Origin of the sequence: Curvibacter microcysteis (genome assembly GCF_028649455.1) — a bacterium.
GTDB lineage: Bacteria > Pseudomonadota > Gammaproteobacteria > Burkholderiales > Burkholderiaceae_C > Curvibacter > Curvibacter microcysteis.
Genome location: NZ_JAQSIO010000002.1, coordinates 446,045 through 501,581, shown reverse-complemented (window position 1 = coordinate 501,581; position 55,537 = coordinate 446,045). Strand labels below are relative to the sequence as shown.

The 55,537-nt window shown below is 65.3% G+C and carries 54 protein-coding genes (2 of these 54 cut by a window edge); 23 read left to right on the top strand and 31 right to left on the bottom strand.

Annotated features, from left to right (window positions below; all coding sequences use genetic code 11):
• The 3 genes from PSQ39_RS07560 to PSQ39_RS07550 all read right to left on the bottom strand — a co-directional run.
• Positions 1–799, bottom strand: the 5' portion of a protein-coding gene (locus tag PSQ39_RS07560) for a PAS domain S-box protein (protein ID WP_273926093.1). Its footprint begins 1,721 nt before the window's first position; only the first 799 of its 2,520 coding nucleotides appear in the window; the start codon lies at positions 797–799; its stop codon lies beyond the left edge, outside the window.
• A gap of 24 nt (positions 800–823) precedes the next feature.
• A complete protein-coding gene (locus PSQ39_RS07555; RefSeq protein ID WP_273926092.1) occupies positions 824–1,624 on the bottom strand; it encodes an ABC transporter substrate-binding protein in 801 nt (266 codons plus the stop codon).
• A 131-nt stretch (positions 1,625–1,755) separates the two neighbouring features.
• Positions 1,756–2,130, bottom strand: coding sequence for a response regulator transcription factor (locus tag PSQ39_RS07550; protein WP_273926091.1), 375 nt, complete (start codon positions 2,128–2,130; stop codon positions 1,756–1,758).
• 130 nt (positions 2,131–2,260) lie between these two features.
• Here PSQ39_RS07550 and PSQ39_RS07545 point away from each other — a divergent pair, with 130 nt between their 5' ends.
• Genes PSQ39_RS07545 through PSQ39_RS07525 form a run of 5 tightly spaced genes read left to right on the top strand, consistent with a single transcriptional unit; the run spans position 2,261 to position 6,076 of the window.
• Positions 2,261–2,908 (top strand): response regulator, encoded by a 648-nt coding sequence (locus PSQ39_RS07545; protein WP_273926090.1) that lies wholly within the window; start codon positions 2,261–2,263, stop codon positions 2,906–2,908.
• 5 nt (positions 2,909–2,913) lie between these two features.
• Positions 2,914–3,669, top strand: coding sequence for a response regulator (locus PSQ39_RS07540; RefSeq protein ID WP_273926089.1), 756 nt, complete (start codon positions 2,914–2,916; stop codon positions 3,667–3,669).
• Positions 3,670–3,715: 46 nt separating this feature from the next.
• Entirely contained in the window at positions 3,716–4,468 is a 753-nt protein-coding gene (aat, locus tag PSQ39_RS07535) for a leucyl/phenylalanyl-tRNA--protein transferase (RefSeq protein WP_273926088.1), read from the top strand.
• A 7-nt stretch (positions 4,469–4,475) separates the two neighbouring features.
• Positions 4,476–5,222: an arginyltransferase gene (locus PSQ39_RS07530; RefSeq protein ID WP_273926087.1), complete on the top strand. Its 747-nt coding sequence runs from the start codon at positions 4,476–4,478 to the stop codon at positions 5,220–5,222.
• A 53-nt stretch (positions 5,223–5,275) separates the two neighbouring features.
• Positions 5,276–6,076 (top strand): IclR family transcriptional regulator, encoded by an 801-nt coding sequence (locus tag PSQ39_RS07525; protein WP_273926086.1) that lies wholly within the window; start codon positions 5,276–5,278, stop codon positions 6,074–6,076.
• A gap of 136 nt (positions 6,077–6,212) precedes the next feature.
• Here the strand turns inward: PSQ39_RS07525 and pbpG are convergent, their stop codons facing one another.
• The 6 genes from pbpG to PSQ39_RS07495 all read right to left on the bottom strand — a co-directional run bounded on the left by pbpG (position 6,213) and on the right by PSQ39_RS07495 (position 13,641).
• Positions 6,213–7,226, bottom strand: a complete 1,014-nt coding sequence (pbpG, locus tag PSQ39_RS07520) for a D-alanyl-D-alanine endopeptidase (protein WP_273926085.1) — start codon at positions 7,224–7,226, stop codon at positions 6,213–6,215.
• Between the two features lie 117 nt (positions 7,227–7,343).
• On the bottom strand, positions 7,344–8,882 hold the full coding sequence (locus PSQ39_RS07515; RefSeq protein WP_273926084.1) for a 2-isopropylmalate synthase: 1,539 nt from the start codon (positions 8,880–8,882) through the stop codon (positions 7,344–7,346).
• 236 nt (positions 8,883–9,118) lie between these two features.
• Entirely contained in the window at positions 9,119–9,958 is an 840-nt protein-coding gene (gene pssA, locus PSQ39_RS07510; RefSeq protein ID WP_273926083.1) for a CDP-diacylglycerol--serine O-phosphatidyltransferase, read from the bottom strand.
• 156 nt (positions 9,959–10,114) lie between these two features.
• On the bottom strand, positions 10,115–11,131 hold the full coding sequence (gene ilvC / locus PSQ39_RS07505) for a ketol-acid reductoisomerase (RefSeq protein WP_273926082.1): 1,017 nt from the start codon (positions 11,129–11,131) through the stop codon (positions 10,115–10,117).
• A 126-nt stretch (positions 11,132–11,257) separates the two neighbouring features.
• Positions 11,258–11,749, bottom strand: a complete 492-nt coding sequence (gene ilvN, locus PSQ39_RS07500) for an acetolactate synthase small subunit (RefSeq protein ID WP_273926081.1) — start codon at positions 11,747–11,749, stop codon at positions 11,258–11,260.
• A 119-nt stretch (positions 11,750–11,868) separates the two neighbouring features.
• A complete protein-coding gene (locus tag PSQ39_RS07495; RefSeq protein ID WP_273926080.1) occupies positions 11,869–13,641 on the bottom strand; it encodes an acetolactate synthase 3 catalytic subunit in 1,773 nt (590 codons plus the stop codon).
• A gap of 286 nt (positions 13,642–13,927) precedes the next feature.
• Here PSQ39_RS07495 and PSQ39_RS07490 point away from each other — a divergent pair, with 286 nt between their 5' ends.
• The 6 genes from PSQ39_RS07490 to PSQ39_RS07465 are packed head-to-tail and all read left to right on the top strand — an operon-like array spanning position 13,928 to position 17,324.
• A complete protein-coding gene (locus PSQ39_RS07490; protein ID WP_273926079.1) occupies positions 13,928–14,494 on the top strand; it encodes an RNA polymerase sigma factor in 567 nt (188 codons plus the stop codon).
• A complete protein-coding gene (locus PSQ39_RS07485; protein WP_273926078.1) occupies positions 14,491–14,940 on the top strand; it encodes a DUF3619 family protein in 450 nt (149 codons plus the stop codon). The genes PSQ39_RS07490 and PSQ39_RS07485 overlap by 4 nt, the downstream gene beginning before the upstream one ends.
• Entirely contained in the window at positions 14,937–15,737 is an 801-nt protein-coding gene (locus tag PSQ39_RS07480) for a DUF3106 domain-containing protein (RefSeq protein WP_273926077.1), read from the top strand. The genes PSQ39_RS07485 and PSQ39_RS07480 overlap by 4 nt, the downstream gene beginning before the upstream one ends.
• 20 nt (positions 15,738–15,757) lie before the next feature.
• Positions 15,758–16,297, top strand: coding sequence for an RDD family protein (locus tag PSQ39_RS07475; protein WP_409242009.1), 540 nt, complete (start codon positions 15,758–15,760; stop codon positions 16,295–16,297).
• Positions 16,298–16,317: 20 nt separating this feature from the next.
• Positions 16,318–16,734: a diacylglycerol kinase gene (locus PSQ39_RS07470; RefSeq protein ID WP_273926075.1), complete on the top strand. Its 417-nt coding sequence runs from the start codon at positions 16,318–16,320 to the stop codon at positions 16,732–16,734.
• Positions 16,731–17,324 carry an LOG family protein gene (locus tag PSQ39_RS07465; protein WP_273926074.1) on the top strand — a complete coding sequence of 198 codons (594 nt, stop codon included), beginning with the start codon at positions 16,731–16,733 and terminating at the stop codon, positions 17,322–17,324. Before PSQ39_RS07470 ends, PSQ39_RS07465 begins: the two co-directional genes overlap by 4 nt.
• A gap of 107 nt (positions 17,325–17,431) precedes the next feature.
• Here the strand turns inward: PSQ39_RS07465 and PSQ39_RS07460 are convergent, their stop codons facing one another.
• Positions 17,432–17,770, bottom strand: coding sequence for a P-II family nitrogen regulator (locus tag PSQ39_RS07460; protein ID WP_273926073.1), 339 nt, complete (start codon positions 17,768–17,770; stop codon positions 17,432–17,434).
• A gap of 49 nt (positions 17,771–17,819) precedes the next feature.
• Positions 17,820–19,493, bottom strand: a complete 1,674-nt coding sequence (locus tag PSQ39_RS07455; RefSeq protein ID WP_273926072.1) for an NAD+ synthase — start codon at positions 19,491–19,493, stop codon at positions 17,820–17,822.
• Positions 19,494–19,586: 93 nt separating this feature from the next.
• Between PSQ39_RS07455 and PSQ39_RS07450 the strand changes: the two genes are divergently transcribed.
• A complete protein-coding gene (locus PSQ39_RS07450) occupies positions 19,587–20,759 on the top strand; it encodes a GNAT family N-acetyltransferase (protein ID WP_273926071.1) in 1,173 nt (390 codons plus the stop codon).
• A 100-nt stretch (positions 20,760–20,859) separates the two neighbouring features.
• Here the strand turns inward: PSQ39_RS07450 and PSQ39_RS07445 are convergent, their stop codons facing one another.
• Together PSQ39_RS07445 and ppa are read right to left on the bottom strand one after the other, a co-directional pair.
• A complete protein-coding gene (locus tag PSQ39_RS07445; RefSeq protein ID WP_273926069.1) occupies positions 20,860–22,641 on the bottom strand; it encodes a methyl-accepting chemotaxis protein in 1,782 nt (593 codons plus the stop codon).
• A 362-nt stretch (positions 22,642–23,003) separates the two neighbouring features.
• On the bottom strand, positions 23,004–23,537 hold the full coding sequence (ppa, locus tag PSQ39_RS07440) for an inorganic diphosphatase (RefSeq protein ID WP_273926068.1): 534 nt from the start codon (positions 23,535–23,537) through the stop codon (positions 23,004–23,006).
• 256 nt (positions 23,538–23,793) lie between these two features.
• On the opposite strand from ppa, the gene PSQ39_RS07435 reads away from it, so the two are divergent.
• From PSQ39_RS07435 to PSQ39_RS07415, 5 genes are all read left to right on the top strand, one after another.
• On the top strand, positions 23,794–25,191 hold the full coding sequence (locus PSQ39_RS07435; protein WP_273926067.1) for a TolC family protein: 1,398 nt from the start codon (positions 23,794–23,796) through the stop codon (positions 25,189–25,191).
• A complete protein-coding gene (locus tag PSQ39_RS07430) occupies positions 25,188–26,174 on the top strand; it encodes an HlyD family secretion protein (RefSeq protein WP_273926066.1) in 987 nt (328 codons plus the stop codon). Before PSQ39_RS07435 ends, PSQ39_RS07430 begins: the two co-directional genes overlap by 4 nt.
• Positions 26,175–26,185: 11 nt before the next feature.
• A complete protein-coding gene (locus PSQ39_RS07425) occupies positions 26,186–27,412 on the top strand; it encodes an ABC transporter permease (RefSeq protein ID WP_273926065.1) in 1,227 nt (408 codons plus the stop codon).
• Positions 27,409–28,611 carry an ABC transporter permease gene (locus PSQ39_RS07420; protein ID WP_273926064.1) on the top strand — a complete coding sequence of 401 codons (1,203 nt, stop codon included), beginning with the start codon at positions 27,409–27,411 and terminating at the stop codon, positions 28,609–28,611. Before PSQ39_RS07425 ends, PSQ39_RS07420 begins: the two co-directional genes overlap by 4 nt.
• A gap of 446 nt (positions 28,612–29,057) precedes the next feature.
• The gene (locus PSQ39_RS07415; protein ID WP_273926063.1) at positions 29,058–29,402 is read left to right on the top strand and encodes a Rap1a/Tai family immunity protein; all 345 of its coding nucleotides are present in this window, start codon (positions 29,058–29,060) and stop codon (positions 29,400–29,402) included.
• Positions 29,403–29,444: 42 nt separating this feature from the next.
• Here the strand turns inward: PSQ39_RS07415 and PSQ39_RS07410 are convergent, their stop codons facing one another.
• Complete coding sequence (locus tag PSQ39_RS07410; RefSeq protein WP_273926062.1) at positions 29,445–29,819, bottom strand: response regulator; 375 nt, start codon at positions 29,817–29,819, stop codon at positions 29,445–29,447.
• A gap of 326 nt (positions 29,820–30,145) precedes the next feature.
• Between PSQ39_RS07410 and PSQ39_RS07405 the strand changes: the two genes are divergently transcribed.
• The gene (locus PSQ39_RS07405; RefSeq protein WP_273926061.1) at positions 30,146–30,331 is read left to right on the top strand and encodes a hypothetical protein; all 186 of its coding nucleotides are present in this window, start codon (positions 30,146–30,148) and stop codon (positions 30,329–30,331) included.
• A gap of 42 nt (positions 30,332–30,373) precedes the next feature.
• Here the strand turns inward: PSQ39_RS07405 and PSQ39_RS07400 are convergent, their stop codons facing one another.
• The 6 genes from PSQ39_RS07400 to PSQ39_RS07375 all read right to left on the bottom strand — a co-directional run bounded on the left by PSQ39_RS07400 (position 30,374) and on the right by PSQ39_RS07375 (position 41,900).
• Positions 30,374–39,229: a GH36-type glycosyl hydrolase domain-containing protein gene (locus PSQ39_RS07400; protein WP_273926060.1), complete on the bottom strand. Its 8,856-nt coding sequence runs from the start codon at positions 39,227–39,229 to the stop codon at positions 30,374–30,376.
• Positions 39,230–39,442: 213 nt separating this feature from the next.
• On the bottom strand, positions 39,443–39,601 hold the full coding sequence (locus tag PSQ39_RS07395; protein WP_273926059.1) for a hypothetical protein: 159 nt from the start codon (positions 39,599–39,601) through the stop codon (positions 39,443–39,445).
• 24 nt (positions 39,602–39,625) lie between these two features.
• Positions 39,626–39,961 carry a DUF1488 family protein gene (locus tag PSQ39_RS07390; RefSeq protein WP_273926058.1) on the bottom strand — a complete coding sequence of 112 codons (336 nt, stop codon included), beginning with the start codon at positions 39,959–39,961 and terminating at the stop codon, positions 39,626–39,628.
• Positions 39,962–39,964: 3 nt separating this feature from the next.
• Positions 39,965–40,471: a DUF1269 domain-containing protein gene (locus PSQ39_RS07385; protein ID WP_273926057.1), complete on the bottom strand. Its 507-nt coding sequence runs from the start codon at positions 40,469–40,471 to the stop codon at positions 39,965–39,967.
• Between the two features lie 95 nt (positions 40,472–40,566).
• The gene (locus tag PSQ39_RS07380) at positions 40,567–41,217 is read right to left on the bottom strand and encodes a BON domain-containing protein (RefSeq protein ID WP_273926056.1); all 651 of its coding nucleotides are present in this window, start codon (positions 41,215–41,217) and stop codon (positions 40,567–40,569) included.
• Positions 41,218–41,354: 137 nt separating this feature from the next.
• Positions 41,355–41,900, bottom strand: a complete 546-nt coding sequence (locus PSQ39_RS07375) for a sterol desaturase family protein (protein WP_273926055.1) — start codon at positions 41,898–41,900, stop codon at positions 41,355–41,357.
• Between the two features lie 230 nt (positions 41,901–42,130).
• On the opposite strand from PSQ39_RS07375, the gene PSQ39_RS07370 reads away from it, so the two are divergent.
• Positions 42,131–42,358, top strand: a complete 228-nt coding sequence (locus PSQ39_RS07370; RefSeq protein WP_273926054.1) for a glycine zipper 2TM domain-containing protein — start codon at positions 42,131–42,133, stop codon at positions 42,356–42,358.
• A gap of 132 nt (positions 42,359–42,490) precedes the next feature.
• On the opposite strand, the gene PSQ39_RS07365 is transcribed toward PSQ39_RS07370, so the two are convergent.
• From PSQ39_RS07365 to PSQ39_RS07355, 3 genes are all read right to left on the bottom strand, one after another.
• Entirely contained in the window at positions 42,491–42,931 is a 441-nt protein-coding gene (locus PSQ39_RS07365) for a hypothetical protein (protein WP_273926053.1), read from the bottom strand.
• 83 nt (positions 42,932–43,014) lie between these two features.
• Entirely contained in the window at positions 43,015–43,587 is a 573-nt protein-coding gene (locus PSQ39_RS07360) for a hypothetical protein (RefSeq protein WP_273926052.1), read from the bottom strand.
• A 45-nt stretch (positions 43,588–43,632) separates the two neighbouring features.
• Complete coding sequence (locus PSQ39_RS07355; protein WP_273926051.1) at positions 43,633–43,950, bottom strand: BON domain-containing protein; 318 nt, start codon at positions 43,948–43,950, stop codon at positions 43,633–43,635.
• A 270-nt stretch (positions 43,951–44,220) separates the two neighbouring features.
• Between PSQ39_RS07355 and PSQ39_RS07350 the strand changes: the two genes are divergently transcribed.
• From PSQ39_RS07350 to PSQ39_RS07335, 4 genes are read left to right on the top strand one after another with little or no spacing between them, the layout of a single operon-like run.
• Positions 44,221–44,370: a lmo0937 family membrane protein gene (locus tag PSQ39_RS07350; RefSeq protein WP_273926050.1), complete on the top strand. Its 150-nt coding sequence runs from the start codon at positions 44,221–44,223 to the stop codon at positions 44,368–44,370.
• The gene (locus tag PSQ39_RS07345) at positions 44,367–45,284 is read left to right on the top strand and encodes a YihY/virulence factor BrkB family protein (RefSeq protein WP_273926049.1); all 918 of its coding nucleotides are present in this window, start codon (positions 44,367–44,369) and stop codon (positions 45,282–45,284) included. Before PSQ39_RS07350 ends, PSQ39_RS07345 begins: the two co-directional genes overlap by 4 nt.
• A 60-nt stretch (positions 45,285–45,344) precedes the next feature.
• Complete coding sequence (locus tag PSQ39_RS07340; protein WP_273926048.1) at positions 45,345–46,916, top strand: oleate hydratase; 1,572 nt, start codon at positions 45,345–45,347, stop codon at positions 46,914–46,916.
• Between the two features lie 54 nt (positions 46,917–46,970).
• Complete coding sequence (locus PSQ39_RS07335; protein ID WP_273926047.1) at positions 46,971–47,213, top strand: hypothetical protein; 243 nt, start codon at positions 46,971–46,973, stop codon at positions 47,211–47,213.
• A 29-nt stretch (positions 47,214–47,242) separates the two neighbouring features.
• Here the strand turns inward: PSQ39_RS07335 and PSQ39_RS07330 are convergent, their stop codons facing one another.
• The 8 genes from PSQ39_RS07330 to PSQ39_RS07295 form a co-directional block, all read right to left on the bottom strand.
• Complete coding sequence (locus PSQ39_RS07330) at positions 47,243–48,349, bottom strand: hypothetical protein (RefSeq protein ID WP_273926046.1); 1,107 nt, start codon at positions 48,347–48,349, stop codon at positions 47,243–47,245.
• 242 nt (positions 48,350–48,591) lie between these two features.
• Positions 48,592–49,419 (bottom strand): hypothetical protein, encoded by an 828-nt coding sequence (locus PSQ39_RS07325; protein ID WP_273926045.1) that lies wholly within the window; start codon positions 49,417–49,419, stop codon positions 48,592–48,594.
• Between the two features lie 9 nt (positions 49,420–49,428).
• Positions 49,429–50,340: a YaiO family outer membrane beta-barrel protein gene (locus PSQ39_RS07320; protein ID WP_273926044.1), complete on the bottom strand. Its 912-nt coding sequence runs from the start codon at positions 50,338–50,340 to the stop codon at positions 49,429–49,431.
• The gene (gene wecB / locus PSQ39_RS07315) at positions 50,337–51,566 is read right to left on the bottom strand and encodes a non-hydrolyzing UDP-N-acetylglucosamine 2-epimerase (RefSeq protein ID WP_273926043.1); all 1,230 of its coding nucleotides are present in this window, start codon (positions 51,564–51,566) and stop codon (positions 50,337–50,339) included. The genes PSQ39_RS07320 and wecB overlap by 4 nt, the downstream gene beginning before the upstream one ends.
• 144 nt (positions 51,567–51,710) lie before the next feature.
• Positions 51,711–52,712: a hypothetical protein gene (locus PSQ39_RS07310; protein WP_273926042.1), complete on the bottom strand. Its 1,002-nt coding sequence runs from the start codon at positions 52,710–52,712 to the stop codon at positions 51,711–51,713.
• The gene (locus tag PSQ39_RS07305; protein ID WP_273926041.1) at positions 52,700–53,779 is read right to left on the bottom strand and encodes a bactofilin family protein; all 1,080 of its coding nucleotides are present in this window, start codon (positions 53,777–53,779) and stop codon (positions 52,700–52,702) included. The genes PSQ39_RS07310 and PSQ39_RS07305 overlap by 13 nt, the downstream gene beginning before the upstream one ends.
• On the bottom strand, positions 53,776–55,170 hold the full coding sequence (locus PSQ39_RS07300) for a glycosyltransferase family 2 protein (protein ID WP_409242002.1): 1,395 nt from the start codon (positions 55,168–55,170) through the stop codon (positions 53,776–53,778). The genes PSQ39_RS07305 and PSQ39_RS07300 overlap by 4 nt, the downstream gene beginning before the upstream one ends.
• 183 nt (positions 55,171–55,353) lie before the next feature.
• A protein-coding gene (locus PSQ39_RS07295; RefSeq protein ID WP_273926040.1) for a diguanylate cyclase domain-containing protein crosses the window boundary here: on the bottom strand, positions 55,354–55,537 show its end. 617 nt of this gene lie beyond the right edge of the window; the window shows 184 of its 801 coding nt (coding positions 618–801); the start codon falls outside the window, past its right edge — the gene reads right to left on this strand; the stop codon is at positions 55,354–55,356.

Genomic DNA, 55,537 nt, shown 5'->3' with positions numbered 1-55,537 from the left:
CAGTGCCAGACTCTCGGTAAGTGCCATGTTCGCGCGAGGCCAAACGCTCGCGGAACAAACTGTGCCCCGCCAGGCTGGCCCCAGGGGCCTCGGACATGTCACCCGTGCTCGTCAACAGGAGCCCGGTGTAGGTGGCCGTCACCACGGACAAGGGCGCATCCCCGATGGCCTGGCGTTGGAAATTGATCAAGGCATCCGGGTTGATCAAGGCCACCGCGAGCAGAGTCTGGCCGTTTCTGAGGGTGAAGCCGTAAAGCATGGGGATGCAATTCACCCCTGGGCGCAGCGCAGAACGGTTCAGCCCAGCCTCGAAGTCAGCCAGGCTGCGCCCTCGCAGCAAGCGGCCCAGCAGTGTCTGGCCCGACGCGGGCCTGGGCCCCAGCTGGCGCAAATCAAGCTGGCGGCCAATTTCTGTGCCGTTGGAACTCGCCAGCACCAGGCCCTGCGCATCGATGATCGCCACAGAGCGCACCGAGGGCACGCCCGCCAAGGCCTGCGCCCATTGGCGCCCCACCACGCCCATGTCGGAGGGCGATTCCTGTAACACCACGGTCTCCGACAAGGCGCTCAGGACCACCGACACGGCATCGAAGGAGCGGGTCGCCTGGTCCTCGATCACCCGCGCGTACAAGGCCTCTTGTTGCAGGTCCTGCTCGACCACCTGCTCGTGTCCGCGCAAAGACATCCAAACAATGGCCACCAACAGGAGAACCGCAAACAAGACCCCGGTGAACAAAGCCACCTGGCTGGACAACCACAAAGGGGCTGAGGAGCGGCTGGAAAGGTCTTGTCGGGCCACGGGCTTACCAGGTGTCGTCAAAAATCAGTTGCGCACCACAATGCGCGACAAACCATGGCGCTTCGCCATTTGCTCCAAGCGACCGTCACGCTGCACCCGCGCGACAAATTCATCGACCACAGCAAACCAGGCATCGTCGCCCGGCCGGACGACGTGGCCGTAAGGCAAGACATGGAAGGGGGTCGGTGGCGAAATCAACGTGGCCCAGTCTGCGTTGTCGAGCAAGCGCCGGCTGTAAGGGTAATCGGTCATGAACACGTCAATTCGCCCGGCTTCAAGCTCCCGCTCCCGAGTCTGCGGTGGCTTGATGCTGACCAGCTTGGCCTGCTTGAGTTGAGCGGCCATGACTGGCTCCATGAACGTCCCAGCTTGCACCCCCACCACCACCCCAGGTCGATCAATGTCCGCCCACTGGCGCACCACCGAACTGCTGCGCGTGGCAATGGCGTAGATGTCGCTGCTGAGGTAGGCGCGGGTGAACCTGAGTTGCTGCATGCGTTGCGGCAGCATGCCAATGGCGAACATGGCCACATCACAACGGTCACCCAAAACGTCGGCCACGAGATTCGGAAAACTGGACTCCACGTAGTCCACCCGCCATCCCTGGTCAGAGCCCAGGGCCTGAGACAAGTCAATGTCCAGCCCCACCAGTTGCTGGTTTCGCGGATTGCGGTAGGTGATGCCGTAGTAGTCCGGCCAGATGCAGACCCGCACCGCCTTGGTCGCTTGCACTCGGTCCAGCACCGGCCCAGCGCCAGCAAGACCTGCCGCACTAACGCCCCACGCCAGCAAGCAAGCCAAACCCCAATCACGCAAAGATCTCATTGACGTCATCTCCACCGTGGCCTCTTAGAAACAGCAACCAGGGCACCACCATGCCCTGCGCTGCACCGTCCAACCAGCATGCCCTTCGCACCCCTCACCTTGCAGGGGATACCTGCGAATGACTTGCGCCCTCAGGGTGTACCTTCTTCGAGCTTGTGAATGGTCTCAATCAGTTGCAGCAAACTGAAAGGCTTGACCAGGTACTCATCTGCACCGGCCGCAAAACCCGCTGCACGGTCTTCACTTTGACCGCGTGCCGTGAGCAAAATCACCTTGGCATGGGCCAGATTGGGATTGGCCTTCACGCGGCGGCACACTTCGAGGCCATCAACCCCGCCCGGCATCATCACATCCAGCAGCAACAAGTCGGGTTGCAGCTCCTCAGCCATGGCCAGACCTGTTTTTCCGTCCGCTGCCTCAAAGATTTCGTAAGCCACGAACTCCATCGTCATACGCAAAAGCTTGCGAATATCCGCGTGGTCGTCGACGATCAGTATTTTTTTCATGGCAAAGCCTCGCAATAATTCAATAAATTACCCAACGGGGTGATTTTTGACTGGTTTTGCATATCATATAAATTATTTTTATCATTTGTCAAGTCTTTTTCAACAGCAGTCGTGCCAAAATACCGAAGCCATGAATCAAGAAGACAATCCAACGCGCGATCACTACACGACACTCGAAGTCGCAGGCCTGCTCGGCATGGCCGTGCGCTCCGTGCAGTTGATGGTTGACCGCGAAGAACTAGAAGCTTGGAAGACCCCGGGGGGCCATCGCCGTATCTCGCGAACTTCGGTGGAGCGGTGGATCGCATCTCGCCGGCCGGGCAATACCCAAGGTGACCGTGCATACACCGACCAAAGCCGCCCGCACGGGCTGCAAGGCGGAACACGGCTGTTGCTGATTGAAGACAGTACGCACTTTCAGAACCTGGTGTCCATGCTGGTCCGCCAGCATTTTCCCAGTGTGGAGTTGCGGGTGGCTGACGACGGCATTGCTGGCTTGGCCACCTATGGTCAATTCCAGCCGGACATCTTGATCGTCGACATCTTGCTGCCAGGCATTGATGGCCCAACACTGATCACCAGCCTGCGTTCCCACCCTCAGTTCGCTCGCAGCCAGTTGATTGTGATCACCTCATTGGACGAATCCCAGCGGGCACCTTACGCCTTCGCCCTCAAAGGGGTTCGGGTCATCCACAAACCTCGCTTGGTGGCAGAGCTGCCTTCGCTGCTTGCCCAACTCTTGCCTGAATCCGGCCACGCACTCAAATCGGTGATCTGAAACCCATGGCACGAGTCCTGCTGATTGAAGACGATGCCTCGATACAGCGCTTTGTGACCTTTGCGCTGGAGGAAATGCCGCTGGAATTGCTGATCACGGGATCCGTACAGGAAGCATTGAGCCAGTTGCGTCAAGGCGCTGTGGATCTGATCCTCACAGACTTGATGCTCCCAGGCGAGTCGGGCATCGATCTGCTAGAGCACCTCAAAAGCCATCCCGAGTTGGCTGGACAAGCGCGTGCGGTGGTCTTCAGCGCCGGACTGACACCCACCGTCAAAACCCAGCTGCAAGCCCTGGGCGTGTGGCGCATGCTGTCCAAACCCATCTCCGTCATGGACTTGATCGGCTGCGTGGAAGAAGGCATCGGCATCAACGCATCTGCCGATGGACAAAACACACCACAGGACCTTGGCCAAGCCCACGAGCCCGGACTCAACCCAGCCGAGCGCCAAGCGGTGCAGGAGCACTTCAATGGCGACACTGCTTTTTTCTTGATGTACCGAGACACCTGCTGGCTCCAATTCGTGAAGGACATTGCCACAGGCGATCAAGCCGCGTCGGCCATGGACTGGATGGCGCTGCGGCGGCTGGGACACAGCCTGAAAACCGTGCTGCAAACGCTGGGCGAAGCCACGGCATCACAGCAAGGCAAAGCGCTGGAACAGGCCGCAGAACAGGCCGACAGCCACAGCGCCCTGCTGCATTGGACCGAGTTGAAGGCATCCTTGCAGAGCATCTCAGGCCCGCGCGGGCCCCGCTGAAGTCAGTGGCGTTGACGCACCTGTTCCCCCAGAAACCCAGCCCGCCATGACCGATCGTCAAGGTCAACTCATCTGGCTCGAACCTGGCGACCCGTTCCCAGCCGTGCAATGGGCCTGGGGGGCAGACAGCTCAGCGCCTGGCCTGCTGGCGGCTGGCGCCGACCTGAGCCCTGACACCCTCATCCAAGCCTATCGCCAAGGCATATATCCCTGGTACAGCCCGGGACAACCCGCCCTGTGGTGGTCCCCTCCCGCCCGGATGGTGTTGCCGGTGACAGCTTTCAGGCTGAGGCGCAGCCTGCGCCAGACCATGACGCGCTTTCTTCAGAATCCAGCCTGTGAAATGCGTTTCGACCATGACTTCGAAGCCGTGATCCGCGCCTGCAGCCAGGCCCCACGCGCAGGTCAATCGGGTACGTGGATCACCGAGGAGATGATCCAGGCCTATCTGCGACTTCACCAACTGGGCCTGGCACACAGCGTGGAGACCTGGATCGATGGCCAGTTGCAAGCAGGCCTGTACGCCATCCAGATCGGCCAGGCGGTGTTTGGAGAATCCATGTTCACACGCGTGCCTGATGGCTCGAAACTGGCTTTGGCCACCCTCGTGGACTGGTGCCTGCAGGGGGATGTGGAGTTCATCGACTGCCAGCAAAACACCCGCCACCTGGCGTCACTGGGGGCCAGAGAGATTGCGCGCCAAGATTTCAACACCTGGCTCAACCGGGTCACTGACCAGCCTGCGCCGGCCTGGAAGCTGAACTCCGTATACTGGAAACACGTCAGCCGATTGAGGTAGCAGTCCTGTGACCCAACTCAACGATCTGCCCCTGCAGACCCTTCAGTACTACGCCACGGCCCCCTACCCGTGCAGTTACCTGCCAGACCGCCAAGCGCGCTCGCAAGTCGCGACGCCAGGCCACCTGATTCAGAACAGCACTTACTCTGAACTGGTCTCGGCGGGCTTTCGGCGCAGTGGCATGTTCACCTACCGCCCTTACTGCGATGGCTGCCAAGCCTGCAAGCCCTTGCGCCTGGTGGTGGGAGCCTTTGAATCGACCCGCAGCCAACGGCGGGCTTGGCATCAACACCAGGGCCTAGAGGCCAGGGTATTGAAGCTGCATTTCTCCCCTGAGCACTACCGTTTGTACCTGCGCTACCAAGCCGGACGCCACGCCGGCGGCGGCATGGACCAAGACAGCATCGACCAGTACACCCAGTTCCTCCTGCAAAGCCGGGTCAATTCCCGATTGGTCGAATTCCGCGATCCCACGCAGGACGGCCAGACGCCAGGCACCTTGCGCATGGTCAGCATCCTCGATGTGCTCGATGATGGCTTGTCTGCGGTCTACACCTTTTACGACCCCGACCTGGTCGGCAGTTTTGGCACCTACGGCGTGCTGTGGCAAATCGAGCAGGCCCGCCAACTGGGCCTGCCCTACGTGTACCTGGGTTACTGGATTCAAGGCAGTGGAAAGATGGACTACAAAGCCCGCTTCCACCCGCACGAGGTGCTCAGCGACCAAGTCTGGCAACGCGCAAAAGACAAATAAAGGCCAGCTCGCATTTCACAGGGTAAAATTCAAGCATTCCCCTATTGTTTGCAATGCGAAAAAGAGACACCCCCCAGCCCACCACGCCAAGCATCCAGGTCATCGAACGCATGTTCGCTCTGATCGACGTGCTGGCCTCGCGCGAAGAGGCCATTTCGCTGAAGGAAATCAGCGAAAAAACGGGCTTGCATCCGTCCACAACCCACCGCATCCTGAATGATCTGGCCACTGGTCGCTTTGTCGACCGACCTGAGGCGGGCAACTACCGGCTCGGCATGCGTTTGCTGGAGTTAGGTAACCTGGTCAAAGCCCGCTTGAGCGTGCGTGACGCAGCGCTCCACCCCATGCGTGAGCTGCACAAGCTGATCCAGCAACCCGTGAACTTGAGCATGCGCCAGGGCGACGAAATCGTGTACGTGGAGCGCGCCTACAGCGAGCGCTCGGGCATGCAAGTGGTGCGCGCCATCGGGGGCCGTGCGCCTCTGCACTTGACCTCGGTGGGCAAACTCTTTCTGTCGGTGGATGACCCCCAAAAAGTCCGCGCCTACGCCACCCGCACCGGCCTGGCTGGCCACACGCGCAACAGCATCACCCAATTGCCGGTTCTGGAACGGGAACTGTCCAAAGCCCGCCAGTACGGTATTGCGCGGGACAACGAAGAACTGGAACTGGGCGTGCGCTGCATGGCCGCAGGGATCCATGACGACCAAGGCAAGTTGGTGGCCGGATTGTCGATCTCCGCTCCAGCCGATCGTCTGGATGAAGGCTGGTTACCCAAGCTTGAAGCCACGGCCAGCGAGATTTCGGAGGCGCTGGGCTACAAAGCCCCACTGCGCCCCAGCAGCGCGATCTGAGTGCGGGGCTCACACGTCCCCAGCCTGCGTGTCAACACCATGAGAAAAGGCCTGCCGCTCACGCGCTAGGCCTTTTGAATGACAGGCGAAGGTCAAACACAATCTGGCGCTCAGAAAACTCGAGGCCAGAACGTGCTTAACCGTTGCTGTGGGCCGTCAACAAGGGGTGATTGGATTCAACCCAGCGACGCACACGCTCCGCGTCGCCAATGCGGCTCAGCTTGCCAGCCGAATCCAGGAAAACCATGATCAGCTTGCGACCTGCCACCTTGGCCTGCATGACCAGGCACTGGCCCGCTTCGGAGATGTAACCCGTTTTCTGCAGACCGATGTCCCAAGCAGGGTTCTTCACCAAACGGTTGGTGTTGTTGTACTGCAGCGTGCGACGACCCACTTCGACCTGGTAACCGGGCGAGGTGGTCAGCTCGCGCAACATCGGGTCCGTGTGGGCGGCACCCACCAAGATGGCCAGATCGCGCGCGCTGGATTGGTTCTTGCTCGACAGGCCAGTGGGCTCCACATAGCTGGTATCTGCCATGCCCAGCATCTTGGCTTTGGCATTCATCAAGGCCACAAAAGCAGACAAGCCACCAGGGAAGGTGCGGCCCAGCGCATGTGCAGCGCGGTTTTCGCTCGACATCAAGGCCAGGTGCAGCATCTCACCCCGACTCAGGGTTGAGCCCACAGCCAGGCGGGAGCTGCTGCCCTTTTCGGTGTCCACATCGTCTTGGGTGATGGTGATGTTCTCGTCCAACGGCAATTTGGCCTCACTGACCACCACGCCCGTCATCAACTTGGTCAAGGATGCAATGGGCAGCACCGCCTGAACATTCTTGCTCAACAACACTTCATGGGTGTCTTGATCTACCACCAAGGCCACGCTGGACTTGAGCGCCAGCGGGTCGGCCGCACCATGCAAGCCAGCCATCTGACCAAAAGACGGCTTCGCAGGAATGACTGCTGTCACACGCGCTGCCTTGGCGGTACGAGGGTGATGCGCGACTTTCTGCACGGCGGCCTGGCTGCGAGCAGCCGGTGCCTTCTTGCGTTCTGCGGCATGAGCCCCGGTCACCGAAAAGGCCAGAACAAGGGCTGAAAGTGTCAGAAAACGGTTCGTGCGGCTCATGCGGGCAATCGAAGAAGGGGTCATTCGGGCTCTCCGTGAGAACTACAACTGTTACTCACGTTAACGATAAAGAAAAACCCACGCAAGATCAATCACTTGCGCGAGTTTTTTCATGCTGACTGCCAATTATAAAGACGCCAGTCAGCCTTGGGCCGCGACCCGATCCGCTTTACTTTGCAATTTGTTGAGAGCACTCAGGTAGGCCTTGGCAGAGGCCACCACGATGTCCGGATCCGATCCAACACCGTTGACCACCCGACCGCTGTTCTGCAAGCGCACCGTCACCTCACCCTGGCTCTCCGTGGAGCCGCTGATGGCGTTGACCGAGTACAGCACCATTTCGGCACCGCTCTTGACCAGGGACTCGATGGCCTTCAAAGAAGCATCCACCGGGCCGTTGCCGTCGGACTCGCCGCGCACTTCCTTGCCATCCACCGTGAACACGATGGAAGCCCGGGGACGCTCACCCGTCTCGCTGTGCTGCGACAGGGACACCAAGCCGTACTGTTCCTTGTCAGCCGTGACGCTTTCATCACTGACCAAGGCCAGGATGTCCTCGTCGAAGATCTCGCTCTTGCGGTCGGCCAGCTCCTTGAAGCGGGCAAACGCCACGTTCACTTCCTGTTCACTTTCCAGGCTAACACCCAGCTCTTGCAGGCGCTGCTTGAAAGCGTTGCGGCCGCTGAGCTTGCCCAGCACGATTTTGTTGGCCGACCAGCCCACGTCTTCGGCGCGCATGATTTCGTAGGTGTCACGGGCCTTGAGCACACCATCCTGATGGATGCCCGAGGCGTGGGCGAAGGCGTTGGCGCCCACCACCGCTTTGTTGGGCTGCACGACAAAGCCCGTGGTCTGGCTGACCATGCGGCTGGCGGCCACGATGTGCTGGGTGTCGATGTTGAGCGCCAGGTTGAAGTAGTCGCGGCGGGTCTTGACGGCCATCACGACTTCTTCGAGCGAGCAGTTGCCTGCGCGCTCACCCAGCCCGTTGATGGTGCACTCGACCTGGCGGGCGCCACCGATCTTGACGCCGGCCAGGGAGTTGGCCACAGCCATGCCCAAGTCGTTGTGGCAATGCACCGACCAGATGGCCTTGTCCGAGTTCGGCACGCGCTCGCGCAGCGTCTTGATGAAGTTGCCATACAGCTCGGGCACGGCGTAGCCCACGGTGTCCGGGATGTTGAGGGTGGTCGCACCTTCGTTGATCACGGCTTCGAGCACGCGGCACAGGAAATCCATGTCACTGCGATAACCATCTTCAGGGCTGAATTCAACGTCCGACACCAGATTGCGGGCAAAGCGCACGGCTTGCTTGGCTTGCTCCAACACCTGATCGGGCGTCATGCGCAGCTTCTTCTCCATGTGCAGCGGGGACGTGGCAATGAAGGTGTGGATGCGCGAGCTGTTGGCACCCCGCAAGGCCTCTGCAGCGCGCGAGATGTCGCGGTCATTGGCGCGCGACAGCGAGCAAATGGTGGAGTCCTTGATGGCGTTGGCAATGCTCTGCACAGCTTCAAAGTCGCCATTGGAACTCGCCGCAAAACCGGCTTCGATCACGTCCACACGCAGACGCTCGAGTTGACGGGCAATTCGCAGCTTTTCATCCTTGGTCATGGACGCACCCGGGGATTGCTCACCGTCACGCAAGGTGGTGTCGAAAATGATCAGCTTATCGGTCATGGGGGATCTCCGGAAATATTTGATAGGACCCGAAAACAAAAAGGCCCGCAACAGCTAACTGGCGGGCCTCGCAGGGTAACTCTGGTGTCAGGTGTACGCGCTCAGCCCGCCTTGCTTAGCAGAAAGGCCACTAGCGACAAAACGGCAAACGACATCAACTCCAGCTTGAGAAGTGCCGAAACGCCGGTTCGCAAAGAGTGTGAGACACGCATCTTTTGACTTTAGCACAGCTGACTTTACTTGTGCAGGCCGCGCTCGTCCGGTTCATCGGTGGAAGTACTGATGACGCTGGTTTGCATGCCCTTGGTGCGGCGCCAGATGTAAACACCGTAGCCGCTGAGGCCGTAGATCACAAACAAAGCGAACAACACCACCGGGGGGTGAATGTTGATCACGGCAATGCCCAAAGCGATCAAAACGATCACCGCGAAGGGGACGCTGCGCTTGAGATGCACTTCCTTGAAGCTGTAGAAAGGCACATTGGTGACCATGGTCAACCCAGCGTAAAGAGTGAATGCAAAAGTTATCCAAGTCACTTGCGTCCAACTCAGCCAGGAGGAGTCGCCACTGCGAATACCGGCATCGGTCACCAGCCAAATCAGGCCCGCCACCAATGCGGCCGCCGCGGGTGAGGGCAAGCCCTGAAAATAGCGCTTATCGACCACCGCCGTGTTGACATTGAACCGCGCCAAACGCAAGGCCGCGCAAGCGCAGTAAACAAAGGCGGCGATCCAACCCCAGCGCCCCAAACCCTTGAGTGCCCATTCGTAAGCGATCAAGGCCGGTGCGGCACCAAATGACACCATGTCAGCCAGAGAGTCCATTTGCTCGCCAAACGCGCTCTGGGTGTTGGTCATGCGAGCCACTCGGCCATCCAGGCTGTCGAGCACCATGGCACAAAAAACCCCCACGGCGGCCAGATCAAAGCGGCCATTCATGGCCATCACGATCGAGTAGAACCCACCAAAAAGCGCCGCCAAGGTGAACAGATTGGGCAGGACGTAGATACCTTTTCTGCGCTTTGGCAGCACCACCTCGTCAACGGTGTCGGGTGATGACGGCTTGCCATCGTGCATGAAACATCCTCCAAAAAAAACCAAGCGCAACGCAGTGAGACAGCGTGCGGTACAACAGACGGAGTTTAAGCCACGCCAAGCCCCGGCCCCACAAAGAAAAGGGCCACACGAAGGTGGCCCTGGTCATGCAAGGAGCGGCACAGGCCGCTCATGGCATCAGTTGCGGGTTTGGTCAACCAGCTTGTTCTTGGCGATCCAAGGCATCATGGCGCGCAGTTGGCCACCGACTTGCTCGATCGAGTGGTCAGCGGTGTTGCGGCGGCGAGCGGTCATGCTCGGGTAGTTCAGACGGCCTTCTTGGATGAACATCTTGGCGTAGTCACCGTTCTGGATGCGCTTCAGGGCGTTGCGCATGGCAGCGCGCGACTGCTCGTTGATGACTTCCGGACCGGTCACGTACTCACCGAACTCGGCGTTGTTCGAGATCGAGTAGTTCATGTTGGCGATACCGCCTTCATAGATCAGGTCAACGATCAGCTTGAGTTCGTGCAGGCACTCGAAGTAAGCCATTTCAGGGGCGTAGCCAGCTTCGACCAGGGTTTCGTAACCCATCTTGATCAGCTCAACAGCGCCACCGCACAGCACGGCTTGCTCGCCGAACAGGTCGGTTTCGGTTTCTTCCTTGAAGTTGGTCTCAATGATGCCGGCCTTGCCGCCACCGTTGGCCATGGCGTAGGACAGGGCCAGGTCACGGGCCTTGCCGCTCTTGTCTTGATGCACAGCCACCAGGTGGGGGACGCCGCCGCCTTGGGCGTAGGTCGAGCGCACGGTGTGGCCCGGGGCCTTGGGGGCCACCATCCAGACGTCCAGGTCAGCGCGGGGCACGACTTGGTTGTAGTGCACGTTGAAGCCGTGCGCGAAAGCCAGCGAAGCGCCTTGCTTGATGTTCGGGGCCACGTTGTTGGTGTAGACCTCGGCGATTTGCTCGTCGGGCAACAGAATCATGACCACGTCAGCGGCCTTGACGGCGTCGTTGACTTCCAGGACGTTCAGACCGGCCTTGCCGACCTTGTCCCACGATGCGCCACCCTTGCGCAGACCGACCACGACCTTCACGCCGCTGTCGTTCAGGTTTTGGGCGTGGGCGTGACCTTGCGAGCCGTAACCGATGATGGCCACAGTCTTGCCCTTGATCAGGCTCAGATCACAATCCTTGTCGTAAAAAACTTTCATTCTGCTCTCCAGTGAAATTAGGTTTGGCGATAACGCCCAATGACAGGCTCGGGGCGAACGCTTGAAACAATCGCCTTGGCAAAATCGGCACGCGTTGAGCCCGTCCAAACGCGTCCGAACGGAAACTCAAACGCGCAGTATTCTCTCACCCCGGCCGATACCACTGGCGCCGGTGCGAACCGTCTCCAAAATGGCGCTGCGGTCGATGGCCTGCAAGAAGGCGTCGTTCTTGGACTGGTCGCCCGTCAATTCGATGGTGTAGCTCTTCTCGGTGACGTCGATGATGCGACCACGGAAGATGTCGGCCATGCGCTTCATTTCTTCGCGCTCCTTGCCGACCGCACGCACCTTGACCATCATCAGTTCGCGCTCGGTGTAAGCGCCTTCGGTGAGGTCGACCACCTTGACCACTTCAATCAGGCGGTTGAGGTGCTTGGTGATCTGTTCAATGACGTCATCGGACCCGGTGGTCTGGATGGTCATCCGCGACAGGCTGGGGTCCTCAGTGGGCGCTACCGTGAGGGATTCAATGTTGTAGCCGCGGGCCGAAAACAGACCAACCACGCGGGACAAGGCCCCTGCTTCGTTCTCGAGCAGGACAGCGATGATGTGCTTCATAGGGGATTCCTCTTCTCGCCGCCCTCCCCCAACCACGGTAATGGCCAGGCTTGGCGGGCAATAGATTCGTCAAAAAAGAAAGAAGGCGCGCCACTCCGATGGAGCAGCGGCTTCGCGTGTCAGAGGTCTTCCGACCCCAGCAGCATTTCGGTGATGCCCTTGCCGGCCTGCACCATCGGGAACACGTTCTCGGTGGGATCCGTGCGGAAGTCCATGAACACCGTGCGGTCCTTGAGCTTGCGAGCCTCACGCAGCGCGGGCTCCACATCTTCAGGACGTTCGATCAACATGCCAACGTGGCCATAGGCTTCCGCCAGCTTGACGAAGTTGGGCAAGGCGTCCATGTAGCTGTGGCTGTAGCGGCCCGAGTACTCAATCTCTTGCCACTGACGCACCATGCCCAAGTAACGGTTGTTCAAAGCGCAGATCTTGATCGGCGTGTTGTACTGCAAGCAAGTGGACAGCTCTTGGATGTTCATCTGAACCGAGCCTTCGCCCGTGATGCAGAACACTTCGCTGTCGGGCTTGGCCAGCTTTATGCCCATGGCGTAGGGAATGCCCACACCCATGGTGCCCAGACCACCGGAATTGATCCAGCGGCGTGGCTCGTCAAAGCGGTAGTACTGCGCAGCCCACATCTGATGCTGGCCCACATCCGAGGTGATGTAGGTGTCGGCGTCGCGGGTCATGTTCCAAAGCGTCTCGACCACGTACTGAGGCTTGATGACTTCGCCATTGCCATGGTCGTACTTCAGGCAGTCGCGCTTGCGCCAACCTTCAATCGTGTCCCACCAGGCGCCGAGGGCCGAGGCGTCCGGACGCTGGCTGCCTTCACGGATCATGCTGATCAACTCCCCCAGGACATCCTTGACATCACCAACGATCGGGATATCAACTTTGACGCGCTTGGAGATGCTCGACGGATCGATGTCGATGTGGATGATCTTGCGTTCGTTTTGCGCGAAGTGCTTGGGATTGCCAATCACGCGGTCATCGAAACGGGCCCCCACCGCCAGCAGCACATCACAGTTCTGCATGGCATTGTTGGCCTCAACCGTGCCGTGCATGCCCAGCATGCCCAGGAACTTGCGGTCAGATGCGGGGAAGGCACCCAGACCCATCAAGGTGTTGGTGACTGGGTAGCCAAGCAGTTCGACCAGCGTGCGCAGTTCTTGGGTGGCATTGCCCAGCAAGACACCACCGCCGGTGTAGATGTAGGGACGCTTGGCAGTCAACAACAGTTGCAGAGCCTTGCGGATCTGACCGCCATGGCCCTTGCGCACCGGGTTGTAGGAACGCATTTCCACCGACTCGGGGTAGCCGGTGTAAGGAATCTTCTTAAAGGAAACGTCTTTGGGCACATCCACCACCACCGGGCCCGGGCGGCCACTGCGGGCGATGTGGAACGCTTTCTTGAGCGTCATGGCCAGATCGCGCGGATCTTTGACCAGGAAGTTGTGCTTGACAATCGGACGGGTGATACCGACGGTGTCACACTCCTGAAACGCATCCAGCCCGATGGCTGCAGTCGGCACCTGGCCGCTGATGATCACCATCGGGATGCTGTCCATGTACGCCGTGGCAATACCGGTCACAGCATTGGTCAGGCCAGGACCCGAAGTCACAAGCGCCACACCCACATCACCCGTTGCTCGGGCATAGCCATCGGCCGCATGCACAGCCGCCTGCTCGTGGCGCACCAGCACGTGCTGAATGGTGTCTTGTTTGTAGAGTGCGTCGTAGATGTAGAGCACCGCACCACCAGGGTAGCCCCAGATGTACTTGACACCTTCGGCTTGCAAGCCCTTGATGAGAATTTCAGAGCCCATCAACTCTTGAGTGGGCGAAGCCGCTGCTGCGGCGGAGGCCAGTTCGGCCTTAGACACTTCCATGATCAACCTTTGTGAATTTCTCTGACGAAAAACCTTGGGTGCCCCTTCCCGAACTCTTGTGGAGCCGCGTTGGAACTTAGGACCACAGCCATGGGCGCACTGATTCTTGCGCCGGACGGTGACCCGTTTGCCGTTAATTTGCTTCTCTATTATCGCATCCGCAACACGGAAATAACGCAGTGCAGCAAAAATTTAGAGCTCAGGGTGCCATAATCCGCGCCGAACGACCTGTTTCGGCAGCAGTCACCCCTACGACACAACGCATGGTCCTCATGCCCGAGCCCACTTGGCCACCGAACAAGAACTATCGGATTTCCTGAAGAATGTGGAAAAGCGCGCCTTCAAACGCTCGCTGTACCACGTTCGCAATGAGGAAGCGGCGCTCGACATCGTCCAAGACAGCATGATGAAGCTCGCCGAGCATTACGGCGACAAACCGGCGGGCGAGTTGCCCATGCTGTTTCAACGCATCCTGTCGAACTGCACTCTCGATTGGTTTCGCCGGCAAAAAACGCGCAACGCGCTGTTCAGCAGCCTGAGTGACTTCGAAGGAGCCGGTGACGAAGGTGATTTCGATTTGCTGGAAACTTTTCGCGGCTCTGACCCCTCAGAGCAGACGGAGAGCGCCGAAGACACCACCCGACGGGCACAAATCTTGCGCGCCATCGAAAATGAAATACAAGAGTTGCCAGCACGTCAACGAGAAGCCTTCCTCATGCGTTACTGGGAGGAAATGGACGTTGCAGAAACTGCTGCGGCCATGGGCTGCTCAGAAGGCAGCGTGAAAACACACTGCTCCAGAGCTGTTCAAGCGCTGGGGCGAGCACTGAAGGCAAAGGGATTACAACCATGAAAACATTGCTGCAACACCCCCCTTCGCTGATGGCCGCTGAAGACATACTGGGCCGTCGCATCGCAGCTCGGCTGGACGCCAGCACCCAAGAACTGCCCTATGACGTTTCTGAGCGCCTGCGAGCTGCCCGCATGCAAGCCCTGGCCAAACGCAAGGCCGTCGCGGTTCACGCCGCACCTGCGGTGGTCCAAACCGGCGGCGGTGTCGCAGCGCTGAATTTCGGCGGTGGCGACGGATTTGGGCTCTGGGGTCGACTGGCTTCAGCCATCCCCCTGCTGGCACTGGTGGCTGGGCTGTTTGTGATTCAGAATGTCTTAGATGACGACCGCGTCAACGAAATTGCAGAAGTCGACGCCGCCTTGCTCACCGATGATCTGCCGCCCCAAGCCTATGCAGATCCGGGCTTTCTTCAATTCCTGAAAACCCAAGCCTCCGAAGTCCGTTGAACTTTCGCCACATGCCCCTGGAAATCCGGCTGTCATCCGTCTCTCGGCGTCCATGCTTCGCAAGCTGTTTGGGTTCGGCGTTGCTATGGGCGGCCGCGACGACGGCGGCTTGGGCACAGGCTGGCACGACCGGCACGCCAACTGAAGAGAGCCAAGCGGCAGAGCACAGCCAACCACCACTTGGAGCCACCTCTGGGGGGCAAGCGCCCTCTGCCCAAGTCGAGCCCAACAAAGCGCCCAAGACGGTTGCCAAACCGGTCGTGACGATCAGTCGCCCCCACTGGAATGAACTGACCCGGCGTCAGCAGGAGGCGCTGGAACCCCTGTCATCGCGCTGGGATCAACTCAGCGAGGCACACAAGCGCAAGTGGATTGCCCTGTCTCACAACTATCGCAGCCTCTCTGACGATGAGAAGGAGAAGCTGCACAGCCGCATGACGGAATGGGTCACGCTGACGGTGCAAGAGCGCGTCCAAGCTCGCCTGAATTACGCCCAAACCAACCAGCTGGCACCAGACAACAAAAAGGCCCAGTGGGAGGCCTACCAAGCCTTGAGCGATGAAGAGCGGCAAAAACTGGTCAGCCAAGCACCGGCGCATCCGGTCGGCGCAGCTACACCGGTCAAGCCCGTGCCGCCGCAAAAGCTGACCCAATTGCCGCCCCCTAAGACCGATACCCGCCAGTCGGGCAAGATTCAAACCGGCCCTCATCACGTCGACATGCACACCTTGCTGCCACAAGCCACAGTGGCTGCCAGGAGCACGGCTACCGCGGCCACCCCGTCCAGCAAGCCTTGAGCCCAGGCTCCAATGAAACGATGGCCCCGCCCGGCGTGACCTCCCCATCCATTCCAAAGTCCCCTGCAGTGACTGACCTGACCGCCCCCGCCATCAAACGGCGCATGGCCTGTTGGCTGTACGAGGGCATGCTGATGTTCGGCGTGGTGTTCATCTCGGGCTATTTATTCAGCACGCTGAGCCAGACCCGGCATGCACTGGACAACCGACATGCCTTGCAGGCCTTCTTGTTTGTGGTGTTCGGTATCTACTTCACCTGGTTCTGGGCCAAAGGCCAAACACTGGCCATGAAAACCTGGAACATCCGAGTGGTCGACCGCCAAGGCCTTGCCATCAGTCAAACCCGCGCCCTGGGTCGTTATGCGCTGAGCTGGGTCTGGCTGATCCCCCCCTTGGGTGCGGTTGCACCGTTCAACCTCAGCGTGGGTGAAATTGCCGTCATCGTGCTGGGCTGGGTGGCGGTCTGGGCACTGCTGAGCCGCTTTCACCCCCAAGGTCAGTTTTGGCACGATGCCTGGGCCGGAACGCGGCTGGTGCACTCCGAGCCCCTGAGCCGCTGAGGCCAGATCCCAGCGAGCACATGGACTCGACTCCATCGACCCGACCCAACACGGGCTCAGACGCTCCCAAGCCTCTCAAGCGCCGTGGACTGAAGCGACTTTGGCACGCTGCGGGCTACTCCCTGGCAGGGCTCAAAGCCGGCTGGTACGAGCCCGCATTCAGACAGGAAGCGATAGCTTCTGCGCTCTTGTTGCCACTGGCCTGTTGGCTGGGCCAGAACTGGGTGGAGCGCAGCCTGCTGGTTGGGGTGGTCTTGCTGGTCATGCTGGTCGAGTTGCTCAACACGGGCATAGAAACCGCCATTGACCGCATTGGTCCCGAGTGGCACAGCCTGTCCAAGCGCGCCAAGGACATGGGCAGTGCCGCCGTGCTGCTCAGCCTTCTGCTGGCGTTCTTCACCTGGGCTGGTGCCCTTTGGAATCGATTTTTGACATGACTCAACCTGCCTTTTCATTGGCCGTTTACTGCGGCTCCCGTCCTGGAGTGGACCCAGACTTCGCTGCTTGCGCCACGGCCGTGGGCCACTGGATCGGCCGGCATGGCGGCCAACTCGTCTATGGGGGGGGCAACAACGGGCTCATGGGCTTGGTGGCGCAGGCCACACAAGAAGCGGGAGGGCGGGTGCTTGGCGTGATTCCGACCGCGCTGGTGGAGCGCGAATTCGCCAACAAGGATTGCGACGAATTGCACATCGTTGACAACATGCACCAACGCAAAGCCATGATGGCCGAACGAGCCGACGCTTTCTTGGCCATCCCCGGCGGCATCGGCACCCTCGAAGAGCTGTTCGAGGTTTGGACGTGGCGTCAGCTGGGTTACCACGACAAGCCGATTGGCCTGCTCAACCTGAACGGCTACTACACCCAACTGCTGGATTTTCTGAACACCAGCGTGGCCAGCGGCTTCATGAGCGAGTGGCAAATGTCGCTGATCCAGAGCGGCCCTGACGCCGGTGCATTACTCCCTCAACTGATTCAAAGAGCCGGCCTGAGCCATCAAAGCCCCTTGCTGGCCAGCCAGCTCTGACACTTTGAGCGGATGGGATGACTGCACCGCCCCATTCCGGCAAGCCAAATAAAAAAGCGCGACAGCCCTGCATGGGCCACCGCGCCATTGAACCTGGCAGGTGAAGCTCAGACTGCCGATTCGTCTTGTTCACCGGTGCGAATGCGCACCACGCGCTCCACGGCGGTGATGAAAATCTTGCCATCACCGATTTTGCCGGTGCGGGCCACACGCACGATGGCGTCCACGCAGCGGTCCACGTCATCGCCCTTGACCACGACCTCGATCTTCACCTTGGGCAAAAAGTCCACCACGTACTCGGCACCGCGGTACAGCTCAGTGTGGCCTTTTTGACGGCCAAAACCCTTGACCTCGGTGACGGTCAGGCCGGTCACGCCGCATTCGGCCAAGGCTTCGCGAACCTCTTCCAGCTTGAACGGCTTGATGATGGCGGTGATCTGTTTCATGGGTTGAATGCTCCTTTTCGTGAATCTGGACTCGGTTGAGGCAAAACCCTCAAGCTCGGAATCGGCTGGTGATAGGGTAACGCCAATCTTTGCCGAAACTGCGGTGGGTCACACGAATCCCCACCGGGGATTGGCGCCGTTTGTACTCGTTGATCTTGATCAGCCGGGTCACACGCTCCACATCGGCACGTTCGAAGCCATCGGCCACCAAAGTTTCGATGGACTCATCGTTCTCCATGTAACGCTCGATGATGGCGTCCAGCACCTCGTAGGGCGGCAGACTGTCTTGGTCTTTTTGGTCGGGACGCAACTCGGCACTGGGCGGTCGCGTGATGATGCGCTCTGGAATGGGCTGCTCACCCGTCCCATAAGGGTCGTGGGCATTGCGCCAACGGGCTAAGTCGAACACCACGGTCTTGGCCACGTCCTTGATGACGGCAAACCCGCCGGCCATGTCGCCGTACAAGGTGCAATAGCCCGTGGCCATCTCGCTTTTGTTACCGGTGGTGAGCACGATGGAACCGAACTTGTTCGACAAGGCCATCAGCAACGTGCCCCGGATGCGGGCCTGGATGTTTTCCTCGGTCGTGTCCTCGGCCAGGCCGACAAAGTCGCCCGCCAGCGAGGCCTTGAAAGCCTCGAACTCCGGCACGATGGAGATCTCGTCATAGCGCACCCCCAGGCGTTGCGCCATGTCGCGCGCATCAATCCAAGAGATGTCGGCCGTGTAGGGCGATGGCATCATCACCGTGCGCACCTTGGCGGCGCCCAGGGCGTCCACGGCGATCGCCAGCACCAAGGCGGAATCAATGCCCCCCGACAAACCCAGCAGCACGCCCGGGAAACCATTCTTGCCCACATAGTCGCGCACCCCGGTGACCAGCGCGTCCCACAGTTCTGCCTGGGGGGACGGCGCCTCAAGGCTGGCGCCCGTCTGGGCATCAAACACCAGCCCCTGTGGCTGGCGCTGAAGCTGCAAGGTCGACAAGGCTTCACGGAAGCTGGGCGCCTGCGCGGCCAGCACGCCATTGGCCTGCAACGCAAAGGAGGCGCCATCAAACACCACCTCATCCTGCCCACCCACCAAATGGGCGTAGATCAGGGGCAAATCGACGTTGCGAGCGCATGTGGCCATGCGCTGCAAACGCTCCGCCGACTTGCCAATGTGGAACGGCGACGCATTGATCACCGCCAGCAACTCTGCTCCTGCCTCACGACTAGTGCGGGCGGGCGCATCAAACCAGGCGTCTTCGCAAATCAGCAGCCCCACGCGCACACCCTCCACCTCGAACACGCAAGGCTGATCGCCCGGCGTGAAGTAGCGGCGTTCATCGAACACTTGGTAGTTGGGCAGCTCGCGCTTGCGGTAGGTGGCCAGCACTTCGCCCTCGCGGAGCACGCTGGCCGCATTGAAGCGGCGCGAGATCGACACCGAGCGCGCACGCTCATGGTCCCCCAAGGGATGCCCCACCACGACGCACAGCCCCTTTAACCCCGCCAGCGCCTGCGCCACCTGTTTCACGGCATCATCGCAAGCGGCCATGAATGCCGGGCGCAAATACAGATCTTCCGCGGCGTAGCCGCAAATGGACAACTCGGGCGTCAACACCAGCCGCGCGCCTTGGGCGTAGGCGGTTTGCGCTGCATCGATGATCTTGCGGGCATTGCCGGGCATGTCGCCCACGACAAAATTGAGCTGAACGACGCAGATTTGGAGAGTCATGAGAACAGAAATTGCGGTGAAGGCAGGGTCAATACACCAGGGCTGTACCCCAAGCCTGAGCCCTTGGGGCAGCAGGACGAACAGGCCCGGCCCATGAGTTCGAACGATTATCTCATCCGGGTGCAGGACTCGCTGGCAGCGCTGCCGGAGTCCCTTTGGGATGGTTTGTTGGCCCAGCAAGCCCAGCCCACACCTTTTCTGCGCCATGCCTACCTGATGGCCTTGGAGGACAGTGGCAGCGCCGTCCCCGCCACCGGTTGGCTGCCGCAGTTGATCAGCCTGTGGCACGGCGACGCCCTGCAGGCCGCCTGCGTGCTTTATGTCAAAAACCACTCCTATGGCGAGTACGTTTTCGACTGGGCCTGGGCCCAGGCTTACCAGCAACATGGTCTGAACTACTACCCCAAAGCGGTGCTGGCGGTGCCTTTCACCCCTGTGCCGGGCGCACGCTTGCTGGCGGTGGACGCCGCAGCGCGCGAGGCCCTGCTGGGCGCGGTGCTGACCCATTGCGAGAAACTGCAGCTGTCCTCCCTGCACCTGCTGTTCGGCAGCCAGGACGATTTGCAGGCCTGCGCTGCCTTGGGCCTGATGCAGCGCCACACTGTGCAGTTCCACTGGGATAACCGTGCCTACCGCGACTTCGACGATTTTCTATCGCAACTCAACCAGGAAAAGCGCAAGAAAATCCGCCAAGAGCGGCGCAAGGTCGAGCAAGCCGGCGTGCGCTTTCGCTGGGCGCAAGGGTCGGACATCTCAGAGGCCGACTGGGACTTTTTCTACCGCTGCTACGAGCGCACCTACTTGGAACATGGCAACCCGCCCTACCTGAGCCGCGCCTTCTTTGCCGCCCAGGCGCTGCACCAAAGCGAGTCCTGGCTTTTGTTCATCGCCGAGCGCGATGGCCAGGCCATGGCCAGCAGTCTGATTGCCCTGCAAACTGCCTCCGACGCCCAAGGCCGCCTCGTGCGCACCGCCTATGGCCGCTACTGGGGGGCCCTGGAGCGCGTGGATTGCCTGCACTTCGAAGCCTGTTATTACCAGCCGCTGGCCTGGTGCATTGACCAGGGCTATGACCGCTTTGAAGGTGGCGCCCAAGGCGAACACAAAATGGCCCGGGCCCTGATGCCGGTCAACACCCACAGCGCCCACTGGCTGGCGCACCCGGCCTTCGCGGACGCCGTTCAACGCTTTCTGGAGCGCGAAGGCGAAGGCATCCAGAATTACCTGGAGGACTTGCGCGCGCACAGCCCCTTCAAGGCGGGCTGAGCCCAGCAGCCGCCCCCCGCAAAAACGTCACCGGGTTGGAGGAGACCGCCCTGCGAGCGCCCAGGGACGCCAAGCCAGGTCGTCTCACAGGCGCTATCGCTTAAAAACTTTCCCAATCCCCCTCACTGCCGCCCGAGGCTTTGCTGGCCACCGATGCAGAAGGTGCAGGGGCGTGAGCCTTGGGTGCGCTCAGACTGGGCGCTGGGCTTTGGCTGGACGCGGGCTTGGCATGGGACACGGCCGGGGTGGGTCGAGCCGAAGGCGCCCCCACGGCAGGCGCGCTGCGGTGCACAGGAGCTGCCACAGGGCGCGACGGAGATGCCGTGGCCATGGCATCACCCGCCAAGCGGAACACCGCCACCGCGCGCACCAAGTCCTGGGCTTGGGTGGTCAACGCGCCAGCCGCGGCCGCCGACTGCTCCACCAAGGCCGCGTTTTGCTGCGTGGCCTGGTCCATCTGCGTCACCGCTTCGCCCACTTGTGACACACCCGCGCTTTGCTCGGAACTGGCCGCGCTGATCTCGCCCATGATGTCGGTCACGCGGCGGATGGCGCTCACCACCTCGGTCATGGTGGTCCCCGCCCGGTCCACCAAGGCGGTGCCCTGTTCAACCCGCTCCACGCTGGCGCCGATCAAAGTCTTGATCTCCCGCGCTGCTTCGGCGCTGCGCCCAGCCAGGCTGCGCACCTCGCTGGCCACCACCGCGAAACCCCGGCCTTGTTCACCAGCGCGGGCCGCTTCCACGGCCGCATTCAGGGCCAGGATGTTGGTCTGGAAGGCGATGCCATCGATCACGCCGATGATGTCGGCGATCTTGCGCGAGCTGTCGTTGATGCCCTTCATGGTGCTGACCACCTCGGCCACCACCTCGCCCCCCTGGGTGGCGACGTTGGAGGCGTTCAGCGCCAGTTGGTTGGCCGAGCGCGCGTTGTCCGCGTTTTGCTTGACCGTGGAGCCCAGCTCTTCCATCGATGCGGCGGTCTCTTCGAGTGCAGAAGCCTGCTGCTCGGTGCGGGCGGACAGGTCGTTGTTGCCTTGGGCGATCTCATGGCTGGCCGTGGCCACGCCGTCAGCGCTGCGCCGCACGCCCGAGACCACCTCGGCCAAACTGCTGCGCATGTCCTCCAGGGCTTGCAACAGCTCGCCCACCTCATCGCGCCCTTGCACAGGCACGGGTTGAGAGAGGTTGCCGGCCGCGATGTCGCGCGCCACCCGCACCGCTTCGGCCAGCGGTGCTTTGATCATGTTGGTGATGATCCAGCCCAGCAAAGAGGCCGTGATCACCACAAACACCAGCACAGCAATCAACAAGGTCCGTGAACTGGTGAATGACGCTTCGGCACTGATGCTGGCCTCTTTGGCCCCCTCTTCATTGAGCTGGGCCAGCTTCTCGATGGCGTCCACCAAACTCAGGAATGACGCTTCGGACTCGCCTTCGTAGTACTGCAGGGTCGCCGCCATGTTGCCGGAATTGGCAAAGTTCAAAAGCCGCGTCTGGCTCGCGAAAAACGCATCGCGCTGTGACTTGTATTGGTTGAACAACTCAGTTTCACGGCCAGCAGTGACCATGGGTGCATAGACGCCCTCTTGCTTCAGAAACAGGACTTTGGTGTCCGCCGCCGCCTTGGTCTGAGTTTCCAGGTCAAGGGGCGATGCGGCCGACGCCATGCGCCCTTCGGAGCGCCGCAAACGGTTCAAGGAGATGCGCATATCCCCCAGCACTTTGACGCTGGGGAGCCAATTGGTCGCAATGTCCTGGGTATTGGCGTTGATGCGGGACAGTTGGACCAAGGCCACCCCCCCGATCAGCACGGTGGCCAGCACCAGCAAAAGAAAGGAAAAGCCCAGCTTGTAGCCGATGCGCAAATCACGGAAAGACATAAAACCCCCACAGGTCATGCATTTTGAAATCGACCAGCGTCAAGTCAGCCTCCCCAGGGTGTCTTCGCACCTCTGTCAAACCTGCCGCCCCCTCGGGCCTCTAAGTTGATTGAATTGTCACTGAAACAAACCTTAACAATTCAAATGACGAGTTTAAAAGCAAAAAACTGCTTCAAAAGAATTGGTTCGCTAACCAACCAGCGCAGCAGTTTGCGCCCGTCCATTGACGCCAGCCTGACCAGCGCTGACGCCAAACCGGCCATGCAGGGGCAGACGAAAAAAAGGCCCCAAACGCCGTTCGCGTGGAGCCTTTTGTGCGGGGCGCCCGGGCCTGAGCGGCCCGCAGCGCCTCAGCCAGCCATTCAAGCCGCCTTGTTGTAGTTGGCAATGCCGTCCAGGATTTCTTGCTTGGCGGCGTCGACGCCGTCCCAGCCCAAGACCTTGACCCACTTGCCCGGTTCCAGGTCCTTGTAGTGCTCAAAGAAGTGAGCGATCTGCTTCAGGCGCAGGGGGTTGATGTCTTCCGGCTTTTGCCAGTGGGTGTAGATCGGCAGGATCTTGTCGGTGGGCACTGCCAGCACCTTGCCGTCCACGCCGCCTTCGTCTTCCATCTTCAGAATGCCGATGGGGCGGCAAGTCACCACCACGCCAGGGATCAGCGGGAAGGGGGTGATCACCAGCACGTCCACCGGGTCGCCATCACCGCTGATGGTTTGCGGCACATAGCCGTAGTTGGTGGGGTAGTGCATGGCCGTGCCCATGAAACGGTCCACAAAAATGGCGCCGGATTCCTTGTCCACCTCGTACTTGATCGGGTCGGCGTTCATCGGAATTTCGATGACCACGTTGAAGGCGTCGGGGGCATTCTTGCCAGCAGTGACTTTGTCGAGAGCCATGTTGAATCTGATTTTGGTTAAGGTTTATCGAAAGGATCAGGCCAGTAGCCAGCCGGATTAAGACAGATTTTACTTTCGTGAGCCTTGCTCACTGCGGTGCAGCGCAGGTATTTGGCCAGCAGCCGCACAGATCCACCGGCCATACACGGCAGCGCAGTGAATCCCAGCCACCGAGACACAGCTTGCGCACCGGGGTTTGAATGTAAAAAGACGTTACATTCAGCCCCATCCCGTTGCCGACCCAAACGTGCTGCCCATGAAACCTCTTCTTTTGCTGCTGGCTGGATGCGCGGCCTGCAGCCCTCTTGCGGCCCAAGCGGAGTCCCTGAGCTACGAGCAGGCCTGGCAGCAACTGCAAAGCCGATCGGACAGCCTGGCTGCGGCGCGCGCCGGCCTCGAAAGCAAGCGCCTGCAGCGCGAAGGCCTGAAGGGCCTGGGCGGACCGGTGGTGAGCTTCAACAGCAGCGCCTACGCTTACAACGCCAACCTCAACCTCGACCTGGGCCACATCAACCAGCAACTGGGTCAGCTCGCCCAGGGCCTGTCGGGGGCTCTGTCGGCCTTGCGCATTCCCAGCACCGCGCTTCAGTTGCCGTCCAGCTATGCATTTCAGCGCCACGCTACGGGCACCACGGCATCGGTGTCGGCCCTGTGGCCGCTCTACATGGGCGGCTTGGGTGACGCCACACGCGGCCTGATCGGGGCCCAGGCCCAGGAGGCCCAGGCCGATGCCGACAAGACCCAGCAGGACGTCGCCACCCAGCTGGTGCAGCGCTACTTCGGCGCCCAGCTCGCGCTGCGTGCGGCTTGGCTGCGCCAGCAAGCCCAGCGCACCCTGGAGCAGCACGACCAGGCCGCCGGGCGCATGATGGCCGCCGGCGTGATCTCCCGTGTCGAGCGTCTGCAAGCCAGCGTGGCCCTGGAAGACGCACGGCGCCAAGCCCTCAAGGCCCAGGACGACGCCGAACTGGCCGCCACCGCCCTGGCCCGAACCGTGCGCGCAGAGGGCCAGGTGAGCCCGAGCACGGCCTTGTTTGTGTTGACTCAGCCCTTGGAGCCACTGAGCCACTTCCAAGAGGCCGCCCTGCGCCTGCACCCGGGCTTGAACAAAGTCGCGGCCAAGAAGGCCCAGGCCGAGCAACTGCACCAAGGCGAAGAGGCCTTGCGCAAGCCCCAGGTCTTCGCCTTTGGCTCGCGGGAACTGCGCAGTGGCAATGCCGATTGGGTCGCGGGCGTGGGCCTGCGCTGGACCCTGTACGACGCGGTGGACCGCAACACCCTGGCCGCCGCCTCGCTCAAGCAAATCGAGCAGGCCGAGCACAGCGACGCCCAGGCGCGCAGCGACATTGCCTTGCTGGTCGAGCAAAACTGGCGTGCGGTCGAACAAGCGCGCCGCCACTTCGTGGCCAGCCAGCCCAGCTTGGAACTCGGGCGCGAGGTGTTGCGCCTGCGCCAGGCCGGACTGCAGCAAGGCACCAGCACGACGCTGGACCTGATGGACGCCCAAACCCGCCTGACCCAGGCAGAAACCGAACAGGCCCAAGCGGCCAACGACTACGTGCAAGCCCTGGCCCGGCTGCTGCAAAGCTGCGGCCTGGGCCAGGATTTCAGCCGCTACCTGGCGCGCGCCGATGTGAAAGTGCCCACCCCATGAACAAAGCCACTGTCCTCACCGTCCCCTTGGTGGCCCTGCTGCTGGCTGGCTTGGGCTACGGCTACTGGAAAGCCGCCCAGCCCCAGCCGGACGTCTTCCAGGGTCAGCTCGAAGCCCGCGAAACCGATGTCGCTGCCAAGGTGCCCGGCCGCATCGCCGAGATGGCCGTCAAAGAAGGCGACACCGTGAAGCCGGGCAGCCTGCTCATGCGCATGGACAGCCCTGAGGTCAACGCCAAACTGAGCCAGGCGCAGGCCGCGTCCGACGCCGCCCAGGCCGTGGCCAGCAAGGCCGAACAAGGTGCGCGGCCGCAAGAGATCGAGATGGCACGCCTGAACTGGCAACGCGCCCAGACGGCGGCTGACCTCGCCGCCATCTCCTTCCAGCGGGTCGACCACCTGGCCAGTGACGGCCTGGTGGCGGCGCAAAAGCGCGATGAGGCCGAGGCCAACTTCAAGGCCTCGCGCGACGCGGCCCTGGCCGCCCGCGCCCAATACGACCTGGCCCGTGCCGGTGCACGCAGCGAAGACCGCTCCGCCGCCCAGGCCCAGGCGCGCCAAGTGGCAGGCGTGGTGGCCGAAGTGCAGGCCGCCAAGGCCGAAACCGAACTGCGCAGCCCCGTGGCCGGCGAAGTGGGCAAAGTGCTGGGCAAGGTCGGTGAGCTGTCGCCCCAGGGCGTGGCCGTGGTCACCGTGGTCGACTTGAATGACCTCTGGGTGGTGCTCAATGTGCGCGAGGACAAACTGCAGCGATTTGCCATCGGCAGCGAATTCGACGCCCGCCTGCCCGCGCTGCGCGGGGACGACGGCCAAACACGGCGCGCCCGCTTCAAAGTGCACTACAGCGCCGCCCTGCCCGACTTCGCCACCTGGCGGGCCACCCGATCGGGCGCTGGCTTTGACGCCCGCACCTTCGAAGTGCGGGCCCGTCCCCTGCAGCCCTTGCCCGGCGCCCGCCCCGGCATGAGCGTCTTGCTGGACTGAGGGCCCAGCCCTTGCCCGCCTCGATGGCAGCCACCGTGTCCGCGCCTGCGCCCCTGGGCTTCGGCGCCCGCTTCGCCCAGGTCTGGTGGCGCGAGGCCGCCCTGCTGCGCCAGCGACCGCTGGACCTGGCCTGGCTGAGCTGGGTGCCCCTGTTGGGCGTGGGCCTGCTGTGGTGGATTTTTTCGGCCGGCCTGCCCACCGCCTTGCCCATTGGCGTGCTGGACCAGGACCACTCGGCCCTGTCGCGTCAAGTGAGCCGGTTTCTGGATGCCGCTCCCGGCCTGCAGCTGGCCGCCCAGTACGAGAACGAAGCCGAGGTCGAGCGCGCCTTGCGGCGCGGCGAGGTGCATGCGGTGCTGCTGATCCCGCCCACGCTGAGCCGCGACATCAAACGGGGGCAGCGCGCCCAGCTCACCCTGCTGCACAACGCCCAGTTGGGCACCCACTCGGGGCTGATCCAAAAAGAAGTCCGCACCGTGGTCGGCACGCTGGGCGCGGGCATCGAACTCAGCAGCCGCACCAAGCGCGGCGAGACCAGCCCAGCCGCGCGCGCCCACCTGGAGCCCCTGCGGGTGGGCGGCCTGACCTTGTTCAACACCTCACTCGATTACGAGCGCTACTTGGCGGCGGCCTTGATCCCCGCCCTGCTGCACATCCTGGCCATGACGGCGGGGGCCTGGGGGGTGGGGCGCGAACTGCGCGACCGCAGTGTGGGCGACTGGCTGCCGGCGGGCAGCTCCTGGGCACAAGCGCTGGCCGCGCTGCTGGGCAAGCTGGCCTGGCCCGCGCTGAGCCTGGGCCTGTTGGCCGCCGTCACCTGGCTGGGTCTGACCGCGGGCCGGGGCTGGTCCGTGCCAGGATCGCTGCTGGGCAGCTTGTTCGCCTTGGAAGTGTTCTTGGGCCTGTCCGTGCTGATGGGCGCGCTGGCCGCGCTGGCCACGCGCTCCTTGCGCACCGCCCTGTCCGCCACCGGCTTCATCACGGCCCCGGCCTTTGCCTTCAGCGGGGTGGGCTTTCCCTTGCTGGCCATGCCACCGCTGGCCCAAGTCTGGGCTCAGTGCCTGCCCTACACGCACTACATCCGCACCCAGACCGAGCAGCTGCACCTGGGCGCCCCCTGGGCCCTGAGTGCGCCCGCGCCGCTGTGGATGTTGCTGATCAGCCTGCTGATGGCGGCAGGGGCGGCTGCGCTCCTGCGCCGAGTCGCCGCTCGACCCGAGCGTTGGGGGGCCCGATGAGCGATCACGCCACCGCCCCCTTGCCACAGGCCCCCTCGGAACAAGCTGATTTCCTCGGCGCGCTGCGCGCCACCTGGCGCGCCGTGCTGGGCGACCCGGGGGTCTGGCTGCTGCTTCTGGCCGCTCCCCTGATTTATGCGTTCTTCTACCCCTGGCCCTACAGCGAACAAGCCGTGACCCGGGTGCCCGTGGCGGTGGTCGACCTGGACCACAGCAGCCTGAGCCGCCAAATCATCCGCTACGCCCAGGCCAGCCCACGCCTGGATGTGCAACTGGTCACTGGCGACGCCGAGGCGGCCCAACAGGCCTTGTGGCGCGGCGAGGTCCAGGGCATCGCCACCTTGCCCGCTGATCTCAAACGCGATGTGGTGCGCGGCGCGGCCGTGGTGATCCCGGTCGAGGGCAACGGCGCCTACGCCTTGCTCAACAAAGCGGTGCTCTACGGCTTCTCCGAGGCCATCGGCACGGTGTCGGCCGGCATCGAAATCCGCCGCTTGCAAGCTGGCGGCCAAAGTGCGGCCCTGGCCCAACAAAGTCGCAGCCCGCTGGGCTTGCAGTCGGTGGCCTTGTTCAACCCCACCGAGGGCTATGGCAGCTATGTGGTGCCCGCGGTGGCCTTGTTGATCTTGCAACAGACCTTGCTCATGGGCGTGGCCCTGCTGGCGGGCACCTGGGCCGAAGCCGGTCGGCTGCGCGCCAGTGTCAGTGCCTGGGCCGGGCGTTTGCTGGGCGTGTCGGGCTTGGGCTGGATGACGGGCCTGTTCTACCTCGGTTGGATGTGGTGGCTGCAGGACTATCCGCGCGGGCAAAACCCCTGGGGCGGTTTGCTGCTGCTGGGCCTCTACGTTCCTTGTGTTTGTGCCTGCGGCCTGCTGCTGGGCGGCTTGTTGCGGGACCGGGAACGGGCCCTGCAGGTGCTGCTGTTCACGGCCTTGCCCATGGCTTTTCTGTCAGGCTTTTCGTGGCCGGTCGAGGCCTTGCCCGCCCCGCTGCAAGCGCTGCGCTGGCTGCTGCCCAGCACGGCGGGTATCCAGGCCTCGCTGCACCTCAACCAGATGGGCGCCTCATGGCAGGACGTGGCACCCGCCTTGGGCGCCCTGCTGGGCCTGGGCCTGGCGGCTGCGGCCGCCCTGCCCGGCTTGGGTCGGCACACCCGCCCGCCAGCGCCAGAGGCAGCCCCAGCCAGCCGCTCAAAATAATTCACTGCCCCTGTCATCCAAGTGCCTGCGCGCTTCGTTGTGGGTGCATTCCTGGAGAATTTTCATGACTCAGCTTCTCAAACCCGCTCCCCTGACCGCCTGGCCCCATGACGAGCGCGACCGCAAGCGCCACCCCAGCCGAGGCTGATCCTCCCGGCCCTGCAGGCCTCCCAGCCCCCCAATTCCCCAAGCCCGCCCCCTGGCGGGCTTTTTCATGCCCCGGCCACGCGCAGTCCCGGGGCAGCCCGTTCGGCGCGCAGGAATGTGATTTTTCGCAGCCCTCTCTGACGGACGGCAATTTGCCAGAAAATGCGGGTCAGCCCTTTTTCGACCGCCCCGCCCACTTCTTGGATTGCCCACCCATGGCCGCACCCACTGCGCTTGCCCCGGCCCCCCGTGCCCCCTTCCGACCTGGCCGGGGTCCATCGCCCTGGTCCCGCTGGGCCATGGCCTGCTGCCTGGCGGCCAGCCTGAGCACGCCCCAGGCCCGAGCTCAGTTCATTGACGGGCATGAGCTCCATCGCTGGGGCGAGGCCTTCGAGCGCCGTCGCCAAGGCTTGCAAAGCAGCAAAGACAGCCGCGACGTGCAGATGTTCATGGGTTATGTGATGGGCGTCTGGGACGCCACCCTGGCCGCGCGCGACATCTTGTGCCTGCCGCCCCAATTTGAATCGGCCCAGATCTACGACCTCGTGGTGGACCACGTCCGCGCCAACCCGGACAAATGGGCCTTGCCTGGCGACTACCTGGTGCGTGAGGCCGCCTTGCGCCAACTGCGCTGCCGCCAATAAAACCTCGAGAGCGCCCCCGCCCGGCCAGGGCCGGCAGGGCGGTCAGTCCTGATCGCCGATCAGGCACTCGATCACATCGACCAAATCCGACGGGCTGAAGGGCTTGCCCAGGTAGGCGCGGGCCCCCGCGGCGTAGCCGGCACTGACGTCGGTGTTCTGCTCCAGCGCCGACAACATGACCACCGGGATGCTGCTCAACTCGGGGTCTTCCGCCATGGCCCGGCTCACTTCCAGGCCGCTCATGCCGGGCATGAGCACGTCGAGCAAGACCAGGTCCGGTCGGCGCATCCGGGCCAGAGCCAGGCCCTCCTCGCCATTGCAGGCCTCGATGACGTCGTAGTCCTGAAACTCCAGCGTGAGGCGGATGAGCTTGCGAATGTCTTCGTGGTCATCGACGGTCAAAACAAGTTTGGACACAGAGGGCTTTCTGCTGGTGGTGAGCCCCGAAGGCCGGTGGCGCTGGCCCCATTTTGCCGCAGGGACAGGGGCCTGACGGTCGATTAAATCAAACCAACGGTGGTGGAAAACCCGATCTTGCCACCCCCTTGGCGCCCCCCTGTGTGCGCCAACACACACAACGCCAAGACAAACAAGCGCATCATGGGGGCGCTCAAGCCCCGCCAAAAAAACACCTCAGAGACAAAAGAGCGCCCCACCGGCCGGTCACCCCGCCGCTGGGGTCCCGACCTCCGCCGCCGCCCTGGGCCGGCGCCTTTTGTTGTCCTCTGCCGAAATGGTGAACCATGAGCACTCTGAGCTCCCGCAACCCCAGCAGCACCGCCCTGCGCTGCCCCCACTGCCAACACCCGGTGGAACGCATCCGCCGCCGCAGCTGGATGCGCTGGCTGCCCCTGAGCCGCCACCTCGACTGCCCCCATTGCGAAACCCGCTACCTGCGCTACCTGGGTTGCTGGCTCGGCCCCCTCTGAGGCCCGCTGAACCAGCTGGCGCTGGAGAGGCCCGCCAGTCGCTCAGGCCATGGGGACGACCGGCACCGGTGGCGCCCACTCCAGCACCAGCTCATGGACTTGCCCATCCTCGGGCAGGTCAACGCTCAGGCCGCTCAACCAGACGCCGTCCAGACCCAGGCGGCTGGCGGCTCCAGCGGGGGCGCGGCGCACGGTCACCTGCAACGCCACCTGGCCATGGCGGTAGCTCAGGCTGAAGCCCTCCCAGTCCGGCCGCAGGCAAGGGGCCAGGCTCAGGGTGCCTGCGCGCAGGCGCCAGCCCAGCAAGGACTCCAGAATCAAGCGCAGCATCCAGCCCGCTGAGCCGGTGTACCAAGTCCAGCCACCCCGCCCCTGATGCGGTGCCACGCCATACACATCGGCCGCCATCACATAGGGCTCGACCTGGTAGCGGGCCACCGCCTCGGGGCTGTCGGCATGGCGCACCGGGTTGATCAGGTCAAACACCTGCCACGCCTGGGTGGCCTCGCCCAACTGGGCAAAAGCCATGGCCGCCCAGATCGCGGCGTGGGTGTACTGCCCCCCGTTTTCACGCACACCGGGCAGGTAGCCCTGGATGTAGCCCGGCTTGAGCACCGAGTGGTCAAACGGCGGGTCCAGCAAGGCCACGTAGGCGTACTCGTGGTTGATCAGCCGCGCCGCCATGGACTGCATGGCCTGGCGCGCCCGCTGCGGGTCGCCCGCACCGGAGAGCACCGACCAGCTTTGCGAAATGCTGTCGATCTGGCACTCGGTGTTGCTGGCCGAGCCCAAGGGGCTGCCATCGTCAAAGAATGCCCGGCGGTACCAGGCGCCGTCCCAGCCGCTTTGCTCCGCGTGGCGCGCCAGGGCGTGCGCCTGGGTCAGGCACTGCACGCGCCAGGCCTCGTCACCCCGGTCGGCGGCCAGCAGGGCAAAGCGGTTCAAGGTGTCGATCATGAAGAAGGCCAGCCAGACGCTCTCGCCGCGCCCGCCCAGGCCCACCAGGTTCATGCCGTCGTTCCAGTCGCCCGAGCCCATCAGGGGCAGTCCATGTGTGCCCAGGCGCCAGCCGCGCTGCAGGGCCCGGCAGCAGTGCTCGTACAGGGTGCCCGACTCGCCCGAGAGCTGGGGCAGGTCGTAATAGGAGTCGTCCTCCGGGTTGACCGGGCGCGCCGTCAAAAAAGGCAGGACCTCGTCCAACACCGCGCGGTCCCCGGTCACCGACACATAGTGGCTGACCGCCTGGGGCAACCACAAAAAGTCGTCCGAGCACTGGGTGCGCACGCCACGCCCACTGGGCGGGTGCCACCAGTGCTGCACATCGCCCTCCTGGAACTGGCGGCCCGCCGCCAACAGCAACTGCGCCCGCGCCAAGCCGGGCTCGGCATAGACGAAGGCCATGCTGTCCTGCAATTGGTCGCGAAAGCCAAACGCCCCACCCGACTGGTAGAAGCCACTGCGCGCCCACAAGCGGCACGACAGGGTTTGGTACAGCAGCCAGCCGTTGAGCAGCAGGTTCAAGGCCAGGTCCGGCGTTTGCACCTGCACGCTGCCCAAGGCCCGGGCCCAATAGGCCTGCACCGATTGCACGGAAGCCGCTACCTCGGCGCGGCTGCGCGGCAGTGGGGGCACACGGGCTTCGCCACTGTCCAGCGCGGCCTGGTGGTCGACCGCGCCGAGGCGGAACACGAATTGCCGCTGCTCGTCCGGTCCCAACTCAAAAGGCACGCGCAGCGCAGCGCAGGGGTCCAGGCCGGCGCCCACCCGCATCGACAGGCGCAGCCGGCTCATCGCGGCCGGGCGCCGCCACGAGCCCTGGCGACCCAAAAACTCCGTGCGGTCGCCCGTGAAGCTCACGCCGTCCAGGGTGCTGGCCTCCCCCGCATCAAAAAAGGCCGCCACATGTTGAAAGTCGGCACTGTAGGCGTTGTGGGCCCACAGGGCACCGGTGGGCGCGTCGTGCACGGTGACCACATGCAAGCCGGTCTTGGCGGGCAGGTCGCCCAGCACCCATTCCACATAGCCGGTGGCCGACAGGCGCCGGCGTTGGGGGCTGCGGTTGTGCACGGTGAGCACCGAGCACTTGAGCGCGTGCTGAGGGTCGATGTGCACGCTCAGCAGGCTGTGCACGCCCTGCTCCTCGTGCTCGAAGGTGGTCGTGCCAAAGCCGTGGCGCACCACGCTGAGGCCCGGCCCACCGCAGGGCAACGGTGTGGGGGACCAGTAGCAGCCGCTGTCTTCGTCGCGCAGGTACAGGGCCTCGCCGCCGCCATCGCTGACGGGGTCGTTGCCCCAGGGGCTCAGGCGGAACTCATGCGCGTTCTGGAACCAGGTGTAGGCACTGCCGCTTTCCGACAGCACGGTGCCAAACTGGGCATTGGCCAGCACATTGACCCAGGGCGCTGGCGTGACCTGCGCGCCGCTGACTTGAATCACGTACGCCCGCCCATCCGGGGCGAAGCCGCCCAGGCCATTGCCAAACAAGAGCCCCTTCACCGGCGCCACGCTGGACGCCGGATAGCGCCCTGGCGCCGGGCTGTGGGCCAGCAAGCGCGAGCCCGTGGCCCGGCGCTGGTCTTGAAAACTGGGGGGCTGGACCTGCTGGCTCAGCGAGCCCTGGGCGTCGGACAGGACCACCCGCGCCACGCTCAGGAACAGGTGGCGGTCCTCGACCGGAATCTGCTCGGCCAAGCGCACAAAAATGCCGCCTGGCTTCTCGGCCAGGTTGGCTTCCACGCCCGAGGCGATCAGGCCCAGGATTTGTTCCTGCAGTTGTTGGCGGTAGCCGGCGTGGTCCTCGTTCCAGATCACCAGGTCCACCGACAAGCCCTTGAGCCGCCAGTACGCATGGGCCTGCACCATCTGGCGCACCAGCTCGATGTGGGCCACGTCGCCAATTTGCACCAGCACGATGGGCAGGTCGCCCGAGATGGCATAGCTCCAAAGCCCCGACTGGCCCCGCCGGTTGCGCTGCAGCACCGCGGCCGGTGCGCGCAAAGCGGGCTGGGCGTACAGCACCGGGCCCGCCAGGCGGCCGTACAACTGGGCGTCGGTCTCGCTGGCATTGATCTGCTGCAAGGTCACCCAGTTGTGCGTCCAGGCCAGGTCGAAGACCCGGTCGGCCAGGTGTTTGTCGCGGTATTTGTCGATCAGGGCCAGGGCCTGTTCGCGGCGCTCGGCCACGCCGGTGACCATGTCCAGGGTGACGCTTTGCTGCGGCTCCAGGGTGATGCGGTGTCGAATCGCCACGATGGGGTCCAGCACCGCACCCTGGGTACCCGACAGCTGCACGGTGTCGGTCATTGCCAGCGGCGCGGCCAGGTCCCGGGTGCGGCCAATGAAGCGGCTGCGGTCGGTCTCAAAAGACACCTCGCTGCCCGAGCCCCCGTGCACGGCCATGAGGTGCAGCAAGAACACCACCGGCTCGCTGTCCGTGCGCGGGCGGCGCTGGCACAGCAAGGCCTGCTTGTCGGCCACGATCTCGGTCTGCACAAACAGCTTGCTGAAGGCCGGGTGCAGGTTGTCCGCCCCGGCCGGGGCCAGCACCACCTCGGCGTAGCTGGTCACCTCCAGCACGCGGCGCACGCGCGCGGTGTTGGTGATGTGCAGGCGGCGCAGCTCGATGTCGTCCTCGGGTGAGACCGCGATTTCGGCATGGGTGTCGTAGCCCTCGTCGCGGCGCCGGAACTCGGCCCGCCCCGCCGAAAAAATGGCCTGGTAATTGGCCGTGTCACGCCGCGTGGGCAGGTGCCCCACGGACCAGAACTGCTGCGAGGCCACGTCGCGCAGGTAACAGAACTGCCCCCAGGGGTCGCGCGTCGGGTCTTCGCGCCAGCGCGTGACGGCCAGGTCCTTCCAGCGGCTGTAGCCTGCGCCGGAATGGGTGAGCATGACGTGGTAGCGGCCATTGGACAGCAGCTGCACCTGGGGCGCCTGCGTGTCGGGCTGGGTGATGATGCGCAGCGGCATCTCCGGCCCCACCGACAGGGCGCGCAACTCCAGGGGCCCGGCCTTTTCGTGCTGAAGCCGCGTGGGGTTGGGGATGCGCTCGTGCAGCAGCAGCACGGCGGCGCGCAGCACCGGGTCGGCCAAAAAGCGCTGCTGCATGGGCTGGTTCAGCAAGGCATGGTCCAGCGCCAGCAGGCTCATGCCCTGGTGGTGGGCCATGAAGGATTGCACCGTGACACTCTTTTTGCCGCGCGGCAGGCGGCTGGCGGTGTAGTCCACGGCTTCGTACAGGCCGTAGCGCGTGCCCAGGCCGTCGGCCTCCAGGCGCTGCAGGTTTTGGCAGGCGGCGACTGGCATCACCATCAAGGCCAGCGCGCTGGCGTAGGGCGCGATGACCAAGTCCTCGCCCAGGCCACGCTTCAGGCCGGTGCCGGGCACGCCGAAGGCGCGGTATTGGTAGTTGAGGGCCACGTCCACCGCGTTGTAGCCCGACTCTGAAATGCCCCAGGGCACGCCGCGCCGCTGGCCGTAATCGATCTGGCGCTGCACGGCCGAGTGGCAGGTTTGGTCCAACAGCGAGCTGGCGTACTGCGGCATGACCAGTTGGGGCATCAGGTACTCGAACATCGAGCCGCTCCAGGACAGCAGGATGGGCGGGCCGCCCGCCGAAGTCAGCAGTCGGCCCAGGGCAAACCAGTTCTCCTGCGGCAAGCGGCCCTGGGCCACGGCGATGAAGGTGGCCAGGCGTGCTTCGGAGGCCAGCAGGTCGTAGCTGCTCTCATCGAGCCGGCGCTGGTCGACGTTGTAGCCAATGGCCAGCAGGTGGCGCGCCGGGTGGTCCAGAAAGGCCCAATGCATGTCGGCCAGCGCCTGCACGCGGGCGGCCAGGGCCAGGCACTCGGCTTGGCGCGTGCGGGCGCGCTGACTGGCCAGGGCGACCAGGGCGGACAGCCCACTGAAGGGCGTTGTCGCGGCAGGGGGTGGGGGCGCCAGCAGGTCACGGGGGCGCTCCGGCGGGAACAGCGCGTCCCAGCCCGCCAACTGCAGGCCCGTGGGCATGGGCAGCAGGCGCTGCGGTACGCTGGCCTCGGGCCAGGCGACCCAGGGCAGGCAGTGCAGCAGCTCGGCTTGCAGGGCGCCGGCCTGCTCGGCCAGCACGGCGGCCCAATGGCCGAACTCGGTGGCTGCCAGCGGGGCGCCCTCCGCCACCGGGCGGGGGGTCTCTGCCTCGGCCAACTGCGCCAGTTGGCGGGCCCCCTGCTCCAGCCGGCCCAGGCACAGCCACAGTTCCGAGGGCAGCGCCGGGGCGGCGTCCGTGGCGGCCTGCATTTGCGCTTGCAAGGCTTGCCAGGCCTGGTGCAAGGGCAGCGAGCTCAAGGCCAGCCCCTGCGCTTGCAGCAAGCCCACGGTGTCGGCCAGGCCGGCCAGGGTGCGCGCGCTGAGCACCGGGTCGGCCGCCAGGCCCAACAGGCCCGCGCGCAGGGTCAGCAGGTGCCCGGCCAGGTTGCCGCTGTCCACCGCCGACACATACAGCGGCGCCAAAGGGGCCAGGCTCAGGGTGTCGTACCAGTTGTAGAAATGGCCCTGGTAGCGCGGCAGGGTCTCCAGCGTGTCCAGCGTCCGCCGGGTGCGTTCGATCAAGCCACCCTGGCCCAGGTAGCCAAAGTCGTAGGCCGCGAGGCTGGCCAGCAGGGACAGGCCGATGTTGGTGGGCGAAGTGCGGTGCGCCAGCACGGCCTGGGGCTGCTCCTGGTAGTTGTCGGGCGGCAGGTGGTGGTGCTCGCGGGTGACAAAGGTCTCGAAGAAATGCCAGGTGCGGCGCGCCAAGCGCCCCAGGTACTGACGCTGCTCGGCCGACAAAGCTGGTGTGAAATCAGACGGCGCACGGCTCAGCCAGCGCTCCAGCACGGGCGCCAAGGCCCACAAGGCCAACAGCGGCGCGGCCGTCCACAGCGCGGGGCGCTGCAGGGCCGCCAGCAGCACCAGCCACAGCAGGGCCCAGGCCGGCGCGGGCCACCAGGCCAGGCGCTCGCGCCAAACAGCCCAGGCCGGGTGCGCCGGATTCGCCGGATTCGCCGGGCTCGCCACCTCGCCCGAGGCTTGCCAGACCAGCAAATGGCGGTGACTCCAGCGCAGGCGCCACAGCGTGCGCAGCACCGCGTCCAGGCTGTACGCGGCCTCGATGGGCAGGCAGGCCAGGGTGAACAGGCCCTGCCAAAGCTTGCGGCCCAGGGTCTCGGCCATCAGGCGCGCGTGCTGGCCCGGCAAGGATTCGCCCGGCTTGCGTGCCGCCTGCACCGCCGCGGCGGCCAGGGCCGGGAAGAACAGAATCCCCAGCACGCCCAGGGTCCAGCCCCAGGCCTGCGGCAGGGCCAACCAGCCCAGGGCCAGCAAGCCCAGCAGCGCGGGCGCCACCAGGCTGCGCCGCAGGTTGTCCAGCAGCTTCCACTGGGACAGGCGCGACAGCGGGTTGCGGCCGCGACGCCCCCCCTCCATCGGCACGCGGGGCAGCAGCCAGGCGGCGATCTGCCAGTCGCCTCGGATCCAGCGCTGACGCCGCTGCACGTCGCTGGCGTACAGCGCGGGGGTGTCCTCGTACAGGATCACATCACTGACCAGGCCGGCACGCGCGTAACAGCCCTCCAACAGGTCGTGGCTCAGGATGCGGTCGTCCGGAAAGCGCCCGGCCAAGGCCTGCTCGAACACCGCCAGGTCGTAAATGCCTTTGCCGATGTACGACCCCTCCTTGAACACGTCCTGGTACACGTCCGACGCTGCGCCGGTGTAAGGGTCCACGCCCTGGTCACCGCCGAACAGGCGCGCGTAGCGGCTGCGGTTGGTGCTGGGCAAGGTGGCGGCCATGCGCGGCTGCAAGATGGCGTAGCCCTGGGTGACACGCTGGGCCTGGGGGTCGTACACGGCCTGGTTCAGAGGGTGGGCCAGGGTGCAGACCAGGCGGCGGGCCGAGTCACGGGGCAACAAGGTGTCGGTGTCCAAGGTGATCACATAGCGCACCTGGCGAAGCGCCTGGAGGTCACCCAGCCGCCAGGCAAAGGGCTCGCTCGCCCCGGTGAGCAGCAGCTGGTTGAGGGCGGCCAGCTTGCCCCGCTTGCGCTCCAGGCCCATCCAGCAGCCTTCTCTTGGGTTCCACAGCCGGGGCCGGTGAAAGCCGTAAAAAGGTTGTTGCGTGGCCGTGCCGTAGCGCTGGTTCAGGGCCTCCAGGCTCCGCCGCAGGCGCGCCAGGGTGGCCGCATCGCCGGGCTGCTCAGCCTCGGGGGCGTCGACAAAGTCGGTCAGCAGGCCATAAAACAACTGCGGGTCCTGGTTGCCCAGAAAGCGCAGCTCCAGGGCGTCCACCAGTCGGTCGGCCGATTCTGGCGTGCTGAGCAGCGCGGGCACCACGACCAGGGTGCGGGCGCTCTCGGGCAAGCCTTGGGCGCCGTCCATGCGTGGCAGGCGCTGTGGGGTGGCCCACAGGGTCAGCATCCAGTTGACGATGCTCAGCGCCAATTGGCTGCAGCCCAGGCTCAGCAGCAGCAAGCTCAGCAAAGCCCACCACCAGGCCCCTTGCGCCAGCGCGGTGCCCACCAGCATGTGGGCCACCATGGCCGCTGTCAGCAGCGTCACGGCCCCCAGGTACAGGCCCAGCGGACGCCGCTTGAAGGGTTGAAGGGCGCGTGCCAAACCTCGGGGCACGGGCTGCAAGGCCGGTCGTCCCAGGCCGATCAGGTAGTGCCCCACATGGGCCAGGCGCGGGTCGGGCGCGGCGTGCCCCGGACCCGGGGGCCCCAGCAGCAGGGCTTGCTGGTGGGCCTGGCAGGCCAGTTGCACGGCCTGGCGTGCCAGCTCGATTTCAGGCCGCCCCGCCTCGCGCGCCAGGCGTTCGACGGCGTGGCGGTAGCGGTCGCGGGTGGCAAAGTCCATGCGGCCATAAACACCGCCCGGGTCTTCGCGCAGCTTGTGTTCCACCGCGCTCATGGCCTCGACAAACTCGCGCCAGTCGGTGGCGTCCAGCACACGCAGGCTGGCAATGCTGTTGCTGATGGACAGCTGGCTGGCCGCCTGGTGCTGGGTTTCGGCCTGCACCACCTCTTCGGTGCTGAGACCGGCTTCGGCCAGGCGCTGCTCGATCCAGCTCAGCGGCATGGTCAGGGGCGCGCCCTGCCCGCGCAGGCGGCGCACCAACTCGGCCACAAAGGCATTGGCCAAGGGCGGGTCAGAGCGCGCCATGTCGGCCACCACCAGGATCAGGCCCTTGGGATCGCTCTGGGCCACCGCACTCATCTGGTCGGCCCACAACGCAGCCCGGGTGCGCTCGGCCATGCCTTGGGCGATGCGCGCGCCGACCCGGCGCAGGTTCTCGATCATGGCCAGGCGCAGCATGATGGGGATGGCCCACAACTCCCCCAGGCGCAGCAGGTCCACGCTTTGGTAGGCCTGCATCAGCCGGTGCAGGCTGTCCAGGTCCAGGCGGCCGTCGCCATGCGAGATGGCCTCCAAGGCGATGTCGTAGACGCGCGGGTAGCCCTTGGACGGCCCATCCGCCAGCAGCGGCAAGGCGCGGCTGTAGCCCTTGGAAAAGTGCAGGCGCGCGGTGCGGATCTGGTCTTCGATCAGGTAGAAGTTGTCCAGCAGCCACTCGCCCGCGGGCACCACCGGGCGGCGCGCGGTGACGCTGTGGCGCAGCGCGGCATAGGTGTCGCGCAGCACCTGTTCGTTGTCGCTCAAGCGGGCCAGCAGGCGGTCCGGACCGGCCTGCAAGATGGCCTGGTGGCGCAGGGCCAGGGTGTGGCCGTGGCGCTCCATCTGCTCGCCGTTGAACAGCTCGGCCTGCAACGGGGGCTCAAACGCCGCCTGGGCCTGGGCGGCGGCAAAAGCGCTGCGCCGGGCCGCCCAACGCCCCCACAAGCGGGTGCGCAGGCTGAGGAACAAAGAGGGTTCTGGGATCATGAAAGCGGCACCGGGCAACAGCCCGGTCAGGGCGGTGGCCCCGCAGGCCCACCGCGCCCACCCGGACCTGGGCAACAGGTCTGGGCGTGCACCGCAGGCGGCGCGCGCATCAGAAAGAGCAACGGGGCGCCGCAGCGTCCGTCCAGGCCTCAGCCTGAGGCTGGGCACCGCCAGGGTCTGTACGGTGGCGCACGGCCCGGCAGCCTCAGCGCCCTACTTCCGCTTGGTCGGTGCCGGCGCCACCACCACGGGCGGCGGACTGGGCTTCTTCTCTTGCTTGGGTTTTTTCACTTCTTTGTTGCCGTTTTGTTTGTGGGACATGGAGGGGCCTTTCAAGGCATCAGCCAGGGGGTTGAGGTGGGAGCAGTTCATGACAACGGTCTCCAGGAAGAAAACTCATCGGCCACGGGCCGGGACGGGAAAGTCGGCCTCGCGCAGCATCACCGGCGCGTGGGCGCCCTGGCGCAGGCGGTGGACGACCGCGGCCTGGATGACGGCCTGGTGCGCGTGGTAGGTGGGCACCAGGTCGGTCGGGTGCTCGCCCGCCCCAAAGCGGTGGCGCAGCGCCTGGCGGCTGATGCTGGCGTCGACCAGGCCCTCGGGCAGGTGGAGCACAAAACGCACGGTGTCCGAGCCCTCATGCAGGTAGGCTTCTTCGGCGGGTGGCGCGGCGGCGGGGGCCGGCTCCGGGCTGCTGGGGCCGCCCGCAGGGGGCCGGGTCAGGGCGCTCATGGCTCAGGCCGCCTGCACTTGGGGCGCCTGCTGCAGCAACTCACGCGCCTGGGCCTGCACCTGGGCGCTGCCGTGCACCAGCAGCAGGTACTTGTCGACCTTGAGCGCGGTCTCGTACTTGAGCACCTGGTCCTTGGGCACGCCCAATTGGCTCAGGGCCGCCCCCAGGGCCGACAAGCCCCCGACGACGACGGCGCCCTCGAGCACGCCCACCAGGGTCATCACCACGGGGCCGGCCAAAGCCACCACGCCGACACCGGGCAGGAAGAACACCGCGGGCGCCAGCAGCAGGCCCCAGATGCCGCCCCAGAACGCGCCCTGCGCGCCCCAGGCCTTGACCTTGTCGCCCAGGGTGTAGAAGCCGGTCGGCTGCTCTTCGCTGTGGTAGCCCTTGCCGATCAGGGACAGGGCCGACATGGCCACGCCGCCCCGGTTCAGGGTCTGGATGGCCCGCTCGGCCTCGGCGTGGGTGTCGTAAACAAAACAGGGGGGAAGGGTGTGGTCGTTCATGAAAATCCTTGAGGGGACAGGGAATGACGCCCGCTCCCGCCGGTGCGCGCCGGCGGGGCGGACGGGATGGTGATGGGGGTGGCCGCGGGGCCGTGTCAGGCGAAAGTGAGTTGGTCCACCACTTGGTGCACGCCCGGCGTGCCCCAGGCCGTGTGCGTGGCCAGGTTGCGCTCGGACCAGCTGTGCACCGTGCCGCTGAGGGTGACCTCCGCGCCATCGACGCGCACCTGGATGTCTTGCGCGTCCTGCTCGGCACGGCGTTGCAGGGCCAGCTCGATGTCGGCCTTGACCGCGCTGAGCTTGACCTTGGGCTTGAGCACGATCTGGTTGTGCAGGCCGCGCACGCCCAGCAGGTGGCGCACGGCAGAACTGGCCAGCTCGCGCTGGTACTCCCAGTCCAGGCTGCCGTTGAGCGTGACCTGGCCTTTTTCGACCACCACCTGCACCGCATGGGCGGGCAACTGGTTCATCCACTCCAGAGTGGAGATCACGGAGCGGGCGATGTCCGAGTCGGCCCGTTCGGCCGTGCTGGGCAGGTCCACGGTCAGCTCGACCGCCAGCGCCCGCACGCCGTACACCCGCTGGGCTGCGCTTTCGGCGGCCCACTTCTCGGCAAAACTCTCGACCTGGCCGCTGAGCGTGACCACGCCATCGCCCACCGCCACGCCAATGTGGGTGGCGTTGAGCGAGGGCTCCCAGCCCAGTTCGTCCTGCACCGCTTGTTGCAAAGCCTTGTCGCTTGTCATGGTTGACTTTCTTGGGGTTGAAAGCGCCAGTCTGGGCAGGCCCTTCAGACCCGTCTGTGCGACGCAACGCATTGCCAACCGGCTCGGCACCGGCGGCCAACAGCGCCCGATACAGCGCCCGACACTGGGCCTGGGCTTCAACGCCCGCCGCTGCCAAACAAGCGGTCCCAGCCGCGCGTGGTGACCCCGAAACAGACCGGGCGGGCGCTGTGGTGGTGGCGCAAATGCCAGTGCTGTAAACGCCGCAACCAGGGCGACTGCCCGCTCCAATGGTGGATGGCGTGGTGCGTCAGCGAATAGACAAAAGCCCCGGCCAGCACCCCCAGCGACAGGGCCAGCCCAAGTGGCGCGGGCAGCCACCACAGGCTGGGCAAGAGCACCAAGCCGCCAAAGGCCAAGGCGCTGACCAACGTGGGGGTGCAGATCAGGGCCTGTGGTCGGCGGTGGTGCGAGCCGTGCCACTGGCGAAACGGGTCCAGGCCGTGCAGCACAAAGCGGTGGATCAGGTACTCCAACAAGGTCCAGAGCACGGCGCCCAGCAACAGCATCACGCTCACGGACAGCAGATCCTGGGCCGGACTGAAGCGCCACAAAGCGATGGCCAGCCCCAGCACCCCCAGCCCATAGGCCGCCAGGTCGGCGTAGTAAGCGGTCAGGCTGTGTTCGAAGCTGAGGAGGCGCATGCAGGGTCCTTGAAGCACAAAGCGTGCCGAGCCCCACTCTGGCGTGCCCGCCCCAGGTCGTCGGTACGTTGCCCCACACGGCTGGCGCCCGGCGCGGGCGGCACCTGGGTGACCCAGCGCACAGACCCCACCGGGGCGCAGGCGCACCCTGGCCCAGGGGCAGCGCACGGTGGCCCACGTCACCGGTGCAGCCCCAAGGCCTTTTTTCCTCCATTTTCAAGGTGACTCTCATGACCTCTGTTTCTACCCACCGAGCCGCCTGGCTGGCGGCCAGCGTCCTGTTTCTGGGCCTCAGCGCCTGCAGCGGCATGTCCGGCCGCCAACAAGACACCGCCGTCGGTGCCGGGGTGGGCGCCCTGGGCGGCGCCATCCTCACCGGGGGCAGCGGCGTGGGCACCGTGGGCGGTGCCGCAGTCGGCGCGGTGATTGGCAATGAGGTGGGCAAGGACAAGAAGTAAAGCCGGGTGGGCGGGCCCCGACCCCGTCCAGCCTGTCAGGGCCCCAACCAGAACGCACAACGCCCCCAGGCTTGGGGGCGTTGTCGCTTCCGTCAGGGCCTCGCGGCCCACAGCCCAGGGGGGGCGTGGGACTCAGTGTTCAGAGGACCGGGCACTGGCCTGGCGGGCTGCTGGGCCGGAGCGGCGCCACCACAGGGGCAGGGCCACCAGCACCGCGCCCACGGCGGCAGCCCAGGCCAGGGCCGTGAAGGGCTGGGCACGCACATAGCGCTCGGCCGAGTGGCGCGCTTGCAGGCCTTGGTCACGCAGCTGGCGCGAGCGGAGCTTGAAGGCCTCCAGCTGCTCGTGGCCCCAGTCCTCACCGGGGGTCAACCACTGTTTGTGGACGTCCTGAACCAGGCTGTCCAGGGAGGCCAACCCTTGGTGCAAGGCCGCTGTGGGCAAGGCATCGGTTCCAGCGTGGTCCAGGCCTGCATGGTCCATGCCGGCATGGGCGCGGTGGGCATGGGGACTGTCAGGTCCGTCCAGGGGGCCGTTGGCGGGGTCACGGGGAGCGTTCTTGGGAGGGGACATGGGAAGCACCGTCTTTCGAGTGAAGGGAGTCATGGGGGCGCGTGCGCGAAGAAGGCCCGCGCGGTGGTCGCGCGGGGCGACGGTCATCGGTTCATCTGGGCCGTCTTGAGGCAGGTGGTCTTGGCGTCGCCCGACAGGGCGTCGCACTTTTCCTTGGCCACGGCGTAGGCGGCGTCGCGCTTGTCCATGTCCGAGGACTGGCGCACTTCGCTCATCTTCTCGCGCGCATCGCTTTTGGCTTCAGCGCTCTTCTCAACCACTTTGGCGTCGCCCTTGGCGGCAACATGGCGGCTGGTGGCCTCCTTGCGGCAGACGTCCTTGGGGTTGCCAGCGAGGTCGTCGCACTTTTCCTTGGCCACGGCAAAGTCCGCATCGGCCTTGGCCAATCGCACTTCATAGGCGTGCTTGTCGCTGGGCTCGTGGCTTTGTTCCAGCTCGGCCTGGCCGATTTTTTCGCGGCCCTTGGCCTCCTGGTGGCACACATCCTTGGCGTTGCCGGCCAACTTGCCGCAGGCCGCCTGGTCGGTCTTGTACTGCTGTGTGATCACGTCGTGCGCAGCTTGGTAATCGGCTTTGCTCATGGGTGCGGCCCAGGCGGGCGCCCAGGCGGCGCTGCACAACGCGGCGCTCAGCAGGGTCAACAAAAGGGGTTTCATCACGGGGTCCTTGGTCATGAATAGAGGGGAAAGGCGGCGAGCGGCTTATTTCAGGCGCATGTCGTTGCTGACACTGGTCACGCCCTTGACGTCACGCGCCAAAGCCAGGGCCCGGTTGATGTCGGCCTGGCTGCGCACAAAGCCACTGAGCTGCACCCGGCCCTTGAAGGTCTCGACATTGATCTCGGACGACTTCAGGCCCGGGTCGTCCAGCACGGCGGCCTTGACTTTGGTCGTGATCACGGTGTCGTCCACGTATTCGCCTGTGCCTTCGCTGCGGCTGGTGGCCGCGCAAGCGGTGAGCAAGGTCAAGCCAGCCAGCAAGGCCAAAAGCGTGCTGCGGCGAAAGAAAGAGGGGGTCATCAATAGCTCCTTGAAGATCAGGTTCACTGGAAGTGGCCCCGGCTTGGCTGCGGCCTCAAGGACCAGGCCCACACCGGGAGCGCTGGCTGAGCATGGGGGCCAAAGCGCTGGCTGTCGGTACGCTGCACCACGCTGCGCCAGGGCCTGCGCCGCCCCTTGCCCCCAGCGCGGCTGTGTGCCCAAGCGAACAGTCAGCCCGGCAAAGGCCCCCCACACTGGCCCAGGCCTGCCCCCGCCTGTGTCGCCCGGGCGGCTTGCCGAAAGACCGCCATGCTCTACACCCTCGCCCTCGTACTGATCCTTTGCTGGGCGCTTGGCCTGGTCACCTCCTACACGCTGGGCGGCTTGATCCACCTGCTGCTGCTCGTGGCCTTGGTCATGGTGCTGGTGGGGCTGCTGAGTGGCCGCCGGGCTCTTTGAACGCCCCGCGCTCTGAGCGGCTGCGCGGGCGTCAGTTGCTGCTGGCCACCCTGGACGCCTGGTTGGCAGACCGCGCGGCCAGCATGGGCGCTGCCTTGGCCTACTACACACTGTTTTCCATGGCGCCCCTGCTGCTGATCGCACTCGGGGTGGCGGGGGCCGTGTTCGGTGACGCCGCCGCCCGCCACGAGCTGCTGCTGCGGCTGGAGGACACCTGGGGGGCCGAAGGGGCGCTGACCGTGGCGGCCTGGCTGCGCGGTCCGGCCCTGTCGGCACCGGTCCACGGCACGGTGCTGGGGGTGTTGCTGCTGCTGATCGGGGCCAGCAGCGTGTTCACCGAGTTGCAGGACAACTTCGACCGCATCTGGAAGCTGCCGCCCGCCCCCGCGCCGGCCGGGCTGCAGCGCCTGCCGGCCTGGCGCAGCGCCCTGCGCAGGCGCCTGCTGTCCCTGGCCATGACCTTGGGCGTGGGCGCCTGGCTGCTGCTGTCCCTGGGGGTGAGCGCGGCCCTGAGCTGGTGGGAGCCCCGAGGGACCGAACCCTGGCCCACCCTGCTGTACCTGGCCCAGCACAGCCTGAACTGGGTCTTGCTGACCGGTGTGTTCGCGGCGATCTACAAATTCATGCCCCACGAGCCGGTGCGCTGGGCCGACGCTTGCCTGGGCGCGGTGGTGACCTCGGTGCTTTTCACGGCGGGCAAATGGGCCATTGCCAGCTACCTGAGCCACAGCGGCGTGGCCAGCGGCTTTGGCGCCGCCAGCGCCTTGGTGGCCTGGCTGGTGTGGGTCTATGGCTCGGCCCTGACGGTGCTGCTGGGGGCGGAGTTCACCTGGGTGCTGGCGCACCGGGCCCCCATCGATGCGGCCCCGCCGGGTGTGGCCCAACGCACCGACGCAGCCAGCACGCAGGCCTAAGTTCGGGTCCTTGGCATGGGCCCCCTGCCCCGCCGGCTTCGTCACAAGGAACGCCCTCTCATGAACCCTCCCAACCAGGCCTTTTTGATTGGTGGCGGCATCGCCTCGCTGGCGGCAGCCGCCTTTCTGATCCGCGACGGCGGCTGGAGCGGCGAACGCATCACCGTGCTGGAGGCGGGCCCCGTGCTCGGTGGCAGCCTGGACGGCGCCGGTGACCCCGAGCAAGGCTATGTGATGCGCGGCGGGCGCATGCTGACCAGTGACAACTACGAATGCACCTGGGACCTGTTTGGCAGCATCCCCTCCATCACCCAGGCCGGGCAAAGCGTGCACCAGGAGACCCTGCAGTTCAACCAAAAGCACCACTCGCATGCCTTGGCGCGGCTGGTCAACCGACACCGCGCGCGCATGCCGGTGACGAGCATGGGCTTTTCCATGCAGGACCGGCTGGAGCTGCTGCGCCTGCACCAGGCCGACGAGGACACCCTGGGCAACACCTGCATCACCGACCACCTCTCACCCTCGTTTTTCGAGACCCCGTTCTGGTTCATGTGGTGCACCACCTTTGCCTTCCAGCCCTGGCACAGCGCGGTGGAGTTTCGCCGCTACCTGCACCGCTTCATGCTCGAATTTGCCCGCATCGAAACCCTGGCGGGCGTCAAGCGCACGGTCTACAACCAGTACGACTCGCTGGTGCGGCCGCTGCAGCAGTGGTTGCTGGCCCAAGGGGTGCATGTGGTGCCGCGCTGCACCGTGACCCGGTTGGAGCACCAAGACAGCGACAGCGGCTGGCGCGTCACCGCCTTGCACAGCCTGCGCGAAGGCCAGCCCCACCACCAGGCCGTGGCGCAAGGGGACCTGGTCTTCTTGCAGAACGGCTCCATGACCGACGCCAGCAGCCTGGGCAGCATGGCGCAACCCGCCCCCGCCCAGGCCAGCGACCCTCACGGGGCCTGGGCCCTGTGGACCCAGCTGGCCGCGCAACGGCCCGGCCTGGGCCGGCCCGAGGTGTTCAACCGCCAGCCCGCGCTGTCCAACTGGACCTCGTTCACCGTGACCCTGAAAACCCCCGACTTCTTTGACACCATGGCGCGCTTCAGTGGCAACGAGGCCGGCACCGGCGGCTTGGTCACGCTGCGCGACTCCCACTGGCTGATGTCCATCGTGCTGGCCCACCAGCCGCATTTCCCGCACCAACCGGCCAGCGTGCAGGTGTGCTGGGGCTACGGCCTGTTTCCAGACCGAGTCGGCAACTTCGTCAACAAGGCCATGAACGACTGCACCGGCGCCGAGCTGCTGCAAGAGCTGGCAGGCCACCTGCGGCTGGAGCCGGGCAGCTTGGCGGGTGCCATCTGCATCCCCTGCCGCATGCCCTTCATCACCAGCATGTTCCTGCCGCGGGCCCCTGGGGACCGCCCCCTGCCCCTGCCACCGGGCAGCCGGGATTTCGCCTTGCTCGGCCAGTTTGTCGAGCTGCCGCTGGACACGGTGTTCACCGTCGAGTACTCGGTGCGCTCGGCCCAGACCGCGGTGTACCAACTGCTGCAACTGGAGCGCGACGTGCCCCCGGTGACGCCGCACGACCACCACCTGCACGCCCAGTTCGAGGCCTTGCTCAAGGCCTTGCGCTGAGCGCGCCCCGCGACCGACCAGGACCCGCTCTTCCTCCCAGCCAGGACCACCGCCATGACCCAATGCCCTGCTTGCGCCCAACTGCCCCAACACCCGCCCAGCACGCCCGCGCATGCGCGGCTGCAACTCAAGGGCGCCACCGAATGGAGCCCGGGCCCCCCCCTGGCCGACGACCAGCCCAGCCGGCACCCACGCCAAGTGCTGCACTACGCCTGCCAGGACTGCGGCACACGGCTGCGCTGGGACTGCCGCCAGCTGGGCGACGCGCCGGGTTGGTCGGTGGCGCAATGCAGCTGAGCCCCATGAAGCCCCGCACCGCGCTCGCCTCACACCTCGGGCTGGCCTGCCAGCAAGGAGCGCGCGCGTTGGTAAAAGCCCAGCTCGTTGATGGTGACCAGCGCCCGGTTGGTGCTGAAGAGCTGCTCGATGTGGGCCAGTTGGGTGCGCGCCTGCGTGGTCTGCCCGCGCAGTGCCGCGACCTGGCCCAGGATGGCCCAGGGATAGGGGTCGTAGCGCCCCGTTTCCCAGCCCGGCGACTGCTGGTTGAGGTAGGCCCAGCCGTAGTCAAACAAGGGCGCCAGCTCCACCAAACCAAAGGCCTGGGCATAGATCTGGCAACTGGTGCCGGGGTAGAACACCGACTGCGGCAGCGGCGAGGCATCGCTCGCGGTGAAGGCCTTGGCCGCCGACTTGAAGGTCTGCTGCACGATGCCCTGGGCCGCATTGGAGGCCAGGTTGTCGTAGTAGTTGGCGTCGACCAACTCGCTGCGCGAGCGCAGCAAGGCGGCCAGGTCGCGCAGGCCTCGGTAGCCCTCACAGTTGTCCATCAGGTAGCCGATCGAGTTGCTCTGGCTGCGCGGGCTCTGGAACACCGAGGTCAGACCGCTGGGCTTGGCTGTCAGGGCCAGGTTGCGGTAGGCCACCTGCTTGATCAGCGCCTTGTTGGCCTCCCACCAGGTCCAGTTGCCGCTGGCCCGCACATAGCGCGTGGCCAGGGACAAGAAGGTGGCGGCGTAGGCGTCGTCCGAATCCGAGGCCACGGTGGTGATCACGCTGGGGTTGGCGCGTCCATACGGCAGGTTGACGTCGTCGATGCTCTGGTTGGGCAGCAGGCGAGACAGGTAGAGCTTGAGGTAAGGCAGGATCAAGGTCTCCAGCTCGGCCACGCTCAGCAAACGCACGATGGACAGCAGCCCCAGGTTGGCAAAGTACCAGTTCAGCCGCCCGTTGGGCGCGATCTCAAAGCCCCCGGCCACGGGCCCGCTGTTGATGCGCAAGGCCTTGATTTCCGCCAGCACATTGATGCCCGCCAATGGGGTGACCACGGGCGGCGTGACGGGGGGACAGCTGAGCGCGGTCTGCGCCGAGGCGGCCCCCACCCAGGCGCCGCTGGCCAATGCGGCTGGAGCCAAAAAGAAATGTCGACGTTGCATCGCGGGACCTTTGGTGGACGGAACAGCACCCGCCACGCATCAAGATGATTCGCGCAGCGGCACCCGCCAGTCGTGCTGAGCACGCCCCGACGCCGCCACGGCCTGCGACTCAGCGCTGACCGTGCCCGAATTGTCGGCAGCCCCCCTCCGGATGCCTTGTTTGGGTACGTTGGCCCACAGACAAATGGGTGAAAACAGCCTGAACCCGGCGTCCCGTCCCCGCCCCGCCCCCTGCCGTGGGCTCAAAGCGTGGCCGTGCTGGGCGCCGTGCTGGCGGCCCAGGCGTACAACGCGACGAACACCATCATGTCGAACAAAGCCCCGAAGCAGATGTAGAGCACGGGCATGAACACCGGCGAGCCGTGGTGCAGCAGCAGCAAATGCACCAGGGCTTGCTGCGGCACCATGAGCACCACAAAGGCCAGCATCAACAGGCTGTGCAGCAGCTTGCGCCACACGCTGAGGTGCAAGGCGTAATAGCCCAGGCCCAGCAAGATCGGCATGGCCAGCAACAAGGCGTAGCCGGCGTTGAGCATGTCGCTCACATGGTTGAGCAGGCTGTGCGGATAGGGCTGCGGCGCCCACCAAAAGTACAGCAAGGCCATCAGCTGCACCGCGCACACGATGCGCACCAGGTACTGCAAAGGCAAGCGCGGGCCACGCAAAAAGTGCGAGCCCACAAGCGCCAGCAGCACCAAGGCCGCCCCCAGGGCGCTGCCCTGGGCCGAGCTCAGCCCACCATCCTGCGGCCCGGGCTGCCAGACCAGGCCCAGGGCCTCGGACGGCTCCAGGGCCGTGGCCGCCCGCAAGGGCAGCTGCAGCCAGCCGGCCCAGGCCAACAGGTCGGCGCGCCAAAAGGCGTAGAGCAGGTCCTGGCCCAGGTACAGGGCTGAAAACAAGAGCAGCGGCAAGGCCGGCATCTGCGCGCCCAAGCCCCAGCTCGGCGTGACGTGGTTGATGGACCGGTGCGGCCGCGTCTGCCGGTGGGTGTGCTGCGCCTGGGCCAGGCGGCGGCGCGCGGCCTGGAAGGCCAGCTCGCGGTCGGCGGTGGTGACGAGGGTGTTTTTCATTTCAGGCCTTCACTGGAATTGATGGAACACGCCCAGGTTCAGGCCCTTGCGCTCGTAAAACGGGTTGCTGTAATGCTCCAGCCCCAGCACCCAGCCGCTGCGCGCATCGGTCCAGTGCCGCCAGGCCAGCGTGGCCTGGTGGCTTTGGAAGTTGATCAAGGTGGTGTTCAAGGCAATCGCCTGGTAGCCCTCGCCCCCCGCGCCATAGCGCACCGTGACGATGTCTTGCTTGACCCGGCCCCAGCTCAGCGCCACGAACTGCTGGTGGGTGGCGATGTCCCCAGGGTTGCTGCGGTTGAAACGCACGCCAGCCTCGGCAATCCAGGGGGCCTCGAAGTAATAGGCCCCCCCCAAGCTCAGCGCCCGGTCGATGTGGCCGTCGGGGGCCTGGTAGTAGCTCAGCCCGACGGAGGTCAGCAGGCTTTGCGTCGGCAGCCACTTCTTGTAGAGAAAACCATCGGCGCGCACCCGGGGCAGGTAGAAAGCACCGTCGCCCGCACCCAGCGAGACGATGGCAAACCAGTCCGGCGCCAAGGTCACGGTGTCGCTGACGCCGTAGAACTGCCCTGACTGGCCAAACTGGCGCTTGGCATGCACCTCGCCTTGCAGCAGGTGGGCCCCCATTTCATAGCTGCCCTTGATGCGCAATTCGCGCCAGTTGCCAAAGCCGTTGCTGAGGTTCTGCGCGCCCAGGCCGATCTCCAGGCTGCGCTGGGGCAGCACGGCCCCGGGCTCGCCCAGGGGCAGGCCCGGGGCGGTCTTTTGGGCCGGGGCGTCGACCGGCTGGTCTTGCGCCCAGGCGGGCAGGCTGAGGCAGGCCACCAGGGCGGCAGCCGGGACGCTCCAACCGTGCGAACGCGGCCAGCGCAAGCCCGCCGCGGCGGGCCAGGTCGGGGCCAGGGAGTCGGTGGCGGCGCTCATGCGAACACCGCCAGGGACGGGGCCGAACGCAGCACGGGCAAGGGCCAGTCCAGCACGGGCAGCGGCTCCTCCAGCTCGGCCGCCTCACTGAGGATGGCGGCAATGCGGGCGGCGGCGCGGCCGTCGCCGAACGGGCTTTGGCGCAGCTGCATGGACTGCAGCAAGGCCGGCTGGGTCAGCAAGGCGTGGCCGTGCTCGACGATCGCGTTCACGTCGGTGCCCACCAGCACCGCACCGCCGGCCTGCACCAGCTCCTGGCGCTCGGTGCTCTTGCGCGCCACCAGCACGGGCTTGCCAAAGGCCGAGGCCTCTTCCTGGATGCCCCCCGAGTCGGTCAGCGTGAAATGGCAGCGCAACAGCATGGCGATCATGGCCTGGTAGCCCAGGGGCTCGGTCAGGCAGATGCGCTGGCGCACCGACAGCGGCAGGCGCGCCACGATGGCTTCCACGTCCTGGCGCACGGCGGGGTTGGGGTGCACGGGCCAGACCGCGACCACGTTCTCCTGCAAGGCCAGCAAGCGGGCCAAGGCCTGGGCCACGTCGCGGATGGGTTGGCCCCAGTTCTCGCGCCGGTGGGCCGTGACCAGCACCATGCGCTGCTGGGGGTAGGTGTCCAGGAACTGGCGCAGCGGCGGCGGCAGCTCGGCGGCCAGGTCAAAGCCTGGGGTGCTGAGGCGCTCGCGCGTCCACAGGGCGGCGTCGATCACCGTGTTGCCGACCTCAAAAATGTGCGCCAGCGGCACGCCCTCGCCCAGCAGGTTGTACTTGCACTGGCGCGTGGGCGCAAAGTGCCAGCGCGACAGGCGACCGATCAGCTCGCGGTTTTTCTCCTCGGGAAAGGGCTCCCGCTCCCCCGTGCGCAGGCCCGCCTCGATGTGGGCCACGGGCAGGTTGTGGTAGTAGCCAATCAGCGCCCCGGCCAGGGCCGAGGTGGTGTCGCCCTGCACCAGTAGCACGTCCGGGCGCAGCGTGGCCAGGGCGCCATCGATGCCGCTGAGCAAGGCTGCGCTCAGGTGCGCCAGGGAGCCGGACTGGCGCTGCAGGTCGATGTTGATGTCGGGTGGCATGTCAAAGAACTGGTACAGGGCCTGGGCCACCGCCTCGTGCTGCCCCGTGTGCAGCACCAGCACGCTGTGGCCCAGGGCTTTGAGTTCGCGGTAAACCGGGGCCATCTTGATGATTTCCGGGCGGGTGCCTAAGCAGGCAAGGTAGGTTTGGGGGCGCATGGATCAACCTGTCAAATGAGGTGGAGAAAAGAGCTGGCCGGCCCCGCCGGAGCAGCGCCAAGACGCAATCGGGAAACAGGCCGCGAGGGGCTGGCAAACCTCCTGTGAAAAACAAGTCCAAAGGCGTCACACAGGCCAGCGGCCTCAGCCACACCAGGCCTGCGCCGGGGCGGGCGCCACGGCCCGGCTTTGCAGGATTTGCTGCACCACTTCGTCGGTGACGATCCAGTGCGCGCCGCCTCGGGCATGGGCGCTGTCGCGCAGCCAGCAGGCCGCGCTGGCCCGGTCGTCAAACTTCAAGGCCACCAAGGCCACCAAACCCCAGGCAAAGTCGTGCTGCGACTGCGCCAGCCAACTGGCCCGGTGCTCGCGCATCCAGTCGCGGTAATGGGTGTGCGGGTGCAGGCCCAGCAGCTGAAAGTCAAACAGCAAGGGGTAGAGCTGGCCCACATGCTCGGGGTAGAAGGTGGCCGCCACGGTCTTTTGTTCGGGCTGGGTCGAGACCAAAAAGCGACGCGCCGCCCGATCCCAAAACGTGGTGTGGATGGCCTCGGCCAGGCGCTTGCTGCGCGCCTTGACGGCGGGGCAGTCGTGGCGGCAGGCGGCCTGGTAGGACAGCACTTCCAGGTTGTCCATCAGCAGGCCGTGGGGGTAGACCGGTGAGACCAGGTAGATGCCGCGCTCGCGGTCCATCAGCCGGGCCAGGGCCTCGCTGCTGAGTCGGTGGCTGGCCCGCCAGGGGGCCTGCGTGCTCAGGGCCGGGGGCAGGCTGTCGACCAGGCGCAGCCACAAGGCCAGCAAGGTGTCGTCCGCGTCCGCCGTCTTGCAAGGGGCCCAGACCGGGCCGCGGCGGCAAAAGCGGTCGAAGGTGGCGTCCGGCTTTTGCCGTGCCAACAGCCACTGCGCCCAGGGCTGGGCGTAGGCGCTGATGTCCAGACCGAATTCACGCGCCAAGAGCAAGGCCTGCAAGGCAAAGTACGGGTCCACCGTGTCGCCGCTGTGCTGCACGCTGATGGCGCCTTCGGGCCCGGCATAGCCGTTCAACTGCAGCCGCACCGGGGTGGCGGCCGTGGCGCTGCCACCCAGCCCCCCCACCAACGCCCCCAGCAGCCAGCAGGCGGCGCGCCATGCTTTCAAGCGGCCCATACCACCCCCAGCTGGCGCGCCCACACCGTGCCGTGGGCGCTGGCGCCGGCCTCGGCGAGGATGTGCTCGGCACTCACCGTGGTCGGGGCATCGGGCTCACCCAGCACCACCTGGGTGCCGATCAGGATGGCCGACTCCGACACCACCGGCCCGCGCACCTGGGCGTGGTCCAGCAGCTGGATTTGCTGCTCGCTGCACAGCGAACCCAGGACACGGGCGCCCGCGCCCACCACCACACCACCGCGCGCCTTGATGTTGCCGCGCACCTCGGTGCCCGCGCCAATCAGCAAGCGGCCGGTGACCACCAGCGAGCCGACGTAGAGGCGGTCGCGCGGCAACTTGCAGTGGCCACGGATCAGGGTCAGCTGCTCGGTCTGGCGGATGGCGCCGTCGAGCAAGTGAAACGAGGCCACGATCAAGCGCCGGGGCGCCCGGCCGCGCTCATGCAAGGGCGGCAGCAGGCCAAAGCGGATCAGCGGCGCCTGGATGCGCTCAAAGCAGCAGTCCGTGCCCAGCTCCACCGCCGTGTCGCTGGACAGGCGCCGCAGCGCGGTGCTGCCCCGGCCCAGTTGCAGGGTCTGGTCGGCATGCGCCCAGGCCTGGATCTCGCAGCCCTCGCCCAGCTGCAAGCGCCCCTGAGACAACACGCCGACAAAGCGGCTGTGGGCACTGGCGTGCAGGTCGCCGTTGACAAACAGCAAGGTGTTGCAGCGGATGGCCCGCAGGGAGCGGATGGACGCAAACGAGATCATTGGCCTGCGCAGCGCCGGCCAGTCCAGGTCGTCCTGCACGACGGGCAGGATGTCGAACGTGTCGGTCGCTGCGGCGCTGGTCTCGGGCTGGCCGATGCGCGCCAGCACCACGCGGCGAAATTGGTCGCTGAAGTGGTCGATCTCGCTGCTGTAGTCGGGTGAGACCCACAGCGGCGCCACATCGGTGGGCCACAGCCATTCGCGCCAGGCGGGCAAGAAGGCGATCAGCAGCATCGCGCTGCACACCAAGGCAAAGACCAGGTAGGCCAGTGGCAGGGAGGGCGACCAGGACAGCGGCAGTGACAAGGTGTTCATTCGAGGCTCGGCTTTCTGTAGCGAACGGTTTTTTCCCAGACCAGGCTGCGGCGCAGCAGGCGGTCGGCCAGCAGGCTGCCGACCGACGCGGTGATGGCGAACAGGCTGATCACAAAGCCCAGCAGGCTGAAGGGCAGCAGGCGCAGCCGCCGCCGGTTGCCATCCAGGAGCACCGCGATGGCGATCTCGTAGAAGGCGGCAAAGTTGCCCAAGGTGCCGTAGGCCATCAGGGCGAAGACCGAGATCAGCTGCGTGAGCAAGGTGCCGGCGTTGAAGAAGTACAGGCCGATGGCCAGCAGCCAGCCCAGCAGCAGCAAGGGGGGCAAGGCGAAGACGCACAGCAGCAACAGGCCGTCGAGCCGCTCGCGCCAGCTCAGGAAGGGGCTGACCGCAAAGGCGTAGCCATAGCGCAGCAACACCTGGTTGTGGCCCTTGGCCCAGCGCCGCACCTGGCGGATGCGCACCGGCCAGTCCTCGGGCACTTCCTCATAGCATTCAGAGCGGTTGGTGTAGATGGTTTTCCAGCCGTTGAGCAGCAGGCGGTAGGTGATGTCGGTGTCTTCGGCCAGGGTGTCGTCGTGCCAGCCGCCCACCGCCGTCACCGCCGACAGGCGCACCCCGCCCACCGTGCCGCCGTACTGGGGCACCAGGCGCAGGTTCATGCGCGCCTGCTGGTCGACCTGGTAGCCGCCGGCGCGCTCCAGGTCCAGCATGCGGGTGAGCAGGTTGGCGCCGGTGTTGACCGGCACCACCCGGCCCATCACCGCGCCCACCTCGGGGTCAAAAAACGGTGCCACCAGCTGCTTGAGCAGGCCCCGGCCGGGCACGTAATCGGCGTCGAAGATGATCACGATGTCGCCTTCGGCGTGGACCAGCGCGTCCTTCAGGGCCGCGGCCTTGCCGGCCTTGCCGCCGCTGCGGTGGAATGGCTTGATGCGCCCCGGGTGGCGGGCCGCCCAGTCGTCGATGATGGCCTGGGTGCGGTCCCGCGAGCGGTCATTGACCGGCACGATCTTCAGACGCTCGGGGGGGTAGTTGGAGTTGAGCAAGGCGCCCAGGCAGCCGGCGATGACCAGCTCTTCGTTGTGCGCTGCAATGAACACCGTGATCTGCGGCCAGGGGGCCTGGTCAATGTCCAGGTAGGGGTGGCGCTGCGGCGCCAGCAAGCGGTTGAGGGTCAGCAGGCCGTGGCGCAGTGCGTACACGCACATGACCAAAATGATGCCGAACAGCACGCTGGCCATCAGCATCAGCACGCTGTGGGCCAGGGGCCCTGGTTGCCAGATCGAGGTGGGCGCCGCGCTGGCCGGTATCAAGGTCCATTCGCTGTGCTCCGCCAGGTGGTCCAGACCGAGGCTGACTTGGTGCCAGGTCTCCGTGAGTCGATCCATGCTTGCGCTCCCTTGTCCTGAGGTGACCTGCGGCTGAGGCGAGCCCCTCACTTGGCGTGAAAGACCCCGCGCTGCCGGGTTGTTAGAAAATGTATCGACGGGCTCAGGAGGGGTCTGTGCGTTGGGCCACGGTCTGTGTACGCTCCCGCACCGAAGCGCCCAGCGCCTGCGATCCGCCAGCCTTCACGCCAGGTCTTTGTAGGCCACCAAGCGCCCGCCCCCCAGGGCTTTGGCGCGGTACATGGCCTGGTCCGCGCAGGCGATCAAGGCCGCTGCGTCTTGCGCGTCACGCGGGAACAAGGCGATGCCCAGGCTCACCGACAGGCGCAAGGACAAGGGCCCGACCGGGCAGGCTGGGGCCAAGGCG

Excerpts from the sequence above, each read along its gene's own strand:
- PSQ39_RS07555 (WP_273926092.1), bottom strand. The coding sequence starts at position 1,624 with ATGAGATCTTTGCGTGATTGGGGTTTGGCTTGCTTGCTGGCGTGGGGC.
- PSQ39_RS07550 (WP_273926091.1), bottom strand. The coding sequence starts at position 2,130 with ATGAAAAAAATACTGATCGTCGACGACCACGCGGATATTCGCAAGCTT.
- PSQ39_RS07545 (WP_273926090.1), top strand. The coding sequence starts at position 2,261 with ATGAATCAAGAAGACAATCCAACGCGCGATCACTACACGACACTCGAA.
- PSQ39_RS07540 (WP_273926089.1), top strand. The coding sequence starts at position 2,914 with ATGGCACGAGTCCTGCTGATTGAAGACGATGCCTCGATACAGCGCTTT.
- aat (WP_273926088.1), top strand. The coding sequence starts at position 3,716 with ATGACCGATCGTCAAGGTCAACTCATCTGGCTCGAACCTGGCGACCCG.
- PSQ39_RS07525 (WP_273926086.1), top strand. The coding sequence starts at position 5,276 with ATGCGAAAAAGAGACACCCCCCAGCCCACCACGCCAAGCATCCAGGTC.
- pbpG (WP_273926085.1), bottom strand. The coding sequence starts at position 7,226 with ATGACCCCTTCTTCGATTGCCCGCATGAGCCGCACGAACCGTTTTCTG.
- PSQ39_RS07515 (WP_273926084.1), bottom strand. The coding sequence starts at position 8,882 with ATGACCGATAAGCTGATCATTTTCGACACCACCTTGCGTGACGGTGAG.
- pssA (WP_273926083.1), bottom strand. The coding sequence starts at position 9,958 with ATGCACGATGGCAAGCCGTCATCACCCGACACCGTTGACGAGGTGGTG.
- ilvC (WP_273926082.1), bottom strand. The coding sequence starts at position 11,131 with ATGAAAGTTTTTTACGACAAGGATTGTGATCTGAGCCTGATCAAGGGC.
- ilvN (WP_273926081.1), bottom strand. The coding sequence starts at position 11,749 with ATGAAGCACATCATCGCTGTCCTGCTCGAGAACGAAGCAGGGGCCTTG.
- PSQ39_RS07495 (WP_273926080.1), bottom strand. The coding sequence starts at position 13,641 with ATGGAAGTGTCTAAGGCCGAACTGGCCTCCGCCGCAGCAGCGGCTTCG.
- PSQ39_RS07485 (WP_273926078.1), top strand. The coding sequence starts at position 14,491 with ATGAAAACATTGCTGCAACACCCCCCTTCGCTGATGGCCGCTGAAGAC.
- PSQ39_RS07475 (WP_409242009.1), top strand. The coding sequence starts at position 15,758 with ATGGCCCCGCCCGGCGTGACCTCCCCATCCATTCCAAAGTCCCCTGCA.
- PSQ39_RS07470 (WP_273926075.1), top strand. The coding sequence starts at position 16,318 with ATGGACTCGACTCCATCGACCCGACCCAACACGGGCTCAGACGCTCCC.
- PSQ39_RS07465 (WP_273926074.1), top strand. The coding sequence starts at position 16,731 with ATGACTCAACCTGCCTTTTCATTGGCCGTTTACTGCGGCTCCCGTCCT.
- PSQ39_RS07460 (WP_273926073.1), bottom strand. The coding sequence starts at position 17,770 with ATGAAACAGATCACCGCCATCATCAAGCCGTTCAAGCTGGAAGAGGTT.
- PSQ39_RS07455 (WP_273926072.1), bottom strand. The coding sequence starts at position 19,493 with ATGACTCTCCAAATCTGCGTCGTTCAGCTCAATTTTGTCGTGGGCGAC.
- PSQ39_RS07450 (WP_273926071.1), top strand. The coding sequence starts at position 19,587 with ATGAGTTCGAACGATTATCTCATCCGGGTGCAGGACTCGCTGGCAGCG.
- PSQ39_RS07445 (WP_273926069.1), bottom strand. The coding sequence starts at position 22,641 with ATGTCTTTCCGTGATTTGCGCATCGGCTACAAGCTGGGCTTTTCCTTT.
- ppa (WP_273926068.1), bottom strand. The coding sequence starts at position 23,537 with ATGGCTCTCGACAAAGTCACTGCTGGCAAGAATGCCCCCGACGCCTTC.
- PSQ39_RS07435 (WP_273926067.1), top strand. The coding sequence starts at position 23,794 with ATGAAACCTCTTCTTTTGCTGCTGGCTGGATGCGCGGCCTGCAGCCCT.
- PSQ39_RS07430 (WP_273926066.1), top strand. The coding sequence starts at position 25,188 with ATGAACAAAGCCACTGTCCTCACCGTCCCCTTGGTGGCCCTGCTGCTG.
- PSQ39_RS07420 (WP_273926064.1), top strand. The coding sequence starts at position 27,409 with ATGAGCGATCACGCCACCGCCCCCTTGCCACAGGCCCCCTCGGAACAA.
- PSQ39_RS07415 (WP_273926063.1), top strand. The coding sequence starts at position 29,058 with ATGGCCTGCTGCCTGGCGGCCAGCCTGAGCACGCCCCAGGCCCGAGCT.
- PSQ39_RS07405 (WP_273926061.1), top strand. The coding sequence starts at position 30,146 with ATGAGCACTCTGAGCTCCCGCAACCCCAGCAGCACCGCCCTGCGCTGC.
- PSQ39_RS07400 (WP_273926060.1), bottom strand. The coding sequence starts at position 39,229 with ATGATCCCAGAACCCTCTTTGTTCCTCAGCCTGCGCACCCGCTTGTGG.
- PSQ39_RS07395 (WP_273926059.1), bottom strand. The coding sequence starts at position 39,601 with ATGAACTGCTCCCACCTCAACCCCCTGGCTGATGCCTTGAAAGGCCCC.
- PSQ39_RS07390 (WP_273926058.1), bottom strand. The coding sequence starts at position 39,961 with ATGAGCGCCCTGACCCGGCCCCCTGCGGGCGGCCCCAGCAGCCCGGAG.
- PSQ39_RS07385 (WP_273926057.1), bottom strand. The coding sequence starts at position 40,471 with ATGAACGACCACACCCTTCCCCCCTGTTTTGTTTACGACACCCACGCC.
- PSQ39_RS07380 (WP_273926056.1), bottom strand. The coding sequence starts at position 41,217 with ATGACAAGCGACAAGGCTTTGCAACAAGCGGTGCAGGACGAACTGGGC.
- PSQ39_RS07375 (WP_273926055.1), bottom strand. The coding sequence starts at position 41,900 with ATGCGCCTCCTCAGCTTCGAACACAGCCTGACCGCTTACTACGCCGAC.
- PSQ39_RS07370 (WP_273926054.1), top strand. The coding sequence starts at position 42,131 with ATGACCTCTGTTTCTACCCACCGAGCCGCCTGGCTGGCGGCCAGCGTC.
- PSQ39_RS07365 (WP_273926053.1), bottom strand. The coding sequence starts at position 42,931 with ATGTCCCCTCCCAAGAACGCTCCCCGTGACCCCGCCAACGGCCCCCTG.
- PSQ39_RS07360 (WP_273926052.1), bottom strand. The coding sequence starts at position 43,587 with ATGAAACCCCTTTTGTTGACCCTGCTGAGCGCCGCGTTGTGCAGCGCC.
- PSQ39_RS07355 (WP_273926051.1), bottom strand. The coding sequence starts at position 43,950 with ATGACCCCCTCTTTCTTTCGCCGCAGCACGCTTTTGGCCTTGCTGGCT.
- PSQ39_RS07350 (WP_273926050.1), top strand. The coding sequence starts at position 44,221 with ATGCTCTACACCCTCGCCCTCGTACTGATCCTTTGCTGGGCGCTTGGC.
- PSQ39_RS07340 (WP_273926048.1), top strand. The coding sequence starts at position 45,345 with ATGAACCCTCCCAACCAGGCCTTTTTGATTGGTGGCGGCATCGCCTCG.
- PSQ39_RS07335 (WP_273926047.1), top strand. The coding sequence starts at position 46,971 with ATGACCCAATGCCCTGCTTGCGCCCAACTGCCCCAACACCCGCCCAGC.
- PSQ39_RS07330 (WP_273926046.1), bottom strand. The coding sequence starts at position 48,349 with ATGCAACGTCGACATTTCTTTTTGGCTCCAGCCGCATTGGCCAGCGGC.
- PSQ39_RS07325 (WP_273926045.1), bottom strand. The coding sequence starts at position 49,419 with ATGAAAAACACCCTCGTCACCACCGCCGACCGCGAGCTGGCCTTCCAG.
- PSQ39_RS07320 (WP_273926044.1), bottom strand. The coding sequence starts at position 50,340 with ATGAGCGCCGCCACCGACTCCCTGGCCCCGACCTGGCCCGCCGCGGCG.
- wecB (WP_273926043.1), bottom strand. The coding sequence starts at position 51,566 with ATGCGCCCCCAAACCTACCTTGCCTGCTTAGGCACCCGCCCGGAAATC.
- PSQ39_RS07310 (WP_273926042.1), bottom strand. The coding sequence starts at position 52,712 with ATGGGCCGCTTGAAAGCATGGCGCGCCGCCTGCTGGCTGCTGGGGGCG.
- PSQ39_RS07305 (WP_273926041.1), bottom strand. The coding sequence starts at position 53,779 with ATGAACACCTTGTCACTGCCGCTGTCCTGGTCGCCCTCCCTGCCACTG.
- PSQ39_RS07300 (WP_409242002.1), bottom strand. The coding sequence starts at position 55,170 with ATGGATCGACTCACGGAGACCTGGCACCAAGTCAGCCTCGGTCTGGAC.